The organism is Mesorhizobium sp. B2-9-1 (assembly GCF_006439455.1).
Classification (GTDB): domain Bacteria; phylum Pseudomonadota; class Alphaproteobacteria; order Rhizobiales; family Rhizobiaceae; genus Mesorhizobium.
On the sequence record NZ_VFTP01000003.1, the window covers coordinates 1 to 56,151 of the forward strand.

The 56,151-nt window shown below is 62.9% G+C and carries 54 protein-coding genes and 1 pseudogene; 27 read left to right on the top strand and 28 right to left on the bottom strand.

Going from position 1 to position 56,151, the window contains the following annotated elements:
• Positions 1-156: 156 nt before the first annotated feature.
• On the bottom strand, positions 157-1,413 hold the full coding sequence (locus tag FJW05_RS07400) for a hypothetical protein (RefSeq protein WP_140629795.1): 1,257 nt from the start codon (positions 1,411-1,413) through the stop codon (positions 157-159).
• A gap of 131 nt (positions 1,414-1,544) precedes the next feature.
• On the opposite strand from FJW05_RS07400, the gene FJW05_RS07405 reads away from it, so the two are divergent.
• Positions 1,545-2,618, top strand: a complete 1,074-nt coding sequence (locus tag FJW05_RS07405) for a CapA family protein (protein ID WP_140629798.1) — start codon at positions 1,545-1,547, stop codon at positions 2,616-2,618.
• A gap of 3 nt (positions 2,619-2,621) precedes the next feature.
• Here FJW05_RS07405 and FJW05_RS07410 read toward each other — a convergent pair whose 3' ends face one another.
• The gene (locus FJW05_RS07410; RefSeq protein ID WP_140629801.1) at positions 2,622-3,104 is read right to left on the bottom strand and encodes a DUF2314 domain-containing protein; all 483 of its coding nucleotides are present in this window, start codon (positions 3,102-3,104) and stop codon (positions 2,622-2,624) included.
• A 164-nt stretch (positions 3,105-3,268) separates the two neighbouring features.
• Entirely contained in the window at positions 3,269-3,784 is a 516-nt protein-coding gene (locus tag FJW05_RS07415; protein WP_140629804.1) for a hypothetical protein, read from the bottom strand.
• A gap of 901 nt (positions 3,785-4,685) precedes the next feature.
• Between FJW05_RS07415 and FJW05_RS07420 the strand changes: the two genes are divergently transcribed.
• Positions 4,686-5,624, top strand: a complete 939-nt coding sequence (locus FJW05_RS07420) for a diacylglycerol kinase family protein (protein WP_140629807.1) — start codon at positions 4,686-4,688, stop codon at positions 5,622-5,624.
• A 351-nt stretch (positions 5,625-5,975) separates the two neighbouring features.
• Here the strand turns inward: FJW05_RS07420 and FJW05_RS07425 are convergent, their stop codons facing one another.
• From FJW05_RS07425 to FJW05_RS07440, 4 genes are all read right to left on the bottom strand, one after another.
• Positions 5,976-6,893 (bottom strand): NAD(P)-dependent oxidoreductase, encoded by a 918-nt coding sequence (locus FJW05_RS07425; RefSeq protein ID WP_140629810.1) that lies wholly within the window; start codon positions 6,891-6,893, stop codon positions 5,976-5,978.
• A complete protein-coding gene (locus FJW05_RS07430; RefSeq protein ID WP_140629813.1) occupies positions 6,890-8,101 on the bottom strand; it encodes a mandelate racemase/muconate lactonizing enzyme family protein in 1,212 nt (403 codons plus the stop codon). Before FJW05_RS07430 ends, FJW05_RS07425 begins: the two co-directional genes overlap by 4 nt.
• Complete coding sequence (locus FJW05_RS07435; RefSeq protein ID WP_140629815.1) at positions 8,098-9,714, bottom strand: GMC family oxidoreductase N-terminal domain-containing protein; 1,617 nt, start codon at positions 9,712-9,714, stop codon at positions 8,098-8,100. Before FJW05_RS07435 ends, FJW05_RS07430 begins: the two co-directional genes overlap by 4 nt.
• 110 nt (positions 9,715-9,824) lie before the next feature.
• Positions 9,825-10,199: a VOC family protein gene (locus FJW05_RS07440; RefSeq protein WP_140630934.1), complete on the bottom strand. Its 375-nt coding sequence runs from the start codon at positions 10,197-10,199 to the stop codon at positions 9,825-9,827.
• Between the two features lie 138 nt (positions 10,200-10,337).
• Here FJW05_RS07440 and FJW05_RS07445 point away from each other — a divergent pair, with 138 nt between their 5' ends.
• Positions 10,338-10,733 (top strand): acyl-CoA thioesterase, encoded by a 396-nt coding sequence (locus tag FJW05_RS07445; protein WP_042646168.1) that lies wholly within the window; start codon positions 10,338-10,340, stop codon positions 10,731-10,733.
• 489 nt (positions 10,734-11,222) lie between these two features.
• On the opposite strand, the gene FJW05_RS07455 is transcribed toward FJW05_RS07445, so the two are convergent.
• Positions 11,223-11,591, bottom strand: a complete 369-nt coding sequence (locus tag FJW05_RS07455) for a helix-turn-helix domain-containing protein (protein ID WP_140629822.1) — start codon at positions 11,589-11,591, stop codon at positions 11,223-11,225.
• Positions 11,592-11,681: 90 nt separating this feature from the next.
• Between FJW05_RS07455 and FJW05_RS07460 the strand changes: the two genes are divergently transcribed.
• On the top strand, positions 11,682-12,287 hold the full coding sequence (locus FJW05_RS07460; RefSeq protein ID WP_140541495.1) for an NADPH-dependent FMN reductase: 606 nt from the start codon (positions 11,682-11,684) through the stop codon (positions 12,285-12,287).
• Positions 12,288-12,485: 198 nt separating this feature from the next.
• The gene (locus tag FJW05_RS07465) at positions 12,486-12,851 is read left to right on the top strand and encodes an avidin/streptavidin family protein (RefSeq protein ID WP_140541494.1); all 366 of its coding nucleotides are present in this window, start codon (positions 12,486-12,488) and stop codon (positions 12,849-12,851) included.
• Positions 12,852-13,017: 166 nt separating this feature from the next.
• Here the strand turns inward: FJW05_RS07465 and FJW05_RS07470 are convergent, their stop codons facing one another.
• From FJW05_RS07470 to FJW05_RS07495, 6 genes are all read right to left on the bottom strand, one after another.
• A complete protein-coding gene (locus tag FJW05_RS07470) occupies positions 13,018-13,428 on the bottom strand; it encodes a gamma-glutamylcyclotransferase family protein (protein WP_140629825.1) in 411 nt (136 codons plus the stop codon).
• A 1,043-nt stretch (positions 13,429-14,471) separates the two neighbouring features.
• Positions 14,472-15,785 (bottom strand): hemolysin family protein, encoded by a 1,314-nt coding sequence (locus FJW05_RS07475; protein ID WP_140629828.1) that lies wholly within the window; start codon positions 15,783-15,785, stop codon positions 14,472-14,474.
• Positions 15,786-15,957: 172 nt separating this feature from the next.
• Entirely contained in the window at positions 15,958-16,665 is a 708-nt protein-coding gene (locus FJW05_RS07480; RefSeq protein ID WP_140629830.1) for an LssY C-terminal domain-containing protein, read from the bottom strand.
• A gap of 67 nt (positions 16,666-16,732) precedes the next feature.
• Positions 16,733-17,557, bottom strand: a complete 825-nt coding sequence (locus FJW05_RS07485) for an extensin family protein (protein ID WP_140629833.1) — start codon at positions 17,555-17,557, stop codon at positions 16,733-16,735.
• A gap of 167 nt (positions 17,558-17,724) precedes the next feature.
• A complete protein-coding gene (locus tag FJW05_RS07490; protein WP_140629836.1) occupies positions 17,725-18,771 on the bottom strand; it encodes an extensin family protein in 1,047 nt (348 codons plus the stop codon).
• 75 nt (positions 18,772-18,846) lie between these two features.
• On the bottom strand, positions 18,847-19,272 hold the full coding sequence (locus FJW05_RS07495; protein WP_140629839.1) for a DUF3775 domain-containing protein: 426 nt from the start codon (positions 19,270-19,272) through the stop codon (positions 18,847-18,849).
• A 177-nt stretch (positions 19,273-19,449) separates the two neighbouring features.
• Between FJW05_RS07495 and FJW05_RS07500 the strand changes: the two genes are divergently transcribed.
• Positions 19,450-19,983 (top strand): tetratricopeptide repeat protein, encoded by a 534-nt coding sequence (locus FJW05_RS07500; RefSeq protein ID WP_140541488.1) that lies wholly within the window; start codon positions 19,450-19,452, stop codon positions 19,981-19,983.
• A gap of 261 nt (positions 19,984-20,244) precedes the next feature.
• Positions 20,245-20,718: a transcription elongation factor GreA gene (gene greA / locus FJW05_RS07505; protein ID WP_095766573.1), complete on the top strand. Its 474-nt coding sequence runs from the start codon at positions 20,245-20,247 to the stop codon at positions 20,716-20,718.
• A gap of 207 nt (positions 20,719-20,925) precedes the next feature.
• Here greA and waaC read toward each other — a convergent pair whose 3' ends face one another.
• Genes waaC through rfaD form a run of 3 tightly spaced genes read right to left on the bottom strand, consistent with a single transcriptional unit; the run spans position 20,926 to position 23,827 of the window.
• A complete protein-coding gene (gene waaC, locus FJW05_RS07510; RefSeq protein WP_140629843.1) occupies positions 20,926-21,900 on the bottom strand; it encodes a lipopolysaccharide heptosyltransferase I in 975 nt (324 codons plus the stop codon).
• Positions 21,897-22,904: a lipopolysaccharide heptosyltransferase II gene (waaF, locus tag FJW05_RS07515; protein WP_140629845.1), complete on the bottom strand. Its 1,008-nt coding sequence runs from the start codon at positions 22,902-22,904 to the stop codon at positions 21,897-21,899. The genes waaC and waaF overlap by 4 nt, the downstream gene beginning before the upstream one ends.
• Entirely contained in the window at positions 22,877-23,827 is a 951-nt protein-coding gene (rfaD, locus tag FJW05_RS07520) for an ADP-glyceromanno-heptose 6-epimerase (protein WP_140629848.1), read from the bottom strand. Before rfaD ends, waaF begins: the two co-directional genes overlap by 28 nt.
• Positions 23,828-23,969: 142 nt before the next feature.
• On the opposite strand from rfaD, the gene FJW05_RS07525 reads away from it, so the two are divergent.
• The 5 genes from FJW05_RS07525 (at position 23,970) to FJW05_RS07550 (ending at position 28,030) form a co-directional block, all read left to right on the top strand.
• A complete protein-coding gene (locus tag FJW05_RS07525) occupies positions 23,970-24,206 on the top strand; it encodes a type II toxin-antitoxin system Phd/YefM family antitoxin (RefSeq protein WP_140629850.1) in 237 nt (78 codons plus the stop codon).
• Positions 24,207-24,559: 353 nt separating this feature from the next.
• Positions 24,560-25,192 carry a LysE family translocator gene (locus FJW05_RS07535; protein ID WP_140629852.1) on the top strand — a complete coding sequence of 211 codons (633 nt, stop codon included), beginning with the start codon at positions 24,560-24,562 and terminating at the stop codon, positions 25,190-25,192.
• A 151-nt stretch (positions 25,193-25,343) separates the two neighbouring features.
• Positions 25,344-26,828 (top strand): D-glycero-beta-D-manno-heptose-7-phosphate kinase, encoded by a 1,485-nt coding sequence (rfaE1, locus tag FJW05_RS07540; protein WP_140629855.1) that lies wholly within the window; start codon positions 25,344-25,346, stop codon positions 26,826-26,828.
• Between the two features lie 7 nt (positions 26,829-26,835).
• On the top strand, positions 26,836-27,408 hold the full coding sequence (locus FJW05_RS07545; protein WP_140629858.1) for an SIS domain-containing protein: 573 nt from the start codon (positions 26,836-26,838) through the stop codon (positions 27,406-27,408).
• A complete protein-coding gene (locus FJW05_RS07550) occupies positions 27,401-28,030 on the top strand; it encodes an HAD family hydrolase (RefSeq protein WP_140629860.1) in 630 nt (209 codons plus the stop codon). Before FJW05_RS07545 ends, FJW05_RS07550 begins: the two co-directional genes overlap by 8 nt.
• A gap of 69 nt (positions 28,031-28,099) precedes the next feature.
• Here the strand turns inward: FJW05_RS07550 and FJW05_RS07555 are convergent, their stop codons facing one another.
• Entirely contained in the window at positions 28,100-28,576 is a 477-nt protein-coding gene (locus FJW05_RS07555) for an Lrp/AsnC family transcriptional regulator (protein WP_140629863.1), read from the bottom strand.
• 236 nt (positions 28,577-28,812) lie between these two features.
• On the opposite strand from FJW05_RS07555, the gene trxB reads away from it, so the two are divergent.
• Entirely contained in the window at positions 28,813-29,787 is a 975-nt protein-coding gene (gene trxB, locus FJW05_RS07560) for a thioredoxin-disulfide reductase (RefSeq protein WP_140629865.1), read from the top strand.
• Between the two features lie 70 nt (positions 29,788-29,857).
• Positions 29,858-30,754 (top strand): LysR family transcriptional regulator, encoded by an 897-nt coding sequence (locus FJW05_RS07565; protein ID WP_128258346.1) that lies wholly within the window; start codon positions 29,858-29,860, stop codon positions 30,752-30,754.
• A 148-nt stretch (positions 30,755-30,902) separates the two neighbouring features.
• On the opposite strand, the gene FJW05_RS07570 is transcribed toward FJW05_RS07565, so the two are convergent.
• The 3 genes from FJW05_RS07570 to FJW05_RS07580 form a co-directional block, all read right to left on the bottom strand.
• Positions 30,903-31,400 (bottom strand): isoprenylcysteine carboxylmethyltransferase family protein, encoded by a 498-nt coding sequence (locus tag FJW05_RS07570; protein WP_140629868.1) that lies wholly within the window; start codon positions 31,398-31,400, stop codon positions 30,903-30,905.
• 782 nt (positions 31,401-32,182) lie between these two features.
• The gene (locus FJW05_RS07575; RefSeq protein WP_140541477.1) at positions 32,183-34,231 is read right to left on the bottom strand and encodes an elongation factor G; all 2,049 of its coding nucleotides are present in this window, start codon (positions 34,229-34,231) and stop codon (positions 32,183-32,185) included.
• A 222-nt stretch (positions 34,232-34,453) separates the two neighbouring features.
• A complete protein-coding gene (locus tag FJW05_RS07580) occupies positions 34,454-35,983 on the bottom strand; it encodes a GGDEF domain-containing phosphodiesterase (RefSeq protein WP_140629871.1) in 1,530 nt (509 codons plus the stop codon).
• A gap of 298 nt (positions 35,984-36,281) precedes the next feature.
• Here FJW05_RS07580 and FJW05_RS07585 point away from each other — a divergent pair, with 298 nt between their 5' ends.
• Positions 36,282-36,677, top strand: a complete 396-nt coding sequence (locus tag FJW05_RS07585) for a cupin domain-containing protein (RefSeq protein WP_140629873.1) — start codon at positions 36,282-36,284, stop codon at positions 36,675-36,677.
• A 62-nt stretch (positions 36,678-36,739) separates the two neighbouring features.
• Here FJW05_RS07585 and FJW05_RS07590 read toward each other — a convergent pair whose 3' ends face one another.
• The gene (locus FJW05_RS07590; protein ID WP_140629875.1) at positions 36,740-37,942 is read right to left on the bottom strand and encodes a pyridoxal phosphate-dependent aminotransferase; all 1,203 of its coding nucleotides are present in this window, start codon (positions 37,940-37,942) and stop codon (positions 36,740-36,742) included.
• A 219-nt stretch (positions 37,943-38,161) separates the two neighbouring features.
• On the opposite strand from FJW05_RS07590, the gene FJW05_RS07595 reads away from it, so the two are divergent.
• The 3 genes from FJW05_RS07595 to FJW05_RS07605 all read left to right on the top strand — a co-directional run bounded on the left by FJW05_RS07595 (position 38,162) and on the right by FJW05_RS07605 (position 40,723).
• Positions 38,162-39,064, top strand: coding sequence for an EAL domain-containing protein (locus FJW05_RS07595; RefSeq protein ID WP_140541473.1), 903 nt, complete (start codon positions 38,162-38,164; stop codon positions 39,062-39,064).
• Positions 39,061-39,921: an EAL domain-containing protein gene (locus FJW05_RS07600; protein ID WP_140629877.1), complete on the top strand. Its 861-nt coding sequence runs from the start codon at positions 39,061-39,063 to the stop codon at positions 39,919-39,921. Before FJW05_RS07595 ends, FJW05_RS07600 begins: the two co-directional genes overlap by 4 nt.
• A 193-nt stretch (positions 39,922-40,114) precedes the next feature.
• Positions 40,115-40,723, top strand: coding sequence for a glutathione S-transferase family protein (locus tag FJW05_RS07605; RefSeq protein WP_140629879.1), 609 nt, complete (start codon positions 40,115-40,117; stop codon positions 40,721-40,723).
• Positions 40,724-40,796: 73 nt separating this feature from the next.
• On the opposite strand, the gene FJW05_RS27655 is transcribed toward FJW05_RS07605, so the two are convergent.
• From FJW05_RS27655 to FJW05_RS07620, 3 genes are all read right to left on the bottom strand, one after another.
• Positions 40,797-41,051, bottom strand: a complete 255-nt coding sequence (locus FJW05_RS27655; RefSeq protein WP_140629881.1) for a hypothetical protein — start codon at positions 41,049-41,051, stop codon at positions 40,797-40,799.
• Positions 41,048-41,248, bottom strand: a complete 201-nt coding sequence (locus tag FJW05_RS07615; protein ID WP_140541469.1) for a hypothetical protein — start codon at positions 41,246-41,248, stop codon at positions 41,048-41,050. Before FJW05_RS07615 ends, FJW05_RS27655 begins: the two co-directional genes overlap by 4 nt.
• A gap of 328 nt (positions 41,249-41,576) precedes the next feature.
• Positions 41,577-41,789 (bottom strand): cold-shock protein, encoded by a 213-nt coding sequence (locus FJW05_RS07620; RefSeq protein WP_027168154.1) that lies wholly within the window; start codon positions 41,787-41,789, stop codon positions 41,577-41,579.
• Positions 41,790-42,067: 278 nt separating this feature from the next.
• On the opposite strand from FJW05_RS07620, the gene FJW05_RS07625 reads away from it, so the two are divergent.
• Complete coding sequence (locus FJW05_RS07625) at positions 42,068-42,394, top strand: hypothetical protein (RefSeq protein ID WP_140541468.1); 327 nt, start codon at positions 42,068-42,070, stop codon at positions 42,392-42,394.
• Positions 42,395-42,405: 11 nt separating this feature from the next.
• Here the strand turns inward: FJW05_RS07625 and FJW05_RS07630 are convergent, their stop codons facing one another.
• A complete protein-coding gene (locus tag FJW05_RS07630; protein WP_140629883.1) occupies positions 42,406-42,975 on the bottom strand; it encodes a methylated-DNA--[protein]-cysteine S-methyltransferase in 570 nt (189 codons plus the stop codon).
• 165 nt (positions 42,976-43,140) lie between these two features.
• Between FJW05_RS07630 and FJW05_RS07635 the strand changes: the two genes are divergently transcribed.
• The 8 genes and pseudogenes from FJW05_RS07635 to FJW05_RS07670 all read left to right on the top strand — a co-directional run bounded on the left by FJW05_RS07635 (position 43,141) and on the right by FJW05_RS07670 (position 50,281).
• Entirely contained in the window at positions 43,141-44,166 is a 1,026-nt protein-coding gene (locus tag FJW05_RS07635; RefSeq protein ID WP_140629885.1) for a lytic transglycosylase domain-containing protein, read from the top strand.
• A gap of 39 nt (positions 44,167-44,205) precedes the next feature.
• Positions 44,206-44,703 (top strand): N-acetyltransferase, encoded by a 498-nt coding sequence (locus tag FJW05_RS07640; RefSeq protein ID WP_140629888.1) that lies wholly within the window; start codon positions 44,206-44,208, stop codon positions 44,701-44,703.
• 421 nt (positions 44,704-45,124) lie between these two features.
• Positions 45,125-46,381 (top strand): ABC transporter substrate-binding protein, encoded by a 1,257-nt coding sequence (locus FJW05_RS07645; RefSeq protein WP_246673259.1) that lies wholly within the window; start codon positions 45,125-45,127, stop codon positions 46,379-46,381.
• A 23-nt stretch (positions 46,382-46,404) separates the two neighbouring features.
• Positions 46,405-47,319, top strand: coding sequence for a sugar ABC transporter permease (locus FJW05_RS07650; protein WP_140629894.1), 915 nt, complete (start codon positions 46,405-46,407; stop codon positions 47,317-47,319).
• Between the two features lies 1 nt (position 47,320).
• The gene (locus tag FJW05_RS07655) at positions 47,321-48,145 is read left to right on the top strand and encodes a carbohydrate ABC transporter permease (RefSeq protein WP_140629896.1); all 825 of its coding nucleotides are present in this window, start codon (positions 47,321-47,323) and stop codon (positions 48,143-48,145) included.
• Between the two features lie 116 nt (positions 48,146-48,261).
• Positions 48,262-49,017: a DUF899 family protein gene (locus FJW05_RS07660; protein WP_140629899.1), complete on the top strand. Its 756-nt coding sequence runs from the start codon at positions 48,262-48,264 to the stop codon at positions 49,015-49,017.
• Positions 49,018-49,131: 114 nt separating this feature from the next.
• Positions 49,132-49,686 (top strand): DUF4142 domain-containing protein, encoded by a 555-nt coding sequence (locus FJW05_RS07665; RefSeq protein WP_140629902.1) that lies wholly within the window; start codon positions 49,132-49,134, stop codon positions 49,684-49,686.
• Positions 49,687-49,904: 218 nt separating this feature from the next.
• A pseudogene (locus tag FJW05_RS07670) lies at positions 49,905-50,281 on the top strand (RidA family protein).
• 66 nt (positions 50,282-50,347) lie between these two features.
• Here the strand turns inward: FJW05_RS07670 and FJW05_RS07675 are convergent.
• Both FJW05_RS07675 and carB read right to left on the bottom strand, forming a co-directional pair.
• Positions 50,348-52,183 carry a cold shock domain-containing protein gene (locus FJW05_RS07675; RefSeq protein WP_140629907.1) on the bottom strand — a complete coding sequence of 612 codons (1,836 nt, stop codon included), beginning with the start codon at positions 52,181-52,183 and terminating at the stop codon, positions 50,348-50,350.
• A gap of 267 nt (positions 52,184-52,450) precedes the next feature.
• Positions 52,451-55,954 (bottom strand): carbamoyl-phosphate synthase large subunit, encoded by a 3,504-nt coding sequence (gene carB / locus FJW05_RS07680; protein ID WP_140629909.1) that lies wholly within the window; start codon positions 55,952-55,954, stop codon positions 52,451-52,453.
• Positions 55,955-56,151: the final 197 nt, after the last annotated feature.

Sequence of the window (56,151 nt, forward strand, 5' to 3'; positions counted from 1 at the left end):
TTCCCTCCGGAGGGGGAAAGGTGGCGCTGCGAAGCAGCGACGGATTGGGGGAACCACGTGGCAATCAAGCCTCGGCCTGATCAGTCGCGCCAGTCACAGAAGATCTGTGCATAGCGTGGCCCATTTCACGGGGCGAGGAACCCAAGACAGCGGTCCTCAATTGAACCACAGCGCAAAGGTCAAAAAACCGGCGCCGCTGAACTCGCGCTGGATCTGGTCGAAATCGTCGCTGGTGAGGATCTTGCCGCTTTCGAGATAGGGCGCGATGCCGGGTCCGGTGATCGACAGCACCAGGTCGAAAGGTTTCGGCTCGTCGAAGAAGCGCTTCATGTTGATGCCCTTGCCGGCGATGCGGAAATGCGGCAGCAGCGCGCGGCCTTGGAGAAGATCCTCAGCTACCGTCAATGTGGCGAGCCAGGCCTGCACCTGTTCCTCGCCGACCTCGAGGCCGGTCAGCGGATTGACGCCTTTCTGCTGCGGTCCCGGCAGCCATTCACGGTCATTGTCGGTCTCGGCCAAGATCGATTTCCAGTCTTCGCGCGACAGGCGGATCATCTCCAGCAGGTGGCGGCGCGCGGCCTGCCGGCGTTCCGGCTCGACCACCGGCCAGTTGACGAGATGTACCAGCGAGATGAAGTCGGCGAAGCGCCATTCCGAGGCGAAAATGTTGCCGCTCATGCCGCCGTCCAGCGGCACGAGCGTATCCTGCAGAGGCAGCTTCGCGCGCGGGAACAGCATGTGGAACGAGCCGTCGAAAGCATTGCGAAAATCATGCGCCAGCCAGAAATCGGCCTGCGCCATCAGGAACTCGGCATAGCCTTGCAGCCAAAAACCGTCGGCGCGGTCGAAGCGGAAGGTGAGCGAAGGCGCGGCATCGCTTATGTCGACGCTGCCGCGTGAGAGCGACGCCATGATGGCGGCGATGCTTTCGTCGGGCGCGAGCTTGCCATCTTCGTTGAGGTCGATGCCGACATGGGTGAGATCGACCACCATGCCGATATCGGCATCTTTTGGCACCGAGCCGAGCGTGACGGCGGATTTTTCGAGCCGGTCGCGGAAGGCGACCAGGATGGCGCGGAAGTCTTCGTAGGTCAGCGGCTGCGGGTTGGGATTGTCGGGCACCGGCAACCGCATCAGCGGCAGCATGAAGGATTTCGGGCTCTCGAAACCGTGGCGATGCAGGCCGCCGGCGAGGAGCTCGAGCGCAGTGAAGAATTCGCCGGCGCCGGCCGCATAGGCCGAGGCCGAGTCCTTGGCCGCTGCCGCCTCCAGCGTCGACAGCGCCGTGTTCCGGTCGGCCACGCTCTTCGCCTCGAACATGGACTTGGCCGCGTCAGGCATCTCCGCCCAGGCGAAGGACGCCGGCAGGAATGCAAACAAGGCTGCTGCAAGGATCGTTCTACGCATCGTCATCGCCCTCCACTACTCGACGTCGCGAGCATACACACATTTCGGTCAGCCCGAGATGCCCGCCGCGGGATCGCCAGCAACCCGCTTCAACCGGCCCATCAGACAGTCTACACAGGGTGAAACTGGATGGGCCCGTGTCGAACTATCCGCTTGCCTATAAACTGTCGTGGCTGCCGCGCCTGCTGAGACCGTCGCTTGCCGGCGACAGAAGCGGCTTCGCGGCGCCGGCGGCGACATTGCTCGATCCGCAGCCCACACGGAAGGTGCGGCTGGCCTTCGTCGGCGACATCTCGGCCGTCGCCAATCGCGATGCGCCGGAATGCGATCCGGCAATCACGACGCTGCTTTCGTCCGCCGACCTCGTGGTCGGCAATTGCGAAAGCCCGATCGTCGAACGCGCACGCGCGGTAATGGGCACCCGGCTCGGCACGCATCATGCGATGAGCGAGCGCTTCCTGGCCGATGCGCTCGCAGCCGCCGGCATCGCGCGCGACAGACTCGTTCTGTCCCTGGCCAACAACCATATGCTCGATCAGGGCATCGCCGGTTTCGAGGAAACACTCGCGGCACTGAACCGGCTCGGGATCCGGACCATCGGCACGGTTGCCGGCGGGCCTGTCCAGCGTCATGCGGCCGGATCGCTGACGATCGGCTTTGCGGCCTTCACGCTGTGGCGCAACACGGATGCCGCGCCGTTCGAAGAACGCATCTCGATGCGCGCCGCCGAATGGCCGCGCGACGCTGCGTCGGGCATCGATCTCATCTGCGCCGTGCCGCATTGGGACTGGGAGTTCCGGCATTTTCCACGACCTGCGACGCGGGCGCTGGCGAGGCGGCTGGCGGATCGCGGCGTCCGGCTGATCGCCGGGCATCATGCGCATGTCTTGCAGCCCGTCGAGCGCATCGGCGACAGCGTGATCGCCTATGGACTCGGCGATTTCCTCGGAACGGCTCTTGCCAGGCAGCCATGGCCGGCACGCATAGGCTCGGTATTCGTCGTCGATGTCAGCGCCGATCCGGCCACGCGGGGTAGGATCGCTGCCTACCGGATGCATTTCTTCGTGCGGCTGCGGGCAGGCAACCATGAGCGGCTGGTGCCGATCGAAGTTCTGGGTGGCGCGCTCAAGCAGCGGGTCGCGGCCCGACTCGTGACGATTTTTCCCATGTCGGAGCGCAAGGTCGGCGCGCGAGATGAAGTGGCCGGATAGGGTTCAGCAATCGAAGCCGTATGCAGAACGCATGTAATCCGCGTCTTCCTTCGACATCTTCTTGAGCATCACGCAGACGGTGAAGCTGCCGACCTGGCGGCCGTTCCTGGTGTAGCCCCAGTCGGAAATGTCGTCCCTGGCGAATTCGATGTTCTGGCCAAGGACGACGTTTTGAACGATTTCCGGCTCGTTCGCCAATATGCCGACGAAGCCGTTGGCGGTCCGCTTGAAGGGAATGATCCAGAAATGCTCCGTCGCATTGCCGTCGACGATCATCACCTTCAGCTTGAACTTGTCGGTCCCCGGCGGCGGAGCGTCGGACAAAGCCAGGAATTCATCCAGGCTGGATCGCGCCTTCTCGACCGCCGCCGCCATCTCGGCGTCGTCGGATGCGATCACCATGGCCTTGTCGTCGCCTTCCGCCTTGGCATGCAAGGGAGCGAGCGCCAGCAGCAGGGATAACGCGATACGAACGGCAATTGTCATGACACCCCCCGGTGAAGGCCAATATCCTGTGCGTTATCTTCGGGCAATGTGTCGGCTTGATCAATCCGATCTGCGGTTGCGAAGCGGCCCTACGCCTTTGTCATCGGGCAATGATAAGGGAATGGCTTCACTTCTGCTCGGGCCGACCTGAACCGTGGGCAGGCTTACAGCCCGGTCAATCCGGCCAGCCAGTTCGCCGAGCGCTTCGCCGCGTCCACCGTTGCGCCGGCAGCGCGGCTGAGGTCGGTCTTGACCACGGCATAGCCGGCCTTGGTGCGGTAGAGCACGGCGCGGCCGCCATCGACCGACCTGTCGAAGGCGACCGGCTTTGCCGATTCCGTTTCGCTGGCGGTCACCGTTCCGCCGACCGGGACGCTCGGGCGATGGTCGAGCTCGGGCGGCAGCGGGGCGATGGTTTCGACGACGCGGTTCCTGGGTTTCAGATCCGGCCTGGAAGCTTTCTCGGCAAGCTCGGAGGAAGAGGCCGAGCCCTTGACGCGGCAAATGCCTGAAACAAGCGGATAGTTGAAATTGCGCTGGTGCAGCATCTGGCTCTTCATCGCCGCTTCGCAGTCGGCGAGCGTCGCCCATTTGGCCGGCGTCTCGCCGATATATTCGCACAGCTTGGCGTCGCAGTCGCAGCCGACAATGGTCATGGCGACAAGGGCGGTCTTGATCACGGTCTTGTCCCTTCGAAATTGCCCTCTGCACCCCGGTTGCATCAATCCACGCCGAACAAGGCGGGATTTGGCCGCTATTGTGAAATGTGGATGACGGGACGTTTCCGAAGGTACTCCGCCGGGAACTGTGACCGAAATGCCTCAGTCGCCGGCGTGGACATGTTCCAATTTGGCACCGGCCTGGTCGAACCCCGGGCAGGAACAGGTTGTTGCTGGCAAGCGGCCTCCGCAGGGGCCACTGCGCGCCTGGGGATGCACCAAAAGACAGTCGGCGCCGGGATTTCTCCCAGCGCCTCCCTGTCAGATCAGGAACCGGTTAAGGCAGCAACTTCCGTGAAGTCGTCGCGCCAGCCCGGCCTTGATTTTGACGGTCCTGCCAGTCGCCGCCCAGGGCAGCTCCCGTTCCAGACCACGCCGATCTCCACCCTTGCGGGCTTCGCCCAGCGTGCCATCGAAGGTTTTTCCCGGCCTTCATGGCAGCATCGGTCCGCCGTCGGCGTTAGCACGCTTTCCGCGGCACCCGTAGGTCTCGGTATCCGTCCCTCAAACAGGCGAGCCTGCTTTCGTTCCGGGCCGTACGGGCCTCAGGAAATCCGCCTTGCGCTTTTGCCTTTCGGCGGGGCGTTCGGTAGCCGCCTGAGATGAGTTGAATGTACGCCGGGTAAGGGGTCGGGGGAATGCCGGTGAGCCTGTGGATAGCGGGATTATCGGGGACCAATGGCAAAAGCAGCGGAATCCGCCGACCGAACCGCTTAGACAGCCTGCCCCGCTTTTCTGTGACCGCTGGACGTTGGAGCCTTGCTCCGGCGCCCGGTCCGCGTTTCAATGTCGGCTAAAGATTTTGGGTACCAGCGCGGTTGCCGCCGCGCCTGTTGCGCGACTTGCCTCGGGGGAGGTCGACTTGAAAGTCGGGGTGGTTCTCAATCCGATTGCCGGCGGCGGCAGGCTCAAGCGGCATTGGGCGGAGGCCGCGGCATCGCTCAACAGGAATTTCGGCGATTTCGACTTGCGGGAAACGCAGGCCAGCGGCGACGCCGAGCGATTGGCAATCGACCTCGCCGCCGGCGGGTGCGACCTGGTGATCGCGGCAGGCGGCGACGGCACCGCCAGCGAGGTGGCCGACGGGTTGCTGCAGGCACAGGACGAGACCGGCCAGGAAGCGGCGCTTGGGCTTCTGCCCTGTGGTACCGGCATCGACTTCGCGCGCGGGCTTGGCCTGCCGCGCGGCATCGACGCCGCGCTGAAGCGGATCGCCGATACCAAGGCGCGAAAAATCGATGCCGGCCGCATCTGCTACATCGACGATCACGGCGCGCTGGCCAGCCGCCACTTCATCAACATCGCCAGCCTGGGCCTGTCCGGCGCGACGGATCGCGCCGTCAATGCCGACAAGCGCAAGGGCAGGGTCTCGGCCAAGGCGCTGTTCTTCTGGCGCACCGTGCTGGAGTTCATCCGCTACCGTTTTCAGGATGTCAGGATCACCATCGACGACGGCGAGCCGGTCGAGGCGCGCATGGCGCTGGTCGCGGTGGCCAACGGCAAATTCTTCGGCGGCGGCATGATGATCGCGCCGGACGCCGAGCTCGCCGACGGCCAGTTCGATATCGTCATCCTGCGGGCCGCCGGCAAGCTTGGGCTGATCCGCGACCTCCGCCTGCTCTATGGCGGCCGCCATCGCAACCATCCGGCAATCACCATCCTGCGTGGCCGCAAGGTGCTGGTCGAGCCGCTCGGCGATGCCGAGAAGAACGGCGCGCTGGTCGACATAGACGGCGAGTCGCCAGGCCGGATTCCGGCGACGTTCGATATCCTGCCCGGCGCGCTGACGCTGAGAGGTTGAATCAAGACGTTGGCCAGGGGTGGAGCGCCCCGCGGCGTCGTCATCCCTGGGCGAAGCAGGAGCGAAGCTCCGTCGCGGAGACCCTGGGATCCATGCCGGGAGTCCTGAGCGCAGCCACGGTGCAGAATTCTTCACCGCTGCACCTTTCGGCTTGGTCGCGGCATGGATACTCGGGTCAAGCCCCGAGTATGACGAAGGGAAGGCCGGTTCCGCCAATTGTCGAGGTATGCAGTCTGGTCGGAACTTCTGCCTGAGAACCAACCGAGATGTTGAAGTTCCGATTCAATTCGTTGCGGGGATGATTCCGGAGGCTTACTCAAAGCCCTGATTTCATTCCACGATCCCGCTGTTTCAAATTTCGAGCTTTGCCGGGAAGCCCGGTGCGCGAAGCTCCGTGCCGACTTCATCCTCCAGCAGCTTGACGATTTGGGTCGACCAGGCGCCACCGCCATAGGCGCGTTTTCCCTCCTCGAAAATCGCGTTGACGCGTGTCGCCAGATCGAGCGGCGCGCCGAAATCCCTGCCCATGGCAAGCGCGAAGCCGAGGTCCTTCAGCGCCAGGTCCATGGTGAAGCCGATGTCGTAGGAGCCGTTGAGCACCAGCTGGCTCTCCGTCTCGTGGACGAAGCTGTTGCCGGAAGAGGCGACGATGGCGTGGTAGGCTTGGGCGAGATCGAGCCCGCCCTGTTTGGCGAGCATCAGCGCCTCGCCGGCGGCGACGAGATGGATGAAGGCGAGCATATTGGTGATGACCTTGATCACCGCGGCCGAGCCGACCGGGCCCATCAGGAAGGATTTCGCGCACATCGCCTCGATGGCCGGGCGGTGCCGCTCATAGAGCGCGGCGTCGCCGCCGACGAGGGCGGTGATCCTGCCCATCGCGGCCAGGTGCACGCCGCCGGTCACCGGGCATTCGAGCGTCTCAATGCCTTTTTTCGATGCAAGGGCGGCAAGTCGCAAAATCTCGTCGCGGCCATTGGTCGACATCTCGATCCAGGTGCCGCCCGCGGGGAGGCCCTGGAGCAATCCGTCCGGACCAGTGAGCACTGTTTCGCTGACCTTCGGCGAGGGCAGGCAGGTGATCGCATTGCCGGCGCGCACCGCAGCATCGGCCGGGCTCGTCGCCGCCGTGGCGCCGAGCGCGACAAGGCGCTCGACCGTTGCCGGATCGCGATCGAAGACGGTGACGGCAAAGCCGTTGCGCAGCAGGCTGGCGGCAAGGTTGCCGCCGAGATGGCCAAGGCCGACGAAGGCGTAAGCGAGGGTCACGGCATCAGCGGCGTCTGCATCATCTGCAGATGCAGCTCCTTGCCGCTATAGGGATGGGCGTCGCAGACCGCCTCGTCGAGCTCGACGCCGAGGCCGGGCTCCTTCGAGGGGATGACGTTGCCGTCCTGCCACTCGATCTTCTTCTTGAGCAGCGTGGCGTGGAAACCGTCCCACTGCTTGAGCGATTCCAGGATCAGGAAATTGGGCAGCGTCACCGCGAGCTGGACGTTGGCGGCGCCGACGATCGGGCCGCAATAGCAGTGCGGCGCGACCTGGATGTGGTAGGCTTCGGCCATTGCGGCGATCTTCTTGGTCTCGAGGATGCCGCCGGAGCGGCCGAGATCCGGCTGCAGGATGGTCGCGGCGCGGTTCTCGATGACGCGGGCGAACTCGAACTTCGTCGTCAGCCGCTCGCCGGTGGCGATCGGAATGGATGTGCCGCGGGCGACCTGCGCCATCACCTCGGGCATATCCGGCGGCACCGGCTCCTCGAACCAGAGCGGATCGTAGGGCTCGATGGCGCGGGCGAGCCGCAGCGCGCCGGAGGCGGTGAACTGGCCATGCGTGCCGAACAGGATATCCGCCCTGTTACCGACTGCTTCGCGGATCGCCTTGACCATGCGCGCCGACAGGTCGATGTCGATCAGGCGCGGCTGATGGCCGTCATAGGCGGTGTAGGGGCCGGCCGGATCGAGCTTCACGGCGTTAAAACCCTGCTCGACATATTCGAGCGCGCAGGCGGCAGCCATGTCGGGGTCGTTATAGACGTTCTTGCCGCGCGCATCTTCCGAATGGACGCTGCCGGTGTGCGGATAGAGATAAGTGTAGGAACGAAGCGTCTCGTGCACCTGGCCGCCGAGCAGCTTGTAGACCGGCTTGCCGGCTTCCTTGCCGACGATATCCCAGCAGGCCATTTCGAGCGCCGAGAAGCAGCCCATGCCGGAGACGTCGGGGCGCTGGGTGAAGCCGGAGGAATAGGCGCGGCGGAAGAAATTCTCGATGTCATGCGGATCGCGGCCGACGAGATAGCGCTCGGCCATGTCCTCGATCATCCTTGCGGTGACGTGCGCGGAGAAGGTGGCATTGTAGGCTTCGCCATAGCCGACCACGCCGCCATCGGTGGTGAGCTTGACGAAGATGAAATACTTGCCGCCGATGCCGGGCGGCGGGTTGCCGACAATCCAGGTCTTCACTTCGGTGATTTTCATTTGTGATCCTCCAGAACCAGGTCGGCGCCTTTCCATCCGGTCAGGATCGCGGCGGCGTTGGTGTTGCCCGTGATGTTGTCGGGGAAAATTGAAGCGTCGATGACGCGCAACGCATCCAGCCCGTGCACCCGAAGCCGCGGGTCGACGACGGCGCGCGCCGCATCAGGCCCCATGCGGCAGGTCGAGACCGGGTGATAGACGGTGCCTGAGCGTTTCCTGAAATCCTGGATCAGGTCGGCGTCCGATTGGATCGACGGGCCGGGCAGAACCTCTTCCTCGATGATCTCGGCCAGGGCCGGCATCGAGGCGATCTTGCGCACGAACTTCACCGCCGCCAGCATCTCGTCGACATCGGCATTGGTCGAATAGGCGTTGGGCGTGATCCTCGGATAGTCGCGCGGGTCCCTCGAGCGGATCATGATCTCGCCGCGGCTCGAGGGCCGGCAGTTGGACAGGCCGATCGAGAAGCCCGGCCAGGGGTCGGGCGTCAGGATCGGACGCTCGCCGCTCTTCGGGATGACGGTGGAGAAGGCCTGGAAGTAGAGCTGCATGTTCGGCCGCGTCATCGACGGGTCGGTGCGGAAAAAGCCGCCGGCATTGTTCATCGACAGCGACAGCGGACCGGAGCGCAAGAGGATGTATTGCATGCCGACGAGCAGCTTGCCCCACCAGGGCCTAAGGACCTGGTTGAGCGTCGGCAGCTTGCCTTTAAAAGTGTAGTTGATGCCGACATGGTCCTGCAGATTGGCGCCGATATTGTCATTGGCCTGCACGACCGGGATAGCGAAGTCGGCCAGCAAGGCCGCAGGGCCGACGCCGGACAGCTGCAGCAGTTGCGGCGAGTTGATCGAGCCGCCCGACAGGATCACCTCGCGGCCCGCGCGAGCCGTCTTCTTCTGCCCGTTCTGCTCGTATTCGATGCCGACGGCGCGCTTGCCCTCGAACAGGGTTTTCGTCGCCAGAGCATTGGTCTCGACGCGTACGTTTGAGCGCTTCATCGCCGGCCGCAGAAAGGCTCGGGCGGCCGACATGCGGCGTCCGTTCTTCGTCGTGATCTGGTAGACGCCGACGCCTTCCTGGGAGGCGCCGTTGAAGTCCGGATTGAACGGCAGGCCGGCCTGTTCGGCGGCGGCAAGATAGCGCTTGGTCAGCGGATGCACCGCGTTCGTGCAGTCGGTGATGTGCAAGGGGCCACCGACGCCGCGCCACTGGTCGGCGCCCGCCGCATTGTCTTCCATCGCCTTGAAGGCGGGCAGGAGGTCGTCATATGTCCAGCCCGGATTGCCGGCCGCCGCCCAGGCATCGAAATCCTCGCGCGCGCCCCTGATATAGACCATGGCGTTGATCGAGCTCGACCCGCCAAGCAGCTTGCCGCGCGGCCAGTGATCGCTGTTGCCGGCCAGGCCGGGATCCGGCTCGGCCTTGTAGTTCCAGTTGACGGCCGGATCGAAGAAGGTCTTGCCGTAGCCTAGCGGCATCTGGACATAGAACCGCCGATCGGTCCCGCCGGCCTCCAGCACCAGCACCGAGAAGCGGCCCGAGGCCGACAGCCTGTCGGCAACGACCGAACCGGCCGAGCCGGAGCCGACGATGATGAAGTCGTAAGTCTGCATGATGGAAAGGCGGGCTCCGCAATGTTGCGCTTACCCTAGACATTGCCGGCTTGCGGCGTCGCCGTGGCTTCCGGCATGGCTTGTGAAAAAAGCGACCGGCGCCTTTGTGCTTAGCCGACGGTACTGTCGTCTTTCCGAAAGGCGCGGCTCGAAATCGATATCGGATTGCCGCTGGGATCGCGGGCGTTGGCGAAGGCATAGCCGTCGCCCCGGTGCAGGGCGCCGAATTCCAGCCCGTCCTTGGCGCTGCAAGCGGCAAAGGCTTCGACGTCTTCGACATCGAAGACCAATTTGACAGTCGATTGTCCCTTTTTCTGCCCCTTCGCCGCGAGATGAAGCATCAGACTTGCACCACCGGCCGGATTGACCAACTCAACGATCCTGTCGCCTTCCTCACGATGCGCTTTGAAGCCGAAGTGCCTTTCGTAAAAAGTCACCGCCGCTTCGATGTTTCCGACGTAAAGGACGATGCGATTGAGCGGCAAAGCCAATTCCTTCCCCCGCAGGCCGTTCTGTGGGCATAGCCTAGGATTGAAAGCTCCGGCTGTCAGCAGTGCGCGCGTTGACGGGTGAAGGGAGCGACGCTACGGGATGAGGCGATCGCTTCAGGAGAGGATTTCGCGATGGTGCATTACGCGGACGGCAAGCCGCTTGGCGATCTGACCTTGCGCACGCTCGCCATGCCGTCCGACGCCAATGCGGCCGGCGACATCTTCGGCGGCTGGGTGATGGCGCAGATGGACCTTGCCTGCGGCATCCGCGCCGCCGAGCGCGCCAAGGGCCGCGTGGTCACCGCCGCGGTCAAGGAGATGTCCTTCGCCAAGCCGATGAAGATCGGCGACACGCTCTGCATCTACACCCATGTCGAGCGCGTCGGCCGCACCTCGATGGTGCTCAAGGTCGAGGCGTGGGCGCAGCGCTATCTTTCCGATCTGATGGAGAAGGTCACCCATGCCGACTTCGTCATGGTGGCGCTCGACGGCGAAGGCAAGCCGAAGCCGGTTCCGGCCGAGAGCTGACGCTCCGGCGGGATACTGATTCTCCCCAGACTTGCCGCTTTGTAACAACGGCTGCGCGGGAGATGCGCTTCGCGACATCCAATGGTTGCCTTCACGCCCCACCTTGTAGGCGCGGGGGAAAGACAATGCGTCAACATATGCTGAACGGCTGGCTCGTGGCGGCCCTTATTGCTCTGGTCTGCCTGCTCGGCATAACGGCCTACATGGAAGTCAGCAAAGACCTTCCACGCGTCGCCTGCATGCGAGGCCCGAAGGCGATCGACAAGAAGGCCGCGCAGCGGGAGAGCTGCTCGAGGGCGTGCTGCGACAGCACTGCCCCAAGTGCCTGATCGGTTGCCGGCTAAAGACGGGTCATCCTGGCGAACCGGTTGCCCGGCGACGCCAGCGGCGGAACCGCGGAGGCTCCGATCCAAACCGAAAACGCGATGCGACCGGCGCTGAGGCCCACGGTTTCATAGGCAGGCTAAAAACCCTTGCATTGCAAGGGTTTCAGGCCTGGAGGCCGTCAAATTTCGCGCGCGCTTCGCGGACCCGATTGGTGTTCTTGCGCGCCCACTCGCCGAGCGCGCCGACCGGCACGAGGAGCTCGTGACCGAGTTGGGTGAGCTCGTAATCGACACGTGGCGGAATGGTCGGAAACACTTTGCGCGTGACGAAGCCGTCGCGCTCCAAACCGCGCAAGGTGGTGGTCAGCATCTTTTGCGAAATTCCGCCAACGGCGGCGCGCAATTCGTTGAAGCGCATTGGTCCGCCGCCGAGCTTGCCGACCACGAGCACCGTCCATTTGTCGCCGACCCGTTGCAGGATTTCTGAAACGGCCCGGCAGTCCTCGGTGTTGTGCGGGTGCCTCAGTAACAAAGAAGTGCCTCCTTGCGCGTCGATTTGTCAGTATCACATATAGCGCCGGTATCCAAACGATACCAGAAATTCCCGCAAGGAGAGCCCCTTATGTCCAAGCCCAAAATCGCCATTGTCGTCGGTTCGACGCGCGCCGCCCGCTTCGCCGACGTGCCGACGCAGTGGATCGCCAAGATCGCCAAGTCGCACGCCGATATCGATGTCGAGATCGTCGATCTGCGCGACTGGCCGCTGCCCTTCTTCGACGAGGTCGCTTCGTCCGCCTGGGCGCCGTCGCAGAACGAAGTGGCGCAGCGCTGGCAGAAGAAGGTCGCCGAGTTCGACGGCTTCATCTTCACCGCCGCCGAATACAATCACGCCCCGACCGGAGTACTGAAGAACGCCATCGATTACGCCGCCAATGAGTGGAACAAGAAGCCGGCCGGCTTCGTCGGCTATGGCAGCGTCGGCGGCTCGCGCGCGATCGAGCACCTTCGCCTGATCGCCATCGAGCTGCAGATGGCGCCCGTCAAGTCGGCGGTGCACATCGCCTGGGGCGATTTCCTTGCGGTTCGCCAGGGCGAGAAGAAGCTCGAGGATCTCGAGCACCTGAACCAGTCGGCCGCCGCGCTGGTCAACGACGTCGCCTGGTGGGCAAGGGTGCTGAAAGCGGCCCGCGCCGCCGACGCGATCGCCGGCGAAGCCCAGGCCGCCTGAGCGGTCGATCGACACTGTCCTCCCAGTGAGAAAGGGGCGGCGCCAGCGCTGCCCCTTTCGATTTGCCGAGCTGCCTGTCTTGCCTGGATCCCGGGCTGATCCCTTTAAGCCGTCGCACTGTTGACCGCTCGGAACGGCGCGTTAGATGCAGGCCCGAATCCACCGAAGACAAAGACAGGACAGTCGTGGAGGAGCGGGATGCCTTGGCTTGGCAGATGGCGCAATCAGTATGGGTCCGTCCTCGACATCACCGGCGAGGACGGCGGCCGGATTGAAGGCACGTTTCGCACGGCGCTCGAAGACAGCAGCTTCTATGGACAGACCGTGCCGATATCCGGCATCGCGCATGGCGACGTGATTGGAGTAACGGCCGCCGGCGAGGGTACGGCCGGCCCCGCCGCGGTGAGCTACACCGGCATATTGCGGGACGGCAAGCTGGAGACGATGTGGCTGACAGTGGCCGGCAGCACCATCACCGGCAAGGAGGGCGAAACCGCTTCCCGCAAGCAGGTAGGAACCTGGCGCGCCTTCGGCACCAGCCTCGACACCTTTGTCCGGGAATAGCCAAGCTAACTGGCCTCAAGTGCCGTCGTCAGGAAGCGGCGCAGGCCGTTGCTGCTCGGCGCCGCTCTGATCACGATCGCTGCCGCCGGATGGGAAAGCTCGAGCGGTGGCAGGCCAACCGCTTCTTGAACCGAAAATACAAAACTTCCGGAGGCGGGCGAAGTCGCTACGTTCTCGCAGGAAGAACGAAGCGCCGGTTATTGTAACAGGCGAGATATCCCGAATGCACGGGATCTGCGAGATGCCGGGATTTCATATAGACCTGCGCTGCGGTCGACTGTCCGCCCTCGAGATGCTCAACCTCGATCGGCACGCGCAAACTGCCGGGCGCGCCGACGGATTCAATGGCATCGAGGCGCGAGAGGGTGCGATCATCGACCTCGTAGAGTTCGCCGGCGACCTGGAAACCGACACCCGGTTCGTTGAACATCATCGGAACGAAGCGAGGTCCAGCAATCAGCATTGGAAACCGCTCATGCGTCCGACGATTGCCAGAAAACGCGGCCCCGCTCAAACCCTGCTCGTGCAGGGGAAACCCTCTTTTCAAGGTGCCAAAGACGAAGACGTTCGTGACCATTCAGGTGAACGTCGGCCAAAGCCGGAAGTTCATCCTAGTGGCACTGCTCAGGGATTTTGACCGGTCGGCTCTGTTTGCGTTGGTGGCATGCGTTGGAGATTGGCCGAAAACGCCCATCGCGATCGTCATTCCAGGGCGGAGCAGGAGCGAAGCTCCGTCGCGAAGACCCTGGAATCCATGCCGTTACCTTCGTCAAGGCGTGCAACGGAGCAAAATTCTGCACCGCGGCGGCGCTTCCAAGTCACGGAATGGATTCTATGGTCTGCGCCGCGTCGCTTCGCTCCTTGCTCCGCCATAGAATGACGAAGTTGGGGCGGCTTCAACCAATCCCCGGCATTTGTGCTGATTTCACGGAAATGAACGGAAAATCTTGCACCAAGACAAACGGCAATCTTTCAAAATCCCTGTGTCGGAGAACTAGGTCGTAAACTCATAAATGCGGTATGACCGAGATGAGTGGGAAGCAGAGTAAAGGGTTGACTTAGCCCTCCACGCCACATTTTAGTTGGCTGGCATCGACGACGTCTGATCCCATGTGCTCAACAAAATAGTCTCGCATCCTCTGGCGATGCCGATCCCATCTGGGAGACATTCGCTCACTCTCATTCTCATATTCAGCTAGAAATACCCATTCCACGAACTGATCCGCTGTAACATCGCCGGATTGAGGAATAAAATCGGTGACATGCATGAACTTGTCGCCGTGCCTTCCTCCACAATAGCCATGACCAACACAGACCGCGTGCATGAGCGAGTCGAATCTATTCTTTGCTTTCATGGAACATGCGCGATGATGAAGCGGGATGCCTGCGCGCCGCGGCAACATATCCTTCTTGGGCGTAGGTTCGCAATGGTCGTTTCCGACCGAGACTTTCATATCGCGGCTGAATCTAATGCAGGCTCAGCATGAGCCTATATGACCTGCCAAGCAGTTCCGCCGTATTGTCACCCGATATGACAAGCTGGCTGTCTCGCCGCCCTCAAATTGGTCTCAATCCGCATCTGGCTATGCGGTAGAGGCTACGTCTAGCAGGCCGTGCTGGCTACCGCCGCGCCACAGGGCGATGGCCGTCGGGCAGGCGGGTGGCGATCAGCTTGTCGATGCGGCGGCCGTCGAGGTCGACCACCTCGAAACGCCAGCCTTGCGCGTCGACGCATTCGCCGGTGGTCGGAAGATGATGCAGATGCGACAGCACATAGCCGGCGACGGTCTCGTAGTCGCGGTTTTCGGGCAGATCGATGCCAAGCACCTCGGCCATCTCGTCGGCCTGCATGTAGCCGGCGAGCAGCCACGAGCCGTCATCGCGCTTGACTGCGTTCTCTTCCTCGCCGGCCTCGAGGTCGGAGCGGAACACGCCGGTGATGGCTTCGAGGATGTCGGCCGGCGTGACGATGCCTTCGAAATGGCCGTATTCGTCATGAACGAGCGCCATCGGCACGTCCGATTCCCTCAGCTTCTGCAGGACGTCGAGCGCGTCGGCCTGGTCATGCACGATGGGGGCGGCGCGCACATGCTGGCGCGGATCCAGCACCCTGCCGGCGAGAAGAGCGGCCAGCACGTCGCGCGTCTGGATAACGCCGACCATGGCGTCGACATTGCCGTCGCCGACGGGCAGGCGCGAGTGCTGGGTATCCATCAGAAGCTTTTTGACGGTGGTCTCGTCGGACTGCAGGTTCAGCCAGTCGACCTCGGTGCGCGGCGTCATGACGGCGCGCACGGCGCGGTCGCCGAGACGCATGACGCCGGCGATCATGCGGCGCTCGTCGGATTCGATGGTGCCGTGATGCTCGGCCTCGGCGACCAGCATCTTGATCTCCTCGTCGGTGACTTTCTCTTCGGTCTCGCCGGCCTGCCCAAGCAGCCAAAGCACGGCTCGGCCCGAGAGGTCGAGCAGGAAGACCAGCGGCGCCGAGAAGGTGGCGAGGATGGTCATTGCCGGCGCGGCTCTGACGGCGACGCGCTCCGGATCCTTGAGCGCGATCTGCTTCGGCACCAGCTCGCCGACGATAAGCGAGGCATAGGTGATCAAAGCGACGACGATGCCGACGCCGACAGGATCGGCGATGTTTTCGCGGATGCCGGTCGACGCCAGATATTGCGCCAGCCTTTCGCCGAGCGTCGCGCCCGAAAAGGCGCCGGAGAGAACGCCGACCAGGGTGATGCCGATCTGCACCGAGGACAGGAACTTGCCGGGATTAGAGCCGAGCGCCAGCGCGCGGCCGGCGCCCCTGACGTTGCGGTCGATCATCGCCTTGAGGCGGGCGGGCCGCGACGAGACGATAGCGAGCTCCGACATCGACAAGAGGCCGTTCACCAGAATGAGGACGGCCACGACGGCGATTTCAACATATAGCATGGGCGGTCAATAGCATTGCTGCAGTGCGTTCGAAAATAGCCCGTCGGTATTTTTGGAACATGACAGGCGCGCTGTTCAGGCGGCATCCCAAAGCGGCGCCGAAAAATGCCCGACAAGCGCGTCGACGACGACGCGCACCTTCGGCGTCAGCGCGCGCGTGACGGGTGCGCCGTCACTGCTGCGTCTTCAGAACGCCGATCACCGCCATGCCGTCGGTGAAATAGGGATCGCCGCCGCCATTGCGTCCGGCCTTGGTGGCGCCGATCCCGGGTATCTCGCTGGTGGAGGCCAGAAGGCCGGCGGTCTTCAGATCGCCGATCAGGAAGTCGCGCTCCGCGTCGATGTCGGGGCCGATATGGTGGGTGACGGCGCCGGTATCGTGGCTGAGGCCGACGCCGCGGTCGAAGCTCGCGGCGCCCAGCCAGAGCCGGCGGCCGTCGTCGCCCACCGTGTCCGTCTGCCAGAAGCGGACGTGGTGGCGCCGGTCGGCGCTGTCGCCGACCGGTTTCTCGAAGGCCAGGTCCTGGGCTCGGCCCTCGAACAAAAGGCGGCTCATCGGCGCATCGGGATAGGGGCGGGAAAACAAGACGCTTTCGCCGATGTCGATCGCGGTCCGCAGCGTCACGGCATCGGCAGTGTCCCAGCCGGCGACGGCGAAGGCGTGGACAACTTCCTTTTCGGTGCCGACCAGGCCGACATTGATCGGGTCGCCGGTAATGCCCTGCGGCGTATGCGTCACCATCTCGAAGGGCCGGGTGCGGAAGCCGCGCTCCCGCCAGGTCCAGAATTCCGGCGCGGCGAGATAGGCGAGGGCCACGTAGAAGGCGCAGAAGGCCGCGATCCAGATCGCCGCGCGTCGTCTCAGGCTTCGCCCACCCACAGCCAACCGCTCCCAAATCCACGCGCGACCATTTTATGCGATGTTGGCCGTTTTGGGCAGAGCAGCCTCAGCGGCAGGCGCGGTAACCGCTTTTGCGGTTCTTGATGTCGAAATGGAAATGGTTGCGGTGGTCGTAGTTGTAGCCGGGGCCGAGCACCGTGGTGAAATACTCGCAACCGTCGGCGCGTACATTGTTGAGGAAGCCGCGCGTGCGAAAGGCGAACAGGCCGGGCTTGCGGACGTCGATGTCGTCGCCATTGTTGAGCTCGATGCTCATGACGTCGAGGGCGTTGCCCTTGCCGTGCTCGGACAGCACGCCTTCGCCAGCGATGTTGCGGCAGGAATAGCTGGAGCCCTGATGGATCGCCTTGACGCCGGAGAAATAGCGCCAGCGGGCAGCCGGCTGCAGCTCGTTCTTCGTCCAGGCGGCGAAGGTGGCGGCCATGTTGCAGGTCAGCGTCGCCGCGGGCGTCATGGCGACGTTGCCGATGGCCGAGACTTTTACCGGATAATCGATGCCGCACTGGCCCTCATGGATCGGCTGGACATCCTGATAGACGACACCCATCCGCTTCAGCTCGTTGCGGCAGTCGATCTCGCTGGCCGGCATCTGCTCGAGAGGCGACATCGGCTCGTCCATGCGCGGATAGGCGGCCTGCGTCATATAAGGGTTGGACGGAACAAGACGCTGCATTCCGGAATATTGCGGCGCATCGGGCTGCGGCACGGCTGCCGTCTGGCTGCCGACATCGACGGCCGGCTGCAGCGCAAAGACGTCGCCGGTCGTGCAGGCCGATATCGCCGCCATGGCGACGCCCGCGGCCAGCCCGACGATCGTGACACGCTTGCTCCGTCGCGCCGCCACCAGCATGGCGCCAAGTCCTCGAGCCATTGAAAGGCGTCCTTGTCCCCCAAGATCCGAGCCCAACTGGGATCATGATCCGAATGGCACAAGGTTAACCGCCAACAGTAAAGGAAAGATCAGCGCCGGCATTCATGCATGGGGCGGAATTGCGGCGCTGTTCTTGGTTTGGCGCGGGCAAGACTTTCGGAATTCACCTATTGGCAGAAGGTTCCGCCGTGGCGGCGGGGCTCCAGATCGAGGTGGAAATGCAGCGCGTGGTCGGGATCGGCGCCTGGCCCGAGCACCGTCTTGAACGGCCCGCAGGCAGCCTTGCGCACCGCGTCGAGGAATTTTGCGTCCTTCTCCGGCGGCGTCGGCCCGATCTCGATCTTCCTCCCGTCCGACAAGGTGAAGCTGGCGATGTCGAGCGCGTTGCCGAAGGCGTGTTCGGACAGTTTGCGGGTGCCGTTGCGCGGGCGGCAGACAAAGGCCGAGCCCTGGTTGACCGACTTCAAATCGGCGCCGAGCTCGGCCTTCGCCGTGGGCTGGACGATTTCGGCCATGAAGCGCGCCGCCGCCTCGGCCATCCGGCAGTTGAGCTCGGTACCGGGACTGATGCCGATGGACTTGCCGAGCGTTTTCAAAATTACCGGATAGGGGATCGAGCAGCCGATTTCCGCATCGTGCTCGGCCTTGTGCTCCTCGAACTCGACGCCCAGCGCCTTCAGCCGCTCGCGGCACGCGGTTTCTTCCGCCGGCATCGTGTCGGCCGGCATGTCGGCCGAGCGCGGATCGGGAAGCATCTTTTCCTCGCCCGGCGGTTCGGGTCTTTCCGATGGCTGCGGCGCGGTTTCCGGCGGCTCCGGCTCCAGTTCGGTGGGCTTCTGCGGGGGCGTCGGCACGACATCCGGCGTCTGCGGCTCGGATTCCGTCCGCGGCGCGGATTGAGCGCTCTTCGAACGCGGCGGACGGGCGTCCCATTTCGGATGCGATTTCTGCTGGTTGAGGACGTCGTCGCTGCCGTCCGCGCGCGGCTTGCCTTGCCCGGACTTCTCAGTGCCGTTCTCCAGATCCTGCGGACGCGACCCTGGAACCGGGGTCGCCGGCGGCGTTTCCGGAGCCGGAGCGGCACTCTGGCTGGCCGGCGGCAGGTGTCTTTTATGCCGATGATGATGCTTGGCCATGGCCGGCGTAACCAGCAGCACCGCAGCCGCCACAGGCAGCGCCAATCTGCAAAATCGGGAAAAGCTCAGCGTTGCCATCGCCCCGAAACGGCGGTCGCGTTGCGAAGTTGCCTGTGTCGGCTGCCTTGCCGATCACAATCGGTTACCGGCGCGTTACGCGCCGATGGCTTCAAGGCCTTCCTCCAGCCAGTCGGCAAGCATCGGCAGGCCGAGCAGATATTTGGCCGCGCGCTTCCTGGGACGCTCCCTGGCGGCGGCCACCGCGTCCGCCCATTCGGATGCCTCATAGTCGCCGCGCCCGACCCAGGCGAGCGCGATCAGCTCGGCCGCTTCGTCGATATTGAGATCGTTGATCAGCTCGCGCAATTCTTCCTCGGTCAGGTCTTCCGAGGCTTCCTCGACAAGGCCGTCATGATGGTGGCTGTCATGGGTGTCGCCGTCGAATTCGACCTCGTGCTCAGCGCCGTCGTCATAGTCCTCGTTGACGGCAGCACTCAGCGCCTTCGCCTTGAGGATGAACAGGCGCACCGTGTCCGGATCGATCGAAAGTTCCCACTCCTTCTCGAGGCGCTGCTGCACGGTCCTTCTCCACGTGATGCGCTTGGTCCGATGATAGCGGAATTAAAGCGCGCGTCACGTCCGCAGGTATCGGCTACTGTCCGACCGTTCAAAATAGTTAGGCAGTCGTCCGCATTTCGGGATGAAACCGCGCCAAGGCGGCGTTAATCTGGCATTGTCACACTCACGGAGGCTTCGATGCGCAGACGTTTACTTGTTCAGGTCATGGCTATTGCGGCGCTGCCGCTGTTCGTTGCGCCGGCATTTGCGGCTGGCGAAAGCGGCAGCAGCGGTGGCCAGACGACCACCTGCAAGAAGGGCGAGGTCTGGGACAAGAAGAAGAACAAATGCGTTAAGCCGCAATATGGCATGCTGGACGACGACAGCATCTACGAGGCCGGCCACGATCTGGCGATGGCCGGGCGCTATGACGAAGCGATCTCGGTGTTGACGCTCGCCGCCAACAAGCAGGATCCGCGCATCCTCAACTATCTCGGCTATTCGCACCGCCATTCGGGCCGCGTCACCGTCGGCCTCGGCTATTACGAGGAAGCGCTGCGGATCGACCCGAATTACACGCTGGTGCGCGAATATCTCGGCGAGGCGCATCTGCAGATCGGCGATCTCGCCGGCGCGCAGCAGCAGCTCCAGGAAATCGAAAAGCGGACCGGCAAGGGCTCGCGCGAATATGGCATGCTGTCCGAGCAGATCGATCATTTCCTGAGGAGCTGAACAGGGCTCGAAGCCTCTCGAACCGGCTGTGAGCAATCGCAGCCGGTTTTTTATTGCTCGCCGTCAGCCGCGGACCCGCGAAAGCGGTGATCATTTTGCCGAACTTCAATTTTTGGGCGTGAAAATCGCGCAAAGATCGCTATATTCAGGGAAATTGTGGTGAGACGGTTCCGTTAGCCCGAGGCTGCCGGACCGTTTTCTTTTTGTACCTATTGACAAGGTCCCTCCCGAAAACGGGGGTGGCGGCAGAAAGGTCAGGCTATGATCAAGGTCCCGATGACAGGCGAGGGGTTCGCGTCATTGAAGGAAGAACTTCGCTGGCGCCAGCAGGAGGAGCGTCCTCGCATCATCGAGGCGATTTCCGAAGCGCGCTCGCATGGCGACCTGTCCGAAAATGCCGAGTATCACGCGGCGAAAGAGTCGCAGAGCCTCAATGAAGGCCGCATCAACGAGCTTGAGGATCTGATCGCGCGCGCCGAGGTCATCGACGTCTCCAAGCTCAGCGGCGACAAGGTCAAGTTCGGCGCGACCGTCGTGCTCGTCGACGAGGACACCGAGGAAAAGAAGACCTATCAGATCGTCGGCGACCAGGAAGCGGACGTGAAGTCGGGCCGCATCTCGATTTCATCGCCGATCGCGCGTGCGCTGATCGGCAAGGAAGTCGGCGATGCCATCGAGGTCAATGCTCCGGGCGGCGCCCGAGGGTACGAGATCGTCCAGGTGCAGTTTATCTAAGGACCTTTTGATAATTCTACTCTGGCGGCCGACTAGCGCGGTTTTCTGCGCTTCCGGCCTTCGCCGGCCGAAGCCTTCATGAGCGATGTGGCGGGTAAATGAGGCTATGGCCGGCATAGGCCGGTGCTCACGTACTTTAAGTACGCTCCGCTCCGGTTCTCGAAAACCACGCTATTCGACTCACCAGAGCGAATTCTGAAAAGGTCCTCACGCTGGCGCGTTTGATCTGAGCGCCAGCAGGCGCTCAACCTCAGCCACCACCTCAGCCGGCGTCACTCTGCCGCCCGCAGGAGCAAGCAAGGTCGATGCGAAAGGCCCGCGCGGGCCTGTGAGACCCGGTTCCGTCGCCAGGAAGACGGCGACCGTCGGCAGGCCGAAGGCGCTGGCGAGGTGGGTGAGGCCGGTGTCGGCGCCGATGACCAGCGTCGAACGGCCGAGGATCGCGGCGACGTCCGCGAGCGGCGATTTCGCGACCAGCACCGTCGCTGGCACGGCACCGGCAATGGCTTCCGCCACGTTCTTTTCCGCTTCATTCGACCAGGTGGCCACCGGTGTGAACTGCCGGTCGGTGAGTCGGCGCGCGGTTTCGATCCAATCTTTGACCGGCCATTTCTTGTCCTCGCGGCTGGTGCCGTGCAGCAGGAAGGCGGTCTGCCCGTCGATACCGGGAAGCCCGCCAGCCGGCGGCACGATGCCGGAGTCGAGCGACGACAAATCCGGCTGATAGCCAAGCGCCAGCCCGAACAGCCGTCTGGTGCGTTCGATGGCGTGCACGCCGCGCGGCACGGCATATCTGTGCCGATAGAAAAGCGTCGCCGACGGCTCGCGGGCGCTCGCCCGGTCGAAGCCGGCAATCGGCGCGCCGGCCTGGATCGCGACCAGGGCCGATTTCAATAAGCCTTGCGCATCGATGACCAGATCGTAGCGGGAGGCGCGGAGCGCGTCGCGCAGTCCGGTCATCTCGCGCCACGTGGCGCCGTCGAGAAGCCGCTTGCGCCAGCGCCGAACCGCCACCTTGTGAATGGTGCCGATCGCCGGATGCAGAGCCACGATACCGGTAAACGGCTCCTCCACGCACCAATCGAAATCTATATCGGGGCGACTGCGCACCACGTCCTCGATGGCGGGAAACGTGTGGATGACATCGCCCATCGACGATGTCTTGACGATCAGCACTTTCATGCCGCTGCCGGAACCTTGAGCAAGCGGTCGGCCGCTGCGGTGACGCGGGCGACGTCGAGCGTCCTGAGGCAATTGAGATGACCGAGCGGACAGACCTTCTTGTGGCAGGGCGAGCAGGACAGATGCAGCCAGATCAGCTCGGAACGCTCGCTGAGCGGCGGCGTGTTATCCGGCGAGGTCGAACCATAGACGGCAACGATCGGCGTGCCGACGGCGGCGGCGACATGCATCAGCCCGCTGTCGTTCGAGACCGCAAGCTTCGCCGCTGCGACCAGGTCGATGGCGTCCTCCAGGCGTGTCTTGCCGGCAAGGTCGACGGCGCCCGGCGCAAGGGCTGCAATCTCGCCGGTCACGTCGGCATCGTTCTTCGAGCCGAGCAGCGCGACGCCCAAGCCCTTGGCCATCATGTCCCGGGCAAGCCCGGCATAGTTATCGCTCGGCCAGCGTTTTGCCGGGCCGAATTCGGCGCCGGGCATGAGCGCCACGAATTTCTTCCCGGTCAGCCCGAAGCGCGCCAGCAGATCGGCCTGGTTGGCCTTGTCGACGGTAAGTCGCGGCGCGCGAAAAGTGCCGCCGCGCGCCAAGCCGAAATAGGCGCGCGCGGTGCGCCGTTTCAGGCTTTCCGGCAGCGGCACGACATCCGTCAGCAGGCCGTAGCGCATCTCGCGCAGATTGCCGACACGATGCGGAATGCGGGCGAAGAACGGGATCAGCGCCGATTTCCAGCTGCCCGGCAGCACATAGGCCATGTCGTAGCGGCCGCGCAGCAGGCGGCCGAAGCGCCTGCGGCTGCGGAACTCGAGCGCGCCCGGCATCAGCGGGAAGTCGATCTGGCTGCGTATCTCGGGCATGCGCTTGACCAGCGGGGCAGCCCAGGCCGGCGCCAGCACGTCGATGGCCGCATTCGGATGTTTTTCCTTCAGCGCCGCAAACAGGCACTGCGCCATGACCATGTCGCCCACCCAGCGTGGGCCGATCACGAGGATCGTTGGGCCTTCAGCCATTCGACATAGTCCCTGACGCCGGTTTCGACTGTGCGGAATTGGCCATTGTAGCCGGCCGCGCGCAAGCGGGACATATCAGCCTGCGTGAAACTCTGGTAGCTGCCCTTGAGATGGTCGGGGAAGGGGATGAATTCAATCTCGCCCTTGCCCAGCGTGTCGATCACCGTCTCGGCAATGGCCCGGAACGGCTGGGCGCGGCCGGTGCCGCAGTTGAAGATGCCGCTCGCGCCGCGTTTCCACAGCCACAGATTGACGTCGGCCACATCGCCGACATGGATGAAATCGCGGCTCTGCTCGCCGGGTCCGAAATCGCCGTAGGCGCCGAACAGCTTCGGATTTTCACCGCGCTCGACCTGGTTGAAGAGATGGAAGGCCACGGAGGCCATGGCGCCTTTATGCGCCTCGCGCGGCCCATAGACATTGAAATAGCGCAGGCCCGCCACTTGCGAGTGATCGGTGTCGAAGACAGTCCGGCGGACATAGTCGTCGAAGAGCTTTTTCGAATAGGCATAGACGTTGAGCGGCCGCTCGAAGGCAGGCTCTTCGCGGAATTCGCTGCCGCCACCATAGACGGAGGCCGAGGAGGCATAGAGGAAAGGCATCCGCAGTTCGAGGCAGGCATGCAGCAGGCGCTTCGAATAGGCGTAGTTCACCTCCATCATGAACTTGCCGTTCCACTCGGTGGTGGTCGAGCAGGCGCCTTGATGGAAGACGGCTTCGATGCGACCGAGCCCGCCGTCATCGAGCCGGGCGAGAAATTCGTCCTTGTCGAGATAGTCGGCGATGCGCAGGTCGGCGAGGTTGGCGATCTTGTGGCCGTCGGTGAGATCGTCGACGACGACGATGTCGTCATGGCCCGCGGAATTGAGAGCGGCGACGATGTTGGAGCCGATCATGCCGGCGCCGCCCGTGACGATGATCATGAAGGCCTCTGCTGCTTGCGATTCCGGTTCTTATAGGGGAGGCCAGTCGGGCTGTCGACAAAGCAGGCATCGTCCCATCTTAGGTCGTCTGATCTTGTCTATTTCGTCTGTTTTGCCTATTTTGTACGAAATGGAGGCCTTCATGAAGCAATACCCGTCTACTGATCTGAAACAAAATCTCGGTGACGTGCTTGCGGCCGCGAGCCAGCAGCCTGTCTCCATTACCCGTCACAAGAAGCCGAGATATGTCCTGATGAGCATCGAGGCCTACGAGGCTCGCTTCGCCAACGACAGCCGCCACGCTTACGCTGCCAAGGATGCTCCGTCAGACCATGTCGAGATGCTTGAGGAGTACGGCGCCGGAGGGAGTGGCGATTAGATCGATTGCCGCCGAGAGCCCAGTCGCTTCAGGCTAAGTGTCGACAATCACGTTACGTCAGCGCTGCCCCTCATTGCCCTGCCGGGCATTTCTCCCCGTATAGTGACGGGGAGAAAGGGCTGGCCGCAACCTTGCCGCCTTTCCTACAACGTTGGCGATTGGCGAAACCGTCGATCGCAGTTCCCCTCTCCCCGTCACTATACGGGGAGAGGATGCCGGCAGGCAGGTGAGGGGCAGCGCCAACGCCTGGAACGAAGTTAGAGGAATTCGAAGATGTCCGTATCTGTGGTATCGCCGGTATGGAGATCAGGCCAGCAAGGCGTAGCCTGACAGAGACCTACTGTGAGGGACAAATGCCGTCGACCGAACTGCTGATTGCATTCTTCGCCACCACGGCGATCTTCGCCTACATCCCTGGCCCCGCAATGCTGTATGCCGCGGCGCAGACTATTGCGCGTGGGCGCTGGTCGGGGCTGACGGCGGCGCTCGGCATCCATCTCGGCGGCTATGTGCATGTCTTCGCGGCCGCCGCAGGCCTGTCCGTCCTGTTTCACGCGGTGCCGCCGCTTTATGTGGCGGTCAAGCTGATCGGCGCGCTTTATCTGGCCTGGCTCGGCGCTGCCATGTTCCGCAAACGGGCGGACGGCGATATGGCTCTGCCCGCCATCGAGCGGAAATCGGCCCGTCGCGCCTTTTTCGAAAGCATCACCGTCGAGGTGCTCAATCCCAAGACAGCGATCTTCTTCATGGCGTTCCTGCCGCAATTCATCGATGCCTCGGCGGCGTTTCCCGTCTGGCTGCAGTTCGTCGTGCTTGGAACCATCGTCAACCTGATGTTCTCCTCCGCCGACGTCGTGTGCGTATTCCTTGCCGGCGCGATGATTGCGCGGCTGCGGCGTTCGGGACGCGCGCAGCGGCTGATGCGGCGTGCGGGCGGCGCCGTGCTGGTTGGCCTCGGCGTCCACGTCGCCCTGCAGAGGAGCTGATTGCGCTGCCGGCTCCGGCTGCGGTCCACCAGGCCTGCCGTTGCGCTCTCCCGAATTGCGGTATATCGGCATCGCTTTGAGCAGCCCGCGCCACAATTCCGGCGCTGAAATCTAATCAAGTCCGGCCTTCTTCAGGCATAGCTCGAGTGAGATGATCAAGCACAATCCGCTTTCTCCGGAACCTCTGCATCGCACCATCGCCCGGTTCGGCGACGTCACCGTGCTGGTCGTGGGCGATTTCATCCTCGACCGCTTCGTCAGCGGCGTGATCGAGCGCATCTCGCCGGAAGCCCCGATCCCCGTGCTGCATGGCAAGGGCGAGTCGCTGAACATGGGCGGCGCCGGCAATGTCGTCTCCAACATCGTTTCGTTGGGCGCGACCGCCATCCCCGTTTCGGTGATCGGCGCCGACCCGGCCGGCAACAATCTGATGCGCATGCTCGGCGAGATCGGCGTCGATATCGACGGGCTCCTGCAGCGCCAGGACCGCATGACCTCGTCGAAAAGCCGCTTCAGCGCGCTCAACCAGCAGGTGCTGCGGTTCGACGAGGAAGAGATCAAGCCGCTCACCGGGGCCGAGCGGGCGAAGCTCATCGATCATTTCCAGGCGGCGCTTGGCCGCGCCGACATCGTCATCCTCTCCGATTACGGCAAGGGCATCCTGCTCGACGGCGTCGCCGGCGAACTGATCGCGATCTGCCGCGATGCCGGCAAACCGGTGCTGGTCGATCCGAAGGGGCGCGACTATGCGCGCTATGCCGGCGCTACCGCGGTGACGCCGAACCGCAAGGAACTTGGCGAGGCGGTCGGGCGCAAGGTGTTCGGCGATGACGAGATCGTGGCGGCGGCGCGCGACCTGATCGCCACGCATGATTTCGAATTCATCGTCGCCACGCGCAGCGAGAAGGGCATGAGCGTGGTTTCCGCCGAGGACGCCCGCCACATCTCCACCCAGGCGCGCGAAGTCTTCGACGTCTCCGGTGCCGGCGATACAGTCATCGCGAGCTTCGCGCTGTCGCTCGCCGCCGGCGCCGACCGGGTGCATGCCGCGGTCATCGCCAACGCGGCCGGCGGCGTCGTGGTCGGCAAGCGCGGCACGGCGCGGCTCAACGTCGAGGAGCTATCCGGCGCGCTGTTCCGCTCGCACGGGCCGACGGCTCATACCGATGCCATTCTCGACGCCAATGCCGCGGCCAGGATGGTTGCCGCCTGGAAGGAAGAGGGCCTCGCGGTCGGCTTCACAAATGGCTGCTTCGACATCCTGCACGCCGGCCATGTCAGCCTGCTGCATGCCGCGCGCAGCCAGTGCGACCGGCTGGTGCTCGGCCTCAACAGCGACGCCTCGGTGCACCGGTTGAAAGGGCCTGGGCGCCCGGTCAACAACCAGCATGACCGCGCCTGCGTGCTGGCGGCACTTGCCTCGGTCGATGCGGTCGTCGTCTTCGAGGAGGATACGCCGCTCACGCTCATCGAGGCGCTTTTGCCGGACATACTGGTCAAGGGCGCGGATTACACGGTCGAGACCGTGGTCGGCGCCGATGTCGTGCAGAAGGCGGGCGGGCGCGTGGTGCTGGTCGATCTCGTCGCCGGCAAGAGCACGACGAACACGATCGGCAAGCTGCGTGCCGCAAATTGAGGGTTTCATGTCCGAACTGAACGACTACCTGGTCCGCTCCGCGGCGGCGATCTCGGCGATGGTCGAGCGCGATCTCACCGGCGAGATGGAGCGCGCGGTGAGCACCGTGGTGACGGCGCTCTCGCAAGGCAAGGCGCTGCTGATCTGCGGCAATGGCGGCTCGGCGAGCGACGCCATCCACATCGCCGGCGAGCTGGTCGGCCGCTTCCTGAAGGAGCGCAAGGCCTATAACGTCATCGCGCTGCCGGCCAACGCCGCGGTGCTGACCGCCTGGGGCAACGACTACGGCTTCGACACCGTGTTCTCGCGCCAGGTCGAGGCGCATGGATCGGAAGGCGCGGTGCTGCTCGCCATCTCGACCAGCGGCAATTCGCCGAGCATCCTTGCCGCCGCCGAGCAGGCGCGGGCGATGGGCATGACGGTGATCAGCCTGACCGGCGAAACCGGCGGCAAGCTCGGTCCGCTGACCGACATCCTGCTCAACGTGCCGTCCACCTCGACGCCGATCATCCAGCAGGGGCATTTGTGCCTCTATCACCATCTGTGCGAGGCGGTTGAAGCGCGCCTCAGCAATGGCTGAAAGCGAAGGCTTCCCGCTGGCCGAGCCGGGCCTTTGGGTCGAGCGGACCAGCGCCACGAACTTTCCGGATGGCCGGCCAGCGCTGTTCCTCGATCGTGACGGCACCATCAACGTCGATACCGGCTATCCAGACGATCCGGCGGCCATGGTGCTGCGCGACGGCATCGCGCCGGTCATCGAGGCCGCGAACGAGCACGGCATTCCGGTCGTTGTCGTCACCAACCAGTCCGGCATCGCGCGCGGCTATTTCGGTTGGGACGCGTTCGCGCGGGTCAACCGGCGCGTGCTCGAGCTGCTGGCTGAGCAAAACGCGTTTGTCGACATGGTGCTTGCCTGCGCCTACCACGAGGCCGGCAGGGGCGCGTTGGCGGTTGCTGATCATCCGATGCGCAAGCCCAACCCGGGCATGCTGCTGGACGCGGGCCGGCGGCTCGACCTCGATCTCAACCGATCGCTGATCGTCGGCGACAAGCCGGCCGATATGGAAGCTGGTCGGCGCGCCGGCCTCATACGTGGCTGGCTCGTCGATGACGAAGCCTCGACGATAAGCGGGCTTTCGGTTTCGCCGTTGCGCGACGCCACGGACCTTGAGGGACTGCTTGCCACGATACGGTCGCTCTGATCGCGGATTGATTAAAAACCTGGCGCTAAGCCCTTTGCTTGCGCAGGAGAATTTCCGGAAGCCGGCACATTAAGTTGGAAAAGCGACAAGCCCTTCGTCCTTGACGCGCCGGATGGTCAAGGCAGTGCGCACCGTGTCCACGTTCGGGGCGGAGGCCAGCTCCTCGATGACAAAGGTCTGGAAGGTGCCGAGGTCGCTCGCCACGCAATGCAGCAGGAAGTCGGATTCGCCCGAAACCATCCAGGCGTCGCGCACGATCGGCCAGCCGCGCGTGCGCTCGGCGAAGGTTTTCAGCTCCGCATCGGCCTGATGATGCAGGCCGATCAGGCAGAAGGCGACGACATCCATGCCGAGCGCCGGCGCGTTGAGGAGAGCTCGATAGCCGCGGATGATGCCCGCTTCTTCCAGGCGCCTGACGCGGCGCAGGCAAGGGGGCGCCGAGATGCCGACCCGGCTGGACAATTCGACATTGGTCATGCGGCCATCGCCCTGCAACTCGCGCAGGATCTTCCAGTCGATGGCGTCGAGGTCGGCTTTCAGGGGCATGGTTGTCTCGGCGCTTGCGCAAGAATCTTTCGCAATTTTGTAATTAAACGACTTTTGTGTCCGCGCCAGCCCTCATCGATGGGATTTTTCCAGCGTAACAAAACCGGCGATTTGACGAATAAGCTATTGGCCGCAGCTTTCCGGGGACGACGGTCCGTTCGTCTTGCTGCCATGGTTGGCAACCCTTACATTAAGCCCAACAAAACCACGGCTTCGCGCCGCAGGGGACTTTTTTCATGAACACCAAGCACGCGCCCGTTCTCATCATCGGTTCCGGCCCGGCCGGTTACACGGCGGCGGTCTATGCCGCCCGCGCCATGCTGAAGCCGATGCTGGTCGCCGGCCTTCAGCAGGGCGGCCAATTGATGATCACCACCGACGTCGAGAACTATCCCGGCTTCGCCGATCCGATCCAGGGACCCTGGCTGATGGAGCAGATGCTCAAGCAGGCCGAGCATGTCGGCACCGACATCATCAACGACATCATCACCGAGGTCGATCTCAATGTGCGGCCGTTCCGCGCCACAGGCGATTCCGGCACCGTCTACACCGCGGACGCCTTGATCATCGCCACCGGCGCGCAGGCGAAGTGGCTGGGCATCCCGTCGGAGCAGACCTTCATGGGGTTCGGCGTTTCGGCATGCGCCACCTGCGACGGCTTCTTCTATCGCGGCAAGGACGTCGCGGTGGTGGGCGGCGGCAATTCCGCGGTCGAGGAAGCGCTTTATCTGTCGAACCTCGCCAAGAGCGTCACCGTGATCCACCGGCGCAGCGACTTCCGGGCCGAGCGCATCCTGCGCGAGCGTCTGCTCAAGAAGGACAATGTCCGTGTCATCTGGGACACCGTCGTCGACGAGATCACCGGACGGCCGGGCAAGGCGCCGCTGCCGCCCTCGGTCGAGGGCCTGACGCTGCGCAACGTCGTGACCGGCCAGGAATCGAAGCTGCCGGTCGACGGCGTGTTCGTCGCCATCGGCCATGCGCCGGCGGTGGAACTCTTCGCCGGCAAGCTGAAGCACAAGCCGAACGGCTATCTGTGGACGGCGCCCGATTCCACCCGCACCGACGTGCCCGGCGTCTTCGCCGCCGGCGACGTCACCGACGACGTCTACCGCCAGGCGGTGACGGCGGCCGGGCTTGGCTGCATGGCGGCGCTCGAGGCCGAAAAATATCTGGCGGGCATCGAGGTTCACCGCGAAGCGGCGGAATGACATCGGCTGAAAAGAGCCGTTTAAAAGCCTGATTTTTCATTCAGACGCCAAAGGCAACGCGAGGGGAATCATGGCGCTGGACTGGGACAAGCTACGCGTATTTCACGCAGCGGCGGAGGCTGGGTCGTTCACCCATGCCGCCGAGACGCTGCATCTGTCTCAATCGGCCATTTCACGGCAGGTCAGCGCGCTGGAGCATGACGTCGGCGTCGCGCTGTTCCACCGCCATGCGCGCGGCCTGGTGCTGACCGAGCAGGGCGAGATGCTGTTCCGCACGGCGCATGACGTGCTGATGAAGCTGGAAACCATCAAGACGCGGCTCACCGAGACCAAGGACCGGCCGTCGGGCGTGCTCAGGGTAACGACCACGGTGGGCCTGGGCGCCGGCTGGCTGACCGAACGGGTGCAGGAATTCATCGAGCTCTATCCCGAGATCAGCCTGCAGCTGATCCTCGCCAATGAGGAACTCGACCTCACCATGCGGCAGGCCGATTGCGCCATAAGGCTGCGCCAGCCGCAGCAGCCCGACCTTATTCAGCGCCGGTTGTTCACGGTGCATTTCCACCTCTACGCGGCACCGTCCTATATCGCCAAATTTGGCCGGCCGGCCTCGATCGCCGAGCTCAGGAACCACCGCATCGTCACCTTCGGCGTGCCGGTGCCATCGCATTTGTCGGAGCTGAACTGGCTGGAGACCGTCGGCGACTTCGAGGGTGCGCAGCGGGTGCCGACGCTGCAGATCAACGACATCCTGTCGATCAAGCGCGCGGTCCAGGGCGGCGCCGGCATCGCCATGCTGCCGGACTATGTGATCAACAAGGACACGAACCTGGTGCAGCTCCTGCCGGAGACCGAGGTGCCGTCCTTCGACACCTATTTTGCCTATCCCGACGCGATGAAGAACCAGGCGAAGCTACACGTTTTCCGCGACTTTATCATCGCAAAGGCGCGCAGCTGGTCCTACTGAATATTCAGGTGAGGCCGGCCTGCGAACGGCAGGCTCCTGCGCTTCCGGTACTCACGTACTGAAGTACGCTCCGTTCCGGTTCTCGGAGCCTACCGTTCTCGACTCGGCCTGACCTGAATATCGGCGCACTCCCCTCGGAAAGGGAGGCTTATCCGCGCCAGGGTGTCAGCCGCGGCAGCCAGCCGGGCACGGCGCGGCGGTAGACCTCGTATTCTTCGCCATAGCGGTTGGCGAGCGTCGGCTCTTCATAGAGCTTGACGAAGGAGATCATCGCCGCCGCGGCGATGAGGCCGTAGACCAGCACCGCCCAGCTCGAAAAGATCAGTGCCTGGCCCAGGATGATTGCCAACATCGCCACATACATGGGATTGCGCACATGGCGGTAGACGCCGCCGACGACCAGTTTCTCGGTCGGCGCCACGGGAGCGGGCGTGCCCAGGCCCTCAAGCGCAAAGCGGGCGAACGCATGAAGCAGGATGGCGGCCGCTCCGATCACAAGAATCGAGCCCACAGGCACGGAGCCCGGCAGGGCCGACAGAGGTTTGCGATAATGGTCGGTCAGCAGCCACGGCGCCAAGCCGGCGACGACGCCCGGCGCTGCGACAAGGAACAGCGCGCTGCCGGCGATTGCTGAAAAAGTTCGCATCATCGGTCTCCTGCCGTAAAAATAAACTCAGCTTGCCGAAATCGACATCATTTCGCCGACTTGCATATTTCCGAGCAAAATCGGCTCGGTTTGCTTTTAAGCAGTCGCTTTAGCGCCGGAAACGCGCCGGAATCGGCGACTTTTCTGGTCCTATGGCTTCGATGAACAGGTTGGACCACAGCCTGCGTCTTTTTGCATGCGTGTGTTGCAAAATAGATGCTTGTTTCTTGGGCATGATGAGCACATATATAGTCGCATCTCCGGGGCGCGTTCTCCTCCCATTAGCGCCCTCGAGTGTTCCCCTCTGGAGGTTAGCCTTAATCGGCACTTCCAATCAAACTCAGCCGGATCTTTATTGATCCGGCTTTTTTGTTGCCCGCATGCCTTCGAGCCGGCAAGAAAACGACTGAATCCACCGCGTAACAGTGACATGTAACATCGGGTAACATGTCGCAGACCCACTCTATCGTTTAAGTAGACGATAGGACGCGGTTGGTCGGTTCGGGAGATGGGGGCATCACTCGAAAGACCGGGCTCAGGCAAGCACCGCGTCCGAACCTTTTTTCCGGATGCGGCGGACTAGCCGTTGCCTCCCAGGAGAACGGTCCGCAATAGGAACGGCGTCCGGATCATCCGGACGCCGTTTTCGTATCTCCAACAGAAGCCTGCCAGACAGGCCGACCTGCTCGTTTCACCGTTTCACGGAAACGGCGAACCGCACTATCTCCTTGTTCTTGCGCAATTCCGGATGGAAAACCGTTCACGCTTTTCCCGGAATTGCTCTAGGCGGCTTTGCCATTGGCGTTCATCGCTTCGTCGGCCAGCCGGCCGGTGAGCTCGGCCATGTGGTCGAAAGTGGCCTTGTAGCTGGCGACGCCGGCGGTCGCCGAGCGCAGCTCGATGATCAGGTCGCCGATTTCGGCCTGCGGCATGGTCGCCTCGACGACGTCCCAACCCGGCCAGTCGGGCCTTGCATCATAGCCGAGGATCTGGCCGCGCCGCTGCGGGATCAGCGCGATGATCTTCGAGGTCGCGTCGGAGGGCGTGACGATCTCGACCTTCATCACCGGCTCCAGCAGGACCGGCGAACAGGCGGCCATGCCTTCCTTCATCGCGAGCTTCGCCGCCATCTGGAAGGCCATGTCGGAGGAATCGACCGCGTGGTAGGAACCGTCCGACAGGTTGACGGCGACATCGACGACCGGAAAGCCGAGCGGGCCCGTCTTCAGATAGTCGCGAATGCCGGTCTCTACCGACTGGATGTAGGTTTTCGGCACCACCCCGCCGGTGATGGTGTCGGAGAACTGGAAGCCGGACCCGCGCGGCAGCGGCTTGATCTCGATCACCACATCGCCGAACTGGCCGTGGCCGCCGGACTGCTTCTTGTGGCGGCCGCGCTGTTGCGCCGATTTGCGGATCGTCTCCCGGTAAGGCACCGCCGGGGCATGGCCCTCGATCGGGATCTGGTTCTTGCCCTCGAGGCGTTCGCGCACCACGCGCAGATGCATCTCGCCATGACCCGACAGGACGGTTTCGGCGGAATCCTGGTTGTGGCGCAGGCTGAGCGATGGATCTTCCTCGGCAAGCCGCTGGATCGCCGCCGACATCTTGACCTCGTCCTTGCGCTCCTTGGGGCGAAGCGCGAAGGCGAAGACCGGCTGCGGCGGCTCCAGTGTGACAAGCGGCCGGATGCCGCCCTTGGCCGAGCTCAGCGTCTGGCCGGTCTTGACGTTGTCGAGCTTGCCGAGCGCAACCGTGTCGCCCGCTTTGGCGGATGTCAGCTTCGACTGGTCCTTGCCGAGCATCCTGTAGATGCCGGAAACCTTCGCCGTGTCGCCGTTGGAAAGGAAGAGCTCGGCTGCGTCGGCCAGTTGGCCCGAGAGCACGCGCGACACCGAAAGCTTGCCGCCATGCGCGGTGTGAATGGTCTTCATCACCTGCACCACCGTCTGGCCGTCCGGCGCGCCCAGGCGCTTCCGCGTCGCCTCGACATCCGGTGCGTCATGGCGGATGGCTTTCAACAGGCGCAGCACACCGTTGCCCTTCTCGGCCGTGCCGATCAGCACCGGCGTCACCGCGCCGGCGCGCAGATCGGCCGAGAGATCGTCGAAGATCGCGTCCTTCGGCGGCTCGATCTCCTCCAGCAACTGCTCCATCAGGTGATCGTCATGATCGGCGAGCGTCTCCAGCATGGAGAAACGCGCTTCCAGCTCGCGCGCCTTGTCGTCGTTCGGTATCTCGGCAACCTGGCTCTCGGCGTATTCGCGATAGATGTAGGCGCGTTCCAGCGCCAGATCGATCGAGCCGATGACGATGCCGTCCTTGCGCACCGGAATCTGGCGCAGCAGCAGCGGTGCCGTGCTTGCCGGCTGCAGCATCTTCAGCGTCTCGCGCACGCCCGCGACCGCCTTGTCGACCTTGTTGAGGAAAAGGATGCGCGGAATGGCGAGATCGTCGAGCTTGCGCATGATGAGCTGCAGCGCCGGGATCTTCTTCTCATCGGCCTCGGCGACGACGACCGCGAGGTCGCAAGCGGCAAGCACGGGTTCGGCCTCGAAGGCGAATTCGATGGAGCCGGGACAGTCGACGAAAGTGATCTGCTCCCCCATGAAATCGGTGGTGGCAAAGGTCGCCTCGACGCTCATGGCGTGGGCGCGTGCCTCCGGCGAATGGTCCGAAACGGTGTTACCCGATGAAACTGGTGACTGGCGGGGAATGGCGCCCGTGCGGGCGAGGATGGCTTCGAGAAGTGTCGTCTTACCGCTTGCGAAGGGACCGACTATGGCAATGCATTTCGGTCCCGTGCGTCGTCCTCCGGCGCGAGTACCCATGGCTGAACCTCCACTCAGGCGTTTCCCGAGAGAGCGATCAGCAAAAGTGGAAACCGGTTTGCGTCCGATCGCACCCTGTGCAGAGCGGCGGCCGGCCTGTTCGGCCGTCGCGGGCGGGGTTTTCACCTCTTCCCAAAACCATCGTCACACGGGTTTGTCGGGAGGGCAAGAAAAATAGGACGTTCGCCGGCTTGGGTTCACCAGACCGCCATTTTTTACTTGTCAGGCTGTGAGGGCGAGCGGTTCGCGGGCGGCGGCACACAAGGCGCTTGCCTTGTCGCGCGGCGCCGGCCTGCCGAAGAAATAGCCCTGAAAGCGGCTGCAGCCGGCCGTCCGGGCAAGCGCGAATTCCTCCGCGGTTTCGACGCCCTCGGCGACGATGGCGATGTCCTGGATGCGGGCGATCTGGGCAAGCGCAGAAACGAAGATCTGCGCCACCTGGTCGTGGGCGAGGCTGCGGATGTAGGAGCGATCGATCTTGACGCTGTCGATGGGCAGCGACTTCAGGTAGTTGAAGCCGCAATGGCCGGTGCCGAAGTCGTCGAGGGCGATGTGGAAGCCGAGGCCGCGCAGTGCCTCGAGGCGCCTGAGAACCTCGGGCGTTGCGGCCGTCGCCACGGTCTCGGTGATCTCGATGATGAACTGCGACGCCGACCGGCCGGTCTCGCGCAGGACCCGGTCGCACATCGTCACGATCTCGTCGCGCTTCAGCTGCTCGCCGGAGACGTTGATCGAGATGCGCCGTCCGGGAAAATGCCCGATATCGGCGCAGGCGCGCTTGAAGACCCATTCGCCGATCATGTCGATCAGCGTCGAGCGCTCGGCGATAGGGATGAATTCCGACGGCGAGATCAAGCTGCGCACGGGATGACGCCAGCGGATCAATCCTTCCAGCGCGTCGACCGAGCCGTCGGGATCGACGATCGGCTGGTAGTGCAGTTCCAATTCGCCGAGATAGATCGCAGCGCGCAGCTCGCGTTCCACCAGCCGGCGATAGCGTTTGTCAGACAGCATCTCCTCGTCGAACACGGTGACGCGGCCGCGGCCGCCCGCCTTGCTCTCGTAGAGCGCGAGATCGGCCAGCAGCATCAGTTCAGTGCCGTTCGAAGCGTGCAACGGCGCGAGCGCGACGCCCACCGAGATCGACAGGGGAATGATCTTGCCTTCATGTCTCTTGCCGGCCCGCATCGCATCCAGCAGCCGGCGGGCGTCCTTGCCTATACTGGCGACGTCGCCATGCGGAACCATGATGCCGAACTCGTCGCCGCCCAGCCGGCCGATGACGCCGTCCTCGAAGATGCGCTGCGCTTCCGCGACCAGATGCGCCAGCGCCAGATCGCCGAACTGATGGCCGAACGTGTCGTTGAGCTGCTTGAAATGATCGAGGTCGATCAAAAGCAAGCTTGCCTGGCGACGGTTGCGCGAGCCGCTCAGCCAATCGCCCAACGCTTCGATGAAGTAGCGCCGGGTCATCGCGCCTGTCATGGCATCGTCAGTGAGAAAGCGATGCTTCTCGGCCTCGGCGTCCGCCGCCGATTGCAGGCGCTGGACGACGTTCGAGCGCATATACATCAACACCAGAAGCGCCATTAAGGTCGAAGTCACCGACACCGCGAGCGCGCCGGCGCGGGAGGCGTTCTCCGTCAGCGCGAAAGCCGCAAGCCCGGTGGCGGCGATGCTCATCACGAGCAACGCCTGGATGCCGCGATAGATACGGCCGCTGTGATCTTTGATTGTCGCCAAGATACTCATGTCCGCGCCCCCACAGCACGCGACATGGCTAGGACCTCAGCCGTTAAGAAACGCTGAGCGTGGCGGCTGCCTCGATTTATTCCTTTGCCGCTGAGTGGGGATCGCGATTTTATGGTTAAAAGGCAACTATTTATGACAGTTCTCTGACATTCTAATGCTGCAATCCGCCCGCTGCGCGAATGAGAAATCGAGGTTGCCGCCGGGCAATGGCTCAAAGCCGGTTGCAACGGTCTCCCGGCGAGGTGAAACTATCGCGTGAGACGCCGCGCGGGGCGCTCTGTTCGAGAGGATCTGAACGATGAAGCTCATTGCGTGCGGCAGCGTGCCGACGATCGTCGCGCCGGAGACATATTTCACCGGGCGGGTGCTGCAGACGCCGATCATCGAGAAAGAGGCGCCGGCGCGGCTGAGAGCGACGCTGGTCAGCTTCGAGCCCGGCGCGCGCACCCATTGGCACACGCATCCGCTTGGGCAGACGCTCTATGTCACCGCCGGCGCCGGCCTGGCGCAAAGCTGGGGCGGCCCGGTGCAGGAGATCAGGGCGGGAGATGTCGTTTCCTTCGCGCCGGGCGAGAAGCACTGGCATGGCGCCGGCCGGAAAACCGGCATGACGCATATCGCCATGCAGGAGGCGCTGGACGGCGTCCACGCCGACTGGCTGGAGCAGGTTTCCAACGAGCAATATGGCGGCTGATCGCCCTCCAGGAAAACCCGGCGCGAGGCCGGGTTCTTCTTGCTGGCCGGCCGGGCGGCCGATCAGGTCAGCGACGCAGTGAAGCGCTGGATGCGCGTGCAGGCTTCTTCCAGCAAAGCATCCGACGTGGCGTAGGAGATGCGGAAGTTCGGTCCGAGGCCGAAGGCCGATCCGAACACCACCGCGACGCCTTCGGCCTCCAGCAGTTCGGAACAGAAGGCCTCGTCATTGTCGATCACCTTGCCCGTCTTGGTCTTCTTGCCGATCAGCTGGGCGCAGGACGGGTAGACATAGAAGGCGCCTTCCGGCGACGGGCAGGAGATGCCGCGCGCCTGGTTGAGCATCGAGACCACGAGGTCGCGCCGGCCCTGGAAGATCGCCTTGTTCTTCGCAATGAAATCCTGCGGGCCGTTGAGCGCCTCGACGGAAGCCCATTGCGCGATGGTGCAGGCGCCCGAGGTCTGCTGGCCCTGGATCATGTCCATCGCCTTGATGAGCGGCACCGGGCCGGCTGCATAGCCGATGCGCCAGCCAGTCATGGCATAGGCCTTCGATACGCCGTTCATGGTCAGCGTGCGCTCATAAAGGTTCGGCTCGACCTCGGCGATGGTCTTGAAGACGAAATCGCCATAGGTCAGGTGCTCATACATGTCGTCGGTCAACGTCCAAACATGCGGATGCTTGAGCAGCACGTCGGCCAGCGCCCGCAGCTCGGCCTCCGTGTAGGCGGCGCCCGACGGGTTAGACGGCGAGTTCATCAGCAGCCATTTGGTTTTCGGCGTGATCGCCTCTTCCAGCACTTGCGGTGTGAGCTTGAAGCCGTTGTCGATCGAGGTGTCGGCGAACACCGACGTGCCGCCGCAGATCGCCACCATTTCGGGATAGCTCACCCAGTAGGGGCGCGGGATGACGACCTCGTCGCCCGGGTTCAGCGTCGCCATGAAGGCGTTGAACAGGATCTGCTTGCCGCCGGTGCCGACGATGGTCTGCTCCGGCCGGTAGTCGAGATTGTTCTCGCGCTTGAATTTTTTCGCGATCGCCTCGCGCAACGGCACGATGCCGGAAACCGGCGGATATTTGGTCTCGCCGCGGCGGATCGCCTCGATCGCCGCATTCTTGATGTTGTCGGGCGTATCGAAGTCCGGCTCGCCGGCGCCGAGGCCGATCACGTCACGGCCGGCATTTTTCAGCTCGCGCGCTTTCTGCGTCACCGCGATGGTCGCGGAAGGCTTAACGCGGGAAAGGGCGTCGGCGAGAAAGGCCATGACGAAATGTCTCCTAGGAAAAGCGGCCAGGAGCGGCCGCGGCGCATCTCATGTCGCATCATCGCGCGGAGCGCAAGCATTGTGCGATGAGCCAGAGGTCAAGGAGGCGTGACCAAAGTCAGCCTGCGTGAGCGGCAACGCTAAATTCATCAACGGCCGGTAAACCCTTGGCTGGCAGGATCGCAGATCGGATTGCGCCTATTCGCGGAGCGAGAAACCTTGTCGCGCAGCATCGGGCTCGCCCACATCATCCGTCATGATGACGGCACCTCGACCGGTGTCTGGGGCATCTATACGTTGCAGAGCGCGTTCCAGCCGATCTTCGCCTTCAAGGAGGGCAAGCTTTCGGTCGCCGCTTTCGAAGGGCTGATCCGGCCGTTCCGCGACGGCGAGCCGCAGTCGCCGGCGACATTTTTCGGCACCTGCCCGGCGGCCGACCGGCTGCATATCGAAGCGCTGACGCGCACGCTGCATCTTCTGAACGCCGGTGCCTGCCTGCCGCAAGAGGCCTCTATCTTCGTCAATTTCGACCCGTCTGTCTTCACCGATCGCCACATCGCCGACAAGGCGTTGCGCGACATGCGGCTGGTGCTGCACGAAGCCGGTATCGATCCGCGCCGCATCGTCTGCGAGGTCACCGAGCAGAAATCGGCTTCGCAGGAAGCGCTCTACGGTTTTGTCGAGGCGCTGAGGGCCAATGGCTTCAGCATCGCGGTGGACGACTATGGCGCCGATGATTCCGACATCAATCGGATCAAGGAACTCAAGCCGGACATCGTCAAATTCGATGCGAATTGGATTACCCATCTGATGGAGTCCGGCGCCGGCTTCGCCTTGCTGACGGCGATGGTGCAGAGTTTCGAGAACCAGGGCATCCGCACCGTCTTCGAAGGTATCGAGGAAGGCTGGCAGTTGGAGCTAGCCGAGAGGTCCGGCGCCTCCATGGTGCAGGGCTACGTGCTTGCCCGGCCGGAACTTGCCCCCACCAGCTTTCGCGTCTTCGGCAAGGGCGCGCAGCAGCCCTCGAGCGAAGACAGCAAGGCACCGGCCGCCGCAAGCCCGGCGGCGCCAACGCTGCACGGACGGCCGGCAAGGGTGTTCGGGCGCAAGGTCGCGCCATGAGCGGACAACCAGACAGGCGGCGCAACGTCGCCGAGGCGATCTTCGCCGACGAGATCGGCCTCCAGTTCGGCGTCTATGGCGAGTTCCGGCTGTGGAGCGCCTATCAGCCGATCTTCGCGCCGGAGGGCAGGGTGCTCAGAGCCGTCGCCGTCGAGGGGCTGATCGAGCCGCGCCGCGTCGCGCAGCCGGTAGCCGCTTCGGTCTTCTTCGGCAGCATTCCCGCGCCCGACCTTCTGTTTGTCGAAACGATGTGCCGGATGCTGCATCTCGGCAATTATCGCAACATCGGCGTCGAGGGATTGACGCTGTTCTTCAACTATAATCCGACCATCAACGACCATCTCGGACGGGCGCTCGCCGAGATCCGGCTGATGACCAGGCATCTCGGCGATCTGGAGCTTGAGCCCAGCCTGCTGGTCTGCGAGATCACCGAACAGGCAGCCGATGACCAGGTTCTTGCCAGCCTGGTGCGCGAAATGCGGCGCGACGGCATCCGCATCGCCATCGACGATTTCGGCACGGGGCATTCGACCGAGGCGCGCATCGATCTGCTTGCACCCGACATCGTCAAGATCGATGGCGCCTGGTTTGGCGAGCTCTGCCGCCATGCCGCCGCCGAACGCTTCTTCCGGCCGTTGGTGGCGATGCTGCACGAGCGCGGCGCCAAAGTGCTGGTCGAGGGCATCGAGAATGCACAGCACTTGCGCGTCGCGCTCGAGGGCGGCGTCGACCTGCTGCAAGGTTTCCATCTCGCCCGCCCGGCGCTCGCCGGCACGATCTTCAAGGAAGAACCGCTTTCGGTCGACGCTCTGATCGGCGCCGGCAACAAGGTCGTGCCCCTGCATCAGCGTCGCTGATGCTCAATGCCAAAAGGTGCATCAGCATCGCTGAAGCTCGATCCCAAAAAGTGCGTCAGCATCGCTGATGCAGACGCTGAAAACATATCAGCGCCGCTGATGGTTCTTCTCAAATACAAATCACTGGATGGTCTCGCCTGGGCACGTTAGAGCCGTGCTGAAATGGCTTCAGACGACTTGCGAGGTATGTGGGATGATCCTTTACGACATGGCCGACAGTGGCAATTGCTATAAGCCGCGGCTGTTGCTGGCCAAGCTCGGCATTCCTTTCACCCGGGTCGAGGTGAGCTCGCATACCGGCGAGACGCGCAAGGCCCACTATGTCGCCAAAAATCCGAATGCGATGGTGCCGATGCTCGAGCTCGACGACGGCAGGCGTATCGCTGAAAGCAACGCCATCCTGCTTTATCTCGCGGAAGGGACGCGCTTCCTGCCGACTGACAAGTATGAACGTGCGCTGGCTTACCAATGGCTATTCTTCGAGCAATACAGCCACGAGCCCTATATCGCGGTGCGCAAGGCGCTGCTGACCTTCCCGGAACGGGCGAAGGACGCCACGCCGGAACGATTGGCGCAGACGTTGGAGCGCGGCAACAAGGCGCTCAGCGTGATGAACCAGCATCTGAAGCAGAACGAATTCTTCGCCGGCAGCGCCTACAGCGTCGCCGACATCGCCTTATACGCCTATACCCACACCGCCGGGATGGGCGGCTTCCAGTTGGATGCCTATCCGGCGGTCGCCGCCTGGTTGAAGCGCGTGGAGGCGGATAAGGGGCATGTGCCGATCGAGTGGAAGGGATAATTCCTCACCGCTTTGCACCTAACCTGTATGGGCGCGCCAGCGAGCCGCTTTGCATGCATACAGCCGTAAGCGGCTATTTCAAAAGGCGTTCATACTCGGAGTGGGTGCCGATCCAAAACCAGATCATGTCGTCCTGGTCACGGACTGCAACAGCGCGGTAGTCCAGATCAACTCGAGCTGACCAGTAACGTCCAACTCGCTTGAAATGGAGCGAAGGATGAAACGGATCTGCACGCAGCTTGGCGAAGCTGCTGTCAGCCTTCATCCTGATTGCTTTAGGTAGTTTATCGTAGGCGTCCCAAAACGAAGGGGCGGCAGAGTAATTCACAGGGGCCGAGTCCGACCCGCGCGATGCTCAGCCAGTGCTTGTTCTGCAAGCTTGTCCAGCCGGCCCGCTTTCGCGTCGGCTTCGATCTGCTTGTCCCACAAATCGGCCCGCAGAGCCTCGAACCAGGCGGCAAATGCCTTCAGCTCTTCAGGGCTCAGTTCGGCGACGGATTTTTCGATCTGTTCGAGTTTGGTCATGCGTCAATAATAGCACTGGTGGGCCAAAAGTGCCACCCGTGGGCCTGCTGGGACCGGAGAAGAACTCGCCAAAATCCAGACAACAAAAAAGGCGGGCAATGCCCGCCTTCCTCTGCCGGTAGCCTGATCGGGAGCGTCTGGTCCGGGCCGGCAGCTATCTGCTGTTCCAGCTTGTCGGGTCTTTTCGCTCCGGCGCGCTTCTCGCGCGACCGTCAGTACATCCGTGACTTGCCGCGCGCCCCGAACCTTCGTCCGGCGCGCGCCTTTGCTTAGCCGCATTTCTGCAACGCCAAGCGATTCCGCTTGGCCGCAAAATGCTTAAGCCAAATCAGGCTGCCTTGCTAAGAGACCCAGCAGCTGACTTGCCGGTGCGGCGGTCCTGCTCGATCTCGAAGTTGATTTTCTGGCCTTCAGCCAGGCTCGTCATGCCAGCGCGCTCGACAGCGGAGATGTGGACGAAAACGTCCGCGCCGCCATTGTCAGGCTGGATGAAGCCGTAGCCCTTGGTGGCGTTGAACCACTTGACCGTACCAGTTGCCATATAGAATGCCCTTCACATTTGCTTTTGTTTGACCGGACCAACGTCCGGCCGGCGGTATCGAAATTTTGGAGATAGACGTCAGCAAACGCGAAGATCGCGGCCCGATCGATCGGCCAAATTCAATGCTGCGGATATAAGATAGTTTGAGCAAGAAAACAAGACGGGTTGCCTGGACGCTGCCCCGCATCCCGGATCGAGCTGAATACAAGCATGGAAGTTTTGACAGCGGTGCCGCGTTGTGAAGGGATGCGATGCTTGCCCGTCCGAGGAGAGAAGCCATGAAGACCATTCTGCTTGCCGCCTGCTTCCTGCTGCTTGCCGCGGAAGCGCAGGCGGTGACGCGCTACGATCCGACGCGCATGAGCTGCGACCGGGTGCAGGCGACGATCGCCAGACAGGGCGCCGTCATCCTGCGCTACCAGTCGACGCGCGTGCCGGGGCTGCCGCTCTACGACCGCTATGTGCGCGACGAGCGCTTCTGCAACGCGGGCGAAGTGAGGGCACGCGCCTATGTGCCGAGTGCCGACGCCAGGTCCTGCATGGTCTATGTCTGCAAGCGTCCGGATTTCGAGCGGCGCTTCCGCCGCCGGTTCCTGCAGGACTGATACGCAGCGCCTTAGAAACCGAATGAGGCCTGCGCCGCCGGCGGCGGGCCGACGCGAACGCCTTCCATGGCCAGCATCCTTTCCTTGGTGGCCGAGCCGCCGGGCGCGGAGAAGCCGCCGATCTTGCCGCCGGCCGCCAGGATGCGATGGCACGGAATGACTAGCGGCACCGGATTGGCGCCGAGCGCCGCGCCCGTTTCGCGCGGAAGGCCCGCATGGCCGGCGCGCTTGGCCAATTCGCCGTAGGTAGTAGTCTCGCCGAAGCCGAGCTTGCGCGCCGCGTCGTAGATGGCGAGGCGGAAATCGTCGACGCCGTCGAGATCGACGGGCACGCTCGAGAAGTCGACGTCCTCGCCGGCCGCATAGGCCTTGATCGAGGCGATCAGATCGACCACCCAGGACGGCTGGTCTGTCGAGGCCGAGACACCGGGGTGGCGAAGCAGCCGGCGCTCGACCGCTTCGCGGCTGCGCTCCGGCAGGCAAAGCCGGATCAGGCCCTTCTCGCTCCAGGCAATGCCCATGAAGCCGATCACTGTTTCTAACACTGCGTGGCCGGCCGTGATCTGGGATGTGGGTTTCATGACATATTCCTTCCGCAATACAGCGAAAAACGAGTACATATCCAGAACAATATGGCACTTCGGCCCTGTTGTCGCCACCCGAAAACCGCCTGGTAGCCCCGATTGCCGGGTGAGAATCGCTGGTGTAAGGACTCCTTAAGAACAGACAAACCGGACCCGCACGGCTTGCCAGCTAAAATCATATTCACCGCGCTCGGCGTGCTCGTTGCAGCAGCCGGTCTCAGCGGCTGCACCTCGACCTCGCAGATGAAGGCCGCGCCCGCGCTTGCGGAGGCATCGACGCCTGCTGTCGCGGACGACACGCCGACGCTCGCGCTGCCCGAAACGGTGGCCGTGCTGCCGGAACCCTCGGGTCTCGCGCAGGTGCAGACCGCGGCGCTGGCCGGCGATGTCGTCGCCATGGCGACCACGCCAGGCGCGCCCGCGACGCAAAGCGCACTGGTGATGCAAGGCGCGTCCGCGACGCAAGGCGCGCTTTTGCCGCCGCCTGTCCAACCCGGCGCGCCGGCCGCGTCGCTGGCTCAGCCCGCGGCCTTCGCGGGAGCGACGCCGATGGCCGGCCAGTTTCCGCCGCCGCCGGTGCTGACGGCCGGCGGCTCTCCGACCGGCCCTGGATCCATCAGCCGAGCGGCATCCATCAGTCGAGCGGCGGTCTACACGACCGCAGGCGTCGCCATGCCGGTCACCGGCCAGTCGGCGAAAGTCGCCCCGATGCCCGGCGTCCAGCAGGTCGCCTATATGATGCCGGAAAATCCGGCGCTGCTTGCGGCACCTGGCCAACCCGAGCAGCACGCCAGCGGCCCGCGCGGCGAGATCGAACGGCTGATCGAGAAATATTCGGCGATCTATGAAGTGCCGATCGACCTGGTACGTCATGTCGTCAATCGTGAAAGCACCTTCAACCCGAAAGCCTACAATCATGGACATTGGGGGCTGATGCAGATCAAGCACGCGACGGCTCGCGGCATGGGCTATGACGGACCGGCGACCGGCCTGTTCGACGCCGAGACCAATCTCAAATATGCGGTCAAGTATCTGCGCGGCGCCTGGCTGGTTTCGGGCGGCAACGCCAAGCGGGCCGACATGCTCTACCAGACCGGCTATTACTACGATGCCAAGCGCAAAGGCCTGCTCGAGGCGACTGGCCTGGGCACCGACCGCAAGCGGCACCGCCTGCCACCCGACGCCTGAGCGGACGGACGGTTCCGCGCGGCGTTTCGAGACAGCGCCATGCATGAAAACACAACGCCCCGCCCGCCGGCTGCCAACGACATCCGCCTGCGCAAGCTGCTCGACGATACGCTGACCGCGCCGCACTGGCCGCAGGGTTTCGTCATGCGTGCGTTCGATCACCGGGACGCGCAGGCTTTGCACGCGCTGCTGGAAGAGGTGTTCGACGACGGCGCCGACGGGCCGTTCGACGAATGGTGGCCGCGCATTGCCGGCGACGCGGAGTTCGATCCCGCTCTCTGTTTCCTGGCGATCGACGGCAAAGGGCTGCTGGCGGGCGCGGCGCTCTGCTGGACATCCGGTTTCGTCAAAGATCTCGCCGTGCATCCGGAATCGAGACGGCAGGGCCTCGGCGAGGCGCTGATGCGGCAGGTGTTCCTGACCTTTCGCGAGCGCGGGGCGACCCATGTCGATCTCAAGACCAACACGGTGAAGAGCACCGCGGCCTTCAGGCTCTACGAGCGGCTCGGCATGATCCCGGTCGACTGGGAAGGCTGACGCGCAAAGCGCGGCGGGGAATTGGAGGTGCCCGGCGCGGCGCTGCAATCGCCTGCGCCCGGACATTGTGAATTCCTTCACATAGGCTGACGTTAGGGCATGCTAATTCGTCGTCGTGCCGGGCGGCCGATCGGCGGATCGACGCGGGCAAGGCGTCGGAGGAGGCTGTGCCGGCATGCGTCAGCCACTCCCAGGCGGGCTCCGGGGCGGGGGTTTCGGAGCCCGTCCGCTTTGCGTGAAGCGAGGCGGACGGAACCGGCCGCCGACGCGGTCGAGCCAACCGAGATCGGCTTCACCGACCCGCCGGCCCGGTCGGCACGCACAAGCGCGGGAACCCTAAGCGGCGTCGCGCATTCAACGCAGGGGCCTTGATGAGCCGCGATCTATGCGTCGCCGGTCGCGCAGGGAGGTCCGCAATCCTGTGAAACTCGCTTCAGCATTCCTGGCCGCCGGCATCCTGCTCGGCGCGGTTCAGGCGCGAGCCGTGGAACTGTCGATCGTGTCGGGCGATACGGGCAACGGCATCAAGGTGTTGCGCGAGATACTCGATCGTTACGAGAAGAAGAGCGGCAACAAGGTTGATATCGTCGTCATCCCGCCTTCGACCACCGACCAGTTCGGCCAATACCGGCTCTGGCTCGCCGCCGGCAGCAGCGATATCGACGTCTACCAGACCGACGTGATCTGGGCGCCGCAGCTTGCCAGCCAGCTGGTCGACCTGACCGAGGCGACCAGGGATGTGGTGGGCGAGCATTTCCCGTCGATCATTCAATCGCAGACGGTCAACGGCAGGCTGGTCGCGCTGCCGATCTTCACCGACGCGCCGGCGCTCTACTACCGCAAGGATCTGCTCGACAAATACGGCGCCAAGGTGCCGGCCACCTGGAAGGAGCTGGCCGATATCGCCAAGCTTGTGATGAACAGGGAGCGGGCGGCCGGCAACAAGGACATTTGGGGCTTCGTCTTCCAGGGCAACGCCTATGAGGGGCTGACCTGCAACGCGCTCGAATGGGTGATGTCGAATGGCGGCGGTCGGATCATCGAGCCGGACGGTGAAATCTCCATCGACAATCCAAAGGCGGCCGCGGCGCTCGACATGGTCAAGGGCTGGATCGGCACGATCGCGCCGCCGGGCGTGCTCGCCTACCAGGAGGAAGAAACGCGCGGCGTCTGGCAGACCGGCAATGCCGTCTTCATGCGCAACTGGCCATACGCCTATGCGCTCGGCAACAGCGAGAATTCGCCGATCAAGGGCAAGTTCGACGTGGCGCCGCTGCCGGCCGGCGAAGGCGGGCATCCCGCCGCCACGCTGGGCGGCTGGAATCTTGCCGTCTCCAGATATTCGAAACATCCAGACGAGGCGATCGAACTGGTCAAGTTCATCGCGTCGCGGGAGATGCAGAAATACCGGACGCTGAGAACGTCCAACCTGCCGACCATCCCGGCCCTCTATGACGACCCCGACATCGCCCGGCAGCAGCCGATCGTGCCGCGCTGGAAAGAGATTTTTCTCAACGCGCAGCCGCGGCCCTCGGCGACCGCCAGAATCAAGTACAACGAGGCATCCAGCCAGTTCTGGACTGCCGTGCACGACACGATCTCCGGCCAAGGCGCCGCCGCCGACAACCTGGCCGATCTCGGCGCGAGGCTGACCAGGCTGAAAGGCAAGGGCTGGTGAGCGCGGCAAGGCGATCGCCGCTGATGCGCCGACGCGTGCGCACGGCCTGGCTGTTTCTCGCGCCGATGCTTGTCGTGCTTGCTGCCGTTGCCGGCTGGCCGTTCCTGCGCACGGTCTATTACGGTTTCACCGATGCTTCGCTGGCCGACCTCGACGCAAGGCAATGGGTGGGCTTCGACAACTATTTCTCGGTGCTGCGCCTGCCGAGCGGCCGCCTGCTCTATGACGGGTTGCTCGTCGATCCGGTCTGGTGGCGCGCGGTGTGGAACACGGTGCGCTTCGCCGTGGTGTCGGTGGCCTGCGAGACGGTGCTGGGCATGATCGTGGCGCTTGCGCTCAACACCGAATTCCCGGGACGCGGCATCGTGCGGGCCGCGATCCTCATTCCCTGGGCGATCCCGACCATCGTCTCGGCCAAGATGTGGCAGTGGATGCTCAACGACCAGTTCGGCATCATCAATGTCGCGCTTCTCAATCTCGGCCTGATCGACACCAAGATCGCCTGGACCGCCAATGCCGATACCGCGATGATCGCCGTGCTGATCGTCGACATCTGGAAGACGACGCCGTTCATGGCGCTGCTGATCCTGGCGGCCCTGCAGATGCTGCCGCGCGAGATCCTCGAAGTGGCGAAGCTCGACGGCGCGAACCCCTGGCAGATCTTCTGGCGGGTGACCTTGCCGCTGATCCGCCCCGCGGTGATGGTGGCGGTGATCTTTCGTGCGCTCGATGCGCTGCGCATCTTCGACCTGATCTACGTGCTGACGCCCAACAATGTGCAGACCAAGTCAATGTCGATCTTCGCGCGCGAGAACCTGTTCGAATTCGACAAGTTCGCCTATGGCTCCGCCGCCTCGACGCTGCTTTTCCTGATCATCGGCCTTCTCACCATCGCCTATATCCGCATCGGCCGGCTGAGTTTCGACGGAGGGCGCTGACATGAAAATGCTGAAGCGCGCCGGCTTCTACCTGCTGCTCCTGGCGATCGTTTTCGTCGCGGTGTTTCCGTTCTACTACGCCATCGTCACCAGCCTGAAATCGGGAACAGAGCTGTTCCAGGCAGGCCTGTGGCCGCGATCGTTCAGCCTTGGCAATTACCGCAACGTGCTGACCGAAGGTCCCTTCCTGCGCAATCTCGTCAATTCGCTGATTGTCTCCGGCGCGGTCGTCGCGATCTCGCTGCTGCTTGGCGTCACCGCGGCCTATGCGCTGGCGCGCATCCGCTTCCGCGGGCGCCCGGCGCTGATGCTGGCCATCCTGTCGGTGTCGATGTTTCCGCAGGTCGCGGCACTCGCCGGGCTGTTCGAGATCATCCGGGCGCTGCATCTCTACAATTCGCTCTTGGCGCTCATCCTGTCCTACATGATCTTCACCCTGCCGTTCACGGTCTGGGTGCTCACCACTTTCGTGCGCGACCTGCCGGTCGAGATCGAGGAGGCGGCGATCCTCGATGGCGCCGGGCCGTGGACCATCCTCACGCGCATCTTCCTGCCGCTGATGTGGCCGGCGCTCGCGACCACCGGGCTGCTTGCCTTCATCAGCGCCTGGAACGAGTTCCTCTTCGCGCTCACCTTCACCTCCACCAACACGCAGCGCACCGTGCCGGTGGCGATCGCGCTGCTCTCCGGCAATTCACAGTTCGAGATTCCGTGGGGCAACATCATGGCCGCCTCGGTGATCGTCACCGTGCCGCTGGTGGCGCTGGTGCTCGTCTTCCAGCGCAGGATCGTGTCGGGTCTCACGGCTGGCGGCGTCAAAGGCTAGATGCGACGCGAAAAAGTGACCGGAAAGCGTGTGCCGAAATGTCGGATCAGGTCGCGGCGAGCCGTCCTTGGATCGTAGAGCAACCCGCGCCGGGACGCCGGCGCCAGGAGACGATCATGATCACCTTTCCCAATGAATCCGCCAAATATCGCACCGCGCGCGAAAAATTGCTGCGCAAGGAAATCGAGCTGCGCCGCGCCATGGAAGCGGTGGCGGAGGCAAGGCGCGCTTTGCCGCCGGGTGGTTTGGTGCCGCAGGACTATGTGTTCGACGCCCTGGACGGCGAAGGCAGGCCGGCGAAAGTCAAGCTGTCGGACCTGTTCGCGCCGGGCAAGGATACGCTGATTCTCTATCAGATGATGTTCCCGCGTCATCCGCAGGAGACGCGCGAGGTGGCAGCGAGCGGCGAGACGGCGAAGCTTGCCCGGCAGGACCAGCCATGCCCGTCCTGCACGGCGCTGCTCGACCAGTTCGACGGCGCGATCGGCCATCTCGAAGCGGCGGGCTTCAACTTTGCCGTGGTGGCGAAGACCGCGCTCGACAATCTGGTAGCGCTCGGCCGCGACCGCGGCTGGCGAAACATGCGGCTCATCTCGTCGGCCGGCAACGCTTTCAAGCGCGACTACAACTCCGAAACCGCCGAGGGCGCGCAGATACCGCTGCTTTCGGTGTTCCACCGCGATGGTGACGGCATCCGCCATTTCTGGTCGTCGGAGCTCGGCTTCGCGCCGACCGAGCCAGGACAGGACCCGCGCGCCATCGGCACCTGCGAGATCCTGTGGAACCTGATGGATTTCACGCCCGAAGGCCGGCCGAACTGGCACGAGCAGCTGCAATATGCCGGGCACGCCGCCGGCGCGCACTGCCACTGATGGCGATGCGGGCGCTCAGCCCACGCGCTTCTTTTCGAGGCAACCTCTTAGGCAACCCTGGGGCCGGTGCCGCGTTGGGGAAGGCGGAGGGGCTGTTTCGGATCGGAGATCGAGATGAAAACGCTGCTGCCCCTGGTCGCCGTCGCGCTTCTTGCCGGCGCGCCCGCCGCGTTCGCCCAGTCGGACAATTCAGACGCCGTGGGACCGATGGTGACCGAGAACAAGGTCGACACCCAGACCTTCGTCACGACGGTGCCGAATGCCAACATGTTCGAGATCGAGTCGAGCAAGCTGGCGCAAGAGAAGTCCGCGTCGGCCGACGTCAAGGCTTTCGCCGCGCAGATGATCAAGGATCACGGCAAGGCCGGCGAGGATTTCAAGACAGCGTTGAGCCAGGGCCAGACTACGGCATCGATCAAGCCCGCCGGCCCGGCGCTGCAGCCTAAGGAGCAGCAGCTGATCGACGACTTGAAGGCCGCCACCGGTAAGGAGTTCGACGCCAAATACATCAAGATGCAGGCCGACGCGCATAAGGATGCGGTGGCGCTGTTTTCCACCTATGCCAATTCCGGCGACGACCCGGCGATGAAGGAATTCGCCAAGAAGACGCTGCCGGTGCTGAAGATGCACGAGAAGCACGTGAAGGAACTGGCCGTCGCGCATCAGTGAGGGCCGCCCTTGCCTTCTCCCCTTGTGGGAGAAGGTGGCCGCGAAGCGGCCGGATGAGGGGTGTTCCAGGGAATGCCGACGCCTCACTTCGCTGGAACACCCCTCATCCGTCTCGGCGCTACGCGCCGATCCACCTTCCCCCACAAGGGGGGGAAGGGAAGGCTGGCGTTCCCCCGCTGCCGCGATAAGCTCCCCGCCAAAACAAAGGGAGCGCCGCCATGGACAAGGAAGCCATCGAAGTACCCGTGATGTCAGCCAAGGTGCGCTCGCTCGGGCTGCCGTGCTCGACGGCGGTGCGGGCCGACGGCTTCGTGTTCATCTCGGCGACGCCGCCGGCGAGATGGTGCGCGGCGACATCGAGACCCAGACCGAGGCGTCGCTCAAGGCGCTGAAACATTGCCTGGAAGCGGCCGGCACCTCGCTGGACAATGTGGTGATGGTGCGCATCTACGCCGTCAATTCCGGCTTCTACAACGCCATCAACCGGGTCTATGCGAAGTATTTTTCGACCAACCCACCGGCACGGAGTTTCGTGCCGGTGGCATCATGGCCGATGGAGTTCGATATTGAGATCGAGTGCGTGGCGGTGGGGTGAGGAGTCTGCGCATCTTGGGTATATCACCGAAGGTCGGAAATGACTTTCGGCACGTAGAGCGCGCACCTATTTCGAAATGACTACTTTGTAGGCAGATAGCCCACCTTTCTCACTCTTCTTCAGAGAGTATCTAACCAGCGCGCCCTTGTCTAATGATGAAGGATCGTGGCAGTCGGAAAACTTAAAATGTATGTCGATGGGCATTCCATCCTGGCGAATAAAACCAAATTTTCTACCCTTATCAATCATGTCAACTACGCCAAGGAAACCCTCTGTCTCCTGTTTAACGGGTATTTTTTGCTTCGGCCTAGATATTGGCTTTCCCGTATTTAATGTATTGGCGAGGCCGTAGTGTATTTCGTATTGCATGCCAGTCTTCACTTTCGGCGATATATTCGAAGGAGTGCGCTCTCGAAAGCACCACCTAATAAATTTTTCATCCTCTGCCTCTTCTATGAAGCTAAGTATGTTCTGATCGTAGAGGAATTGCAGAAATTCCTCTGCTGACTTCATAAATCCCGGCGCATTATGAACTTCTGCCAGAATATATTTATAGAACTCTGAAAACGCCCCCTCATAATACTCGTAGTCAAACCTGCTTTTCCCGTTTAAATATTCAAAAAATTTCAGAAATAGTTCGAACTCTGATTCATCATAGTAAAATGACAAGCTATCCTTGATTTCGCCAAGAAGGTATTGGCCATAATCTTCTTTAAACCGCCTAGTAAACAAGTCGCTATAAAGGAAAACCCTATCCTTGTCGGTCGGTGACTTGTAGTGGTCATTTAGTATATCTAACATAGTTAAAATGTCGCGAGGCCTGTGGTACGAATATCTCAAAAATATCACAAATGAACTTGGTCTGCTGTGCTCTTCTGTCAGGTTCGTTGCTTCAAATGGAAAGTAATGATCCCAGGCGTCTCCAGGTGGTTCAATTTTGTCCTGCTGTACGCTGAACATTCTATCAGCCATAAGAAATAACTCGCTACTGCGATACTTTCCATAATCAGTGATCCAACTAAGAACAACCGAGTTATCTTTCAATTTCGTGTTCCTATTTTGTAATCCGAGAGAGTTAAATATATCAGGCCTAAGAAGCAGCACGCACTTCATTCTTCCCTTTGAATCTCTTATTCTCGGAAAGAAATCATTGTTTAGGCTCCATGCCGCGTTCGCTAATCCTTTGACGCAGTCAAGGTACTCGTTGAACGGAATAGACGCCGGCCTTATATCTATTCCGTCGATAAAAAGCGAAACACTTTTGCTTAACTTAATTGAAGACAGCGCATCTTGAAGTTTGCCCTGTATATACAGCAGATTTGTTTGGAATTTCCTCGTTTCTGATTTGACTTCCACACCGTCCCCGCCTTTAAAGGTTGCTCCAAACTGTGAATACTTGGCAAAAACTTCCACAGCCGATGTAGAATTCTCGATTAACTGAAGAGCCGTTATTATTTCTGGTGCAAATGCGTTGTTATAATAGTCGTTTATCGCGTCGTTCAAAGCTTTAAATTTAGGATATCTTAAAAAATACTCTGCTGTTCCTGACGATGTCATTATCTCCTTTGCAAATATCAAGAGGATAATTACCTTCCATATATCTGTATACTCAGATAGGCTAATATTTTTCTCTTTCTTCAAAGATATAAATTTATTGTAATCCGTCTCTCTAATAAATTTATGACTTGAAAATTGCTTTTCATTTGGGAAATTTGATCTATATACTGCGTACGCAGTCTTTCCGGTGCCTTTCTCGCCAACTAGAAAAAATATGCTTGGATCGTCTAGGTCTCGAAGAGCGTCAGTACGGAGGAATATCTTATTAAATAGCTCTCGGTTTTCTCGCCGACGATAATTCTCTGCGTCAGAGAAGCCGAATGTGATCTCCGAAACAGGTTTCATTGCTTTGCCCTCTGAAGAGTAAAATCCCGGCTATCGTGACTGCCTTTACACAAGGCGTCAACAAGGCCACGCTGGAATGGTGTGAGTTACGGATGAGTTTGGCACAGCTCGTTGGCGGGAATCGCTGATGGTTCGCGGCAGATCAAGCGTCGTTCGCTTGCGCGGTCTGAAGGCGGTCAAATCTCGTAGAATACCCCACCTATAGCCCGATGCTCTCGCTCCGAAATAGATACGAGATGGATAGATACGAGAGGGCAGAGCGAACCCTCACCCAAAATACTCCTGCAGCGGTCTCACCTCCAAATTCCCCGCCCTTAGCGCCGCAATCGCCTCGGCCACGGCGGCAGCTCCCGACAGCGTCGTGTAATACGGCACCTTCTGCATCAGCGTGGCGCGGCGCAGCGATTTCGAGTCCGACACGGCCTTCTGGCCGTCCGTCGTGTTGAAGACGATCTGGACCTGGCGGTTGCGGATGGCGTCCTCGATGTGGGGGCGGCCTTCGAGCACCTTGTTGATCTTTTCGGCGGTCACTCCGTTCTCTGCGAGGAAGCGGGCAGTGCCGGAGGTGGCGAGCACCTTAAAACCCTGGCCGGCGAGGCGTTTCACGGCCGGCAGGATGCCCTTCTTGTCCTCGTCGCGCACCGAGACGAACAGCGTGCCGGAGCGTGGCAGGTCGACACCAGCTCCAAGCTGGCTCTTGGCGAAGGCCAGCGCAAAGTCGCGGTCGAGGCCCATGACCTCGCCGGTCGAGCGCATTTCCGGGCCGAGCAGGATATCGACGCCGGGGAAACGGGCGAAGGGGAAGACGGCTTCCTTGACCGCGATGTGGCCGGGCCGCCTAGGATCGGGCATGGCGCCGTAATGGGCGAAGGCGTTTTCCAGCGTCTCGCCGGCCATGATGCGCGCGGCGATTTTCGCGATCGGGCGCCCGATGGTCTTGGCGACGAAGGGCACGGTGCGCGAAGCGCGGGGGTTGACCTCCAGCACATAGACAGTGCCGTCCTTGATCGCATACTGCACGTTCATCAGGCCGCCGACATTGAGCGCGCGCGCCAAGGCCGCCGTCTGCCGCTCCAACTCGTCGACGAGGTCGGAGGGCAGCGAGTGCACCGGCAGCGAGCAGGCGCTATCGCCTGAGTGGATACCGGCTTCCTCGATATGCTCCAGGATGCCGGAGACGAAAGTATCCTTGCCGTCGCACAGGCAATCGACATCGACTTCGATGGCGCCTGAGAGATAGGTGTCGAACAGCAGCGGGTTCTTGCCGAGCAGCGTGTTGATCTGGCCGGTCTTGTCGTTGGGGTATTTCTGCTTGATGTCCTCCGGCACCAGGCCGGGCACGGTGTCGAGCAGGTAGGTCTGCAGCATGCCTTCGTCATGGATGATCTGCATAGCGCGGCCGCCGAGCACATAGGACGGGCGCACCACCAGCGGGAAGCCGAGCTCGCCGGCGACGAGGCGCGCCTGCTCGACCGAATAGGCGATGCCGTTCTTCGGCTGGCTGAGGTTCAGCTTGTGCAAGAGCTTCTGGAAGCGGTCGCGGTCCTCCGCAAGGTCAATCATGTCGGGCGAGGTGCCGAGGATCGGGATGCCGGCCTTCTCCAGCGCGTCGGCCAGCTTCAGCGGCGTCTGGCCGCCGAACTGGACGATGACGCCGACCAGCTCGCCGGACGCCTGCTCGGCGCGCAGGATCTCCAGCACGTCCTCCGCCGTCAGCGGATCGAAATAGAGCCGGTCGGAGGTGTCGTAGTCTGTCGAGACCGTCTCCGGGTTGCAGTTGATCATGATCGCTTCATAGCCGGCATCGCGCAGCGCGAAGGCGGCATGGCAGCAGCAATAGTCGAACTCGATGCCCTGGCCGATACGGTTCGGGCCGCCGCCAAGGATGACGACCTTCTTGCGCGACGACACGCGCGCCTCATTGGCGGGCTCGCCGACGAAGGGCACTTCATAGGTCGAGTACATATAGGCGGTCGGCGAGGCGAACTCGGCCGCGCAGGTGTCGATGCGCTTGTAGACCGGATGAACGTCGAGCTTTTGCCTTGCCTTCTGAATCGCTTCCGCGTCGGTCTTCGTCAGCGAGGCGAGGCGGGCGTCGGAAAAACCCATCGCCTTCAGCATGCGCAGATTGACGGCATCCTGTGGCAGGCCGTGCTCGCGGATGCGTTCCTCCATGGCGATGATGGCGGCGATCTGCTCGAGGAACCACGGGTCGATCTTGCACATGGCGTGCACGTCTTCCAGCGAGGTGCCCATGCGGATCGCCTGCGCCACCATGCGCAGCCGGTCCGGCGTCGGCGTGCCGAGCGCGGCGCGGATCGCGTTGCGGTCGTCGACATGGCTTGCGGCGGTGCCCCCGTGGCCAATGCCCGGAATCTCGATCTCGTCCAATCCGGTCAGACCAGTTTCCAGTCCGCGCAAAGCCTTCTGCAGCGATTCCTGAAAAGTGCGGCCGATGGCCATCACTTCGCCGACCGACTTCATGGCAGTGGTTAGCACCGGCTCGGCGCCGGGGAATTTTTCAAACGCAAAGCGCGGGATCTTCGTCACCACGTAATCGATGGTCGGCTCGAACGAGGCCGGCGTCGCGCCGCCGGTGATATCGTTCTCCAGCTCGTCCAGCGTGTAGCCGACGGCAAGCTTGGCCGCGACCTTGGCGATCGGGAAGCCGGTTGCCTTCGAGGCAAGCGCCGACGAGCGCGAGACGCGCGGGTTCATCTCGATGACCACCAGCCGGCCGTCGGCCGGGTTGACGGCGAACTGCACGTTGGAGCCGCCGGTCTCGACGCCGATCTCGCGCAGCACCGCGATCGAAGCGTTGCGCATCATCTGGTATTCCTTGTCGGTCAGCGTCAGCGCCGGCGCGACGGTGATGCTGTCGCCGGTGTGCACGCCCATCGGATCGAGGTTCTCGATCGAGCAGATGATGATGCAATTGTCCGCCTTGTCGCGGACGACCTCCATCTCGTACTCCTTCCAGCCGAGCACGCTCTCCTCGATCAGCACCTCGGTGGTGGGCGAGGCGTCGAGGCCGGACTGGACGATGTCGTAGAACTCGGCGCGGTTGTAGGCGATGCCGCCGCCGGTGCCGCCCATGGTGAAGGAGGGGCGGATGATGGCCGGCAGGCCGACATGGTCGAGCGCCTGGGCGGCGATCGCCATGGCGTGGCTGATATAGCGCTGCTTGCGGTCGCCTTCGCCGAGATTCCAGCGGGTTTCCAACGCATCGAGGGCGGCGTCGAGGTTTTCGGGATGTTCGGCCTTCAGCGCGGCGCGTTCGGCCTCATGCGTCTTGCGGTCAGCGTTCTTGACGTCGGTGGCGTTGGCCAGCATCGACTTCGGCGTCTCCAGCCCGATTTTGCTCATCGCCTCGCGGAATAGCGCGCGATCCTCGGCCTTGTCGATGGCGGCCGCGTCGGCGCCGATCATCTCTACCTGATAGCGCTCGAGCACGCCCATGCGGCGCAGCGACAGCGCGGTGTTGAGCGCGGTCTGGCCGCCCATGGTCGGCAGCAGCGCGTCCGGCCGCTCCTTGGCGATGATCTTGGCCACCACTTCCGGCGTGATCGGCTCGATATAAGTGGCGTCGGCCAGCTCCGGGTCGGTCATGATGGTGGCCGGATTGGAGTTGACCAGGATGACGCGGAAGCCCTCTTCCTTCAGCGCCTTGCAAGCCTGGGTGCCGGAATAGTCGAACTCGCAAGCCTGGCCGATGACGATGGGGCCGGCCCCGATGATCAGGATCGACTTGATGTCGGTGCGTCTTGGCATGTCTGCGGGTTCCGTTCGGCGAGCAGCTTGCACGAAAAACCGGGCGGGAAGGACCCGGCCGGTTGTGCTTGCGATTCTGGTATCAGGCTAGGAGGGCCTTATAGGGAAGAGTTTTGGCGGATGTAACCCCGAAAATGAGGGGAGTAGGGGAGTAGGGGAGTAGGGGAGTAGGCAGTAGGGGTCATTCCGAAACGTCT

Excerpts from the sequence above, each read along its gene's own strand:
- FJW05_RS07570 (WP_140629868.1), bottom strand. The coding sequence starts at position 31,400 with ATGCGAACTTTTTCAGCAATCGCCGGCAGCGCGCTGTTCCTTGTCGCA.
- FJW05_RS07555 (WP_140629863.1), bottom strand. The coding sequence starts at position 28,576 with ATGCCCCTGAAAGCCGACCTCGACGCCATCGACTGGAAGATCCTGCGC.
- trxB (WP_140629865.1), top strand. The coding sequence starts at position 28,813 with ATGAACACCAAGCACGCGCCCGTTCTCATCATCGGTTCCGGCCCGGCC.
- FJW05_RS07580 (WP_140629871.1), bottom strand. The coding sequence starts at position 35,983 with ATGAGTATCTTGGCGACAATCAAAGATCACAGCGGCCGTATCTATCGC.
- FJW05_RS07600 (WP_140629877.1), top strand. The coding sequence starts at position 39,061 with ATGAGCGGACAACCAGACAGGCGGCGCAACGTCGCCGAGGCGATCTTC.
- FJW05_RS07500 (WP_140541488.1), top strand. The coding sequence starts at position 19,450 with ATGCGCAGACGTTTACTTGTTCAGGTCATGGCTATTGCGGCGCTGCCG.
- FJW05_RS07655 (WP_140629896.1), top strand. The coding sequence starts at position 47,321 with ATGAAAATGCTGAAGCGCGCCGGCTTCTACCTGCTGCTCCTGGCGATC.
- FJW05_RS07590 (WP_140629875.1), bottom strand. The coding sequence starts at position 37,942 with ATGGCCTTTCTCGCCGACGCCCTTTCCCGCGTTAAGCCTTCCGCGACC.
- FJW05_RS07660 (WP_140629899.1), top strand. The coding sequence starts at position 48,262 with ATGATCACCTTTCCCAATGAATCCGCCAAATATCGCACCGCGCGCGAA.
- FJW05_RS07465 (WP_140541494.1), top strand. The coding sequence starts at position 12,486 with ATGCCTTGGCTTGGCAGATGGCGCAATCAGTATGGGTCCGTCCTCGAC.
- FJW05_RS07545 (WP_140629858.1), top strand. The coding sequence starts at position 26,836 with ATGTCCGAACTGAACGACTACCTGGTCCGCTCCGCGGCGGCGATCTCG.
- greA (WP_095766573.1), top strand. The coding sequence starts at position 20,245 with ATGATCAAGGTCCCGATGACAGGCGAGGGGTTCGCGTCATTGAAGGAA.
- FJW05_RS07630 (WP_140629883.1), bottom strand. The coding sequence starts at position 42,975 with ATGAAACCCACATCCCAGATCACGGCCGGCCACGCAGTGTTAGAAACA.
- waaC (WP_140629843.1), bottom strand. The coding sequence starts at position 21,900 with ATGAAAGTGCTGATCGTCAAGACATCGTCGATGGGCGATGTCATCCAC.
- FJW05_RS07525 (WP_140629850.1), top strand. The coding sequence starts at position 23,970 with ATGAAGCAATACCCGTCTACTGATCTGAAACAAAATCTCGGTGACGTG.
- rfaE1 (WP_140629855.1), top strand. The coding sequence starts at position 25,344 with ATGATCAAGCACAATCCGCTTTCTCCGGAACCTCTGCATCGCACCATC.
- FJW05_RS07575 (WP_140541477.1), bottom strand. The coding sequence starts at position 34,231 with ATGGGTACTCGCGCCGGAGGACGACGCACGGGACCGAAATGCATTGCC.
- waaF (WP_140629845.1), bottom strand. The coding sequence starts at position 22,904 with ATGGCTGAAGGCCCAACGATCCTCGTGATCGGCCCACGCTGGGTGGGC.
- FJW05_RS07675 (WP_140629907.1), bottom strand. The coding sequence starts at position 52,183 with ATGAAACCTGTTTCGGAGATCACATTCGGCTTCTCTGACGCAGAGAAT.
- FJW05_RS07605 (WP_140629879.1), top strand. The coding sequence starts at position 40,115 with ATGATCCTTTACGACATGGCCGACAGTGGCAATTGCTATAAGCCGCGG.
- FJW05_RS07550 (WP_140629860.1), top strand. The coding sequence starts at position 27,401 with ATGGCTGAAAGCGAAGGCTTCCCGCTGGCCGAGCCGGGCCTTTGGGTC.
- FJW05_RS07565 (WP_128258346.1), top strand. The coding sequence starts at position 29,858 with ATGGCGCTGGACTGGGACAAGCTACGCGTATTTCACGCAGCGGCGGAG.
- FJW05_RS07475 (WP_140629828.1), bottom strand. The coding sequence starts at position 15,785 with ATGCTATATGTTGAAATCGCCGTCGTGGCCGTCCTCATTCTGGTGAAC.
- FJW05_RS07400 (WP_140629795.1), bottom strand. The coding sequence starts at position 1,413 with ATGACGATGCGTAGAACGATCCTTGCAGCAGCCTTGTTTGCATTCCTG.
- FJW05_RS07535 (WP_140629852.1), top strand. The coding sequence starts at position 24,560 with ATGCCGTCGACCGAACTGCTGATTGCATTCTTCGCCACCACGGCGATC.
- rfaD (WP_140629848.1), bottom strand. The coding sequence starts at position 23,827 with ATGATCATCGTCACGGGCGGCGCCGGCATGATCGGCTCCAACATCGTC.
- FJW05_RS07445 (WP_042646168.1), top strand. The coding sequence starts at position 10,338 with ATGGTGCATTACGCGGACGGCAAGCCGCTTGGCGATCTGACCTTGCGC.
- FJW05_RS07435 (WP_140629815.1), bottom strand. The coding sequence starts at position 9,714 with ATGCAGACTTACGACTTCATCATCGTCGGCTCCGGCTCGGCCGGTTCG.
- FJW05_RS07665 (WP_140629902.1), top strand. The coding sequence starts at position 49,132 with ATGAAAACGCTGCTGCCCCTGGTCGCCGTCGCGCTTCTTGCCGGCGCG.
- FJW05_RS07410 (WP_140629801.1), bottom strand. The coding sequence starts at position 3,104 with ATGACAATTGCCGTTCGTATCGCGTTATCCCTGCTGCTGGCGCTCGCT.
- FJW05_RS07430 (WP_140629813.1), bottom strand. The coding sequence starts at position 8,101 with ATGAAAATCACCGAAGTGAAGACCTGGATTGTCGGCAACCCGCCGCCC.
- FJW05_RS07620 (WP_027168154.1), bottom strand. The coding sequence starts at position 41,789 with ATGGCAACTGGTACGGTCAAGTGGTTCAACGCCACCAAGGGCTACGGC.
- FJW05_RS07640 (WP_140629888.1), top strand. The coding sequence starts at position 44,206 with ATGCATGAAAACACAACGCCCCGCCCGCCGGCTGCCAACGACATCCGC.
- FJW05_RS07650 (WP_140629894.1), top strand. The coding sequence starts at position 46,405 with ATGCGCCGACGCGTGCGCACGGCCTGGCTGTTTCTCGCGCCGATGCTT.
- FJW05_RS07485 (WP_140629833.1), bottom strand. The coding sequence starts at position 17,557 with ATGGCTCGAGGACTTGGCGCCATGCTGGTGGCGGCGCGACGGAGCAAG.
- FJW05_RS07490 (WP_140629836.1), bottom strand. The coding sequence starts at position 18,771 with ATGGCAACGCTGAGCTTTTCCCGATTTTGCAGATTGGCGCTGCCTGTG.
- FJW05_RS07625 (WP_140541468.1), top strand. The coding sequence starts at position 42,068 with ATGAAGACCATTCTGCTTGCCGCCTGCTTCCTGCTGCTTGCCGCGGAA.
- FJW05_RS07585 (WP_140629873.1), top strand. The coding sequence starts at position 36,282 with ATGAAGCTCATTGCGTGCGGCAGCGTGCCGACGATCGTCGCGCCGGAG.
- FJW05_RS07615 (WP_140541469.1), bottom strand. The coding sequence starts at position 41,248 with ATGACCAAACTCGAACAGATCGAAAAATCCGTCGCCGAACTGAGCCCT.
- FJW05_RS07460 (WP_140541495.1), top strand. The coding sequence starts at position 11,682 with ATGTCCAAGCCCAAAATCGCCATTGTCGTCGGTTCGACGCGCGCCGCC.
- FJW05_RS07470 (WP_140629825.1), bottom strand. The coding sequence starts at position 13,428 with ATGGTCACGAACGTCTTCGTCTTTGGCACCTTGAAAAGAGGGTTTCCC.
- carB (WP_140629909.1), bottom strand. The coding sequence starts at position 55,954 with ATGCCAAGACGCACCGACATCAAGTCGATCCTGATCATCGGGGCCGGC.